General features: G+C 67.6%; 44 protein-coding genes and 1 pseudogene. 20 read left to right on the top strand and 25 right to left on the bottom strand.

What is annotated here, in order from left to right; genetic code table 11:
* Positions 1 to 158: 158 nt before the first annotated feature.
* Positions 159 to 1,307 (bottom strand): acyltransferase family protein, encoded by a 1,149-nt coding sequence (locus BN13_RS12255; RefSeq protein WP_048547255.1) that lies wholly within the window; start codon positions 1,305 to 1,307, stop codon positions 159 to 161.
* Between the two features lie 143 nt (positions 1,308 to 1,450).
* Between BN13_RS12255 and BN13_RS12250 the strand changes: the two genes are divergently transcribed.
* Both BN13_RS12250 and BN13_RS12245 read left to right on the top strand, forming a co-directional pair.
* Positions 1,451 to 2,455: a DUF3068 domain-containing protein gene (locus BN13_RS12250; RefSeq protein WP_048547253.1), complete on the top strand. Its 1,005-nt coding sequence runs from the start codon at positions 1,451 to 1,453 to the stop codon at positions 2,453 to 2,455.
* 7 nt (positions 2,456 to 2,462) lie between these two features.
* Entirely contained in the window at positions 2,463 to 3,455 is a 993-nt protein-coding gene (locus BN13_RS12245; RefSeq protein ID WP_048547251.1) for a UDP-glucuronic acid decarboxylase family protein, read from the top strand.
* Positions 3,456 to 3,495: 40 nt separating this feature from the next.
* On the opposite strand, the gene ppgK is transcribed toward BN13_RS12245, so the two are convergent.
* Positions 3,496 to 4,263, bottom strand: coding sequence for a polyphosphate--glucose phosphotransferase (gene ppgK / locus BN13_RS12240; RefSeq protein ID WP_048547249.1), 768 nt, complete (start codon positions 4,261 to 4,263; stop codon positions 3,496 to 3,498).
* A gap of 78 nt (positions 4,264 to 4,341) precedes the next feature.
* The gene (locus BN13_RS12235; protein WP_048547246.1) at positions 4,342 to 5,151 is read right to left on the bottom strand and encodes a class I SAM-dependent methyltransferase; all 810 of its coding nucleotides are present in this window, start codon (positions 5,149 to 5,151) and stop codon (positions 4,342 to 4,344) included.
* Between the two features lie 149 nt (positions 5,152 to 5,300).
* Here BN13_RS12235 and rpsA point away from each other — a divergent pair, with 149 nt between their 5' ends.
* Positions 5,301 to 6,764 (top strand): 30S ribosomal protein S1, encoded by a 1,464-nt coding sequence (rpsA, locus tag BN13_RS12230; RefSeq protein ID WP_048547244.1) that lies wholly within the window; start codon positions 5,301 to 5,303, stop codon positions 6,762 to 6,764.
* A gap of 123 nt (positions 6,765 to 6,887) precedes the next feature.
* On the opposite strand, the gene BN13_RS12225 is transcribed toward rpsA, so the two are convergent.
* Positions 6,888 to 7,106: a hypothetical protein gene (locus BN13_RS12225; RefSeq protein ID WP_048547242.1), complete on the bottom strand. Its 219-nt coding sequence runs from the start codon at positions 7,104 to 7,106 to the stop codon at positions 6,888 to 6,890.
* 76 nt (positions 7,107 to 7,182) lie between these two features.
* Here BN13_RS12225 and coaE point away from each other — a divergent pair, with 76 nt between their 5' ends.
* Positions 7,183 to 8,190 carry a dephospho-CoA kinase gene (gene coaE / locus BN13_RS18345; protein ID WP_053079784.1) on the top strand — a complete coding sequence of 336 codons (1,008 nt, stop codon included), beginning with the start codon at positions 7,183 to 7,185 and terminating at the stop codon, positions 8,188 to 8,190.
* 84 nt (positions 8,191 to 8,274) lie between these two features.
* On the opposite strand, the gene BN13_RS12215 is transcribed toward coaE, so the two are convergent.
* Genes BN13_RS12215 through BN13_RS12205 form a run of 3 tightly spaced genes read right to left on the bottom strand, consistent with a single transcriptional unit; the run spans position 8,275 to position 11,014 of the window.
* On the bottom strand, positions 8,275 to 9,270 hold the full coding sequence (locus BN13_RS12215; protein ID WP_048547239.1) for an o-succinylbenzoate synthase: 996 nt from the start codon (positions 9,268 to 9,270) through the stop codon (positions 8,275 to 8,277).
* Positions 9,267 to 10,298, bottom strand: coding sequence for a tocopherol cyclase family protein (locus BN13_RS12210; RefSeq protein WP_048547236.1), 1,032 nt, complete (start codon positions 10,296 to 10,298; stop codon positions 9,267 to 9,269). Before BN13_RS12210 ends, BN13_RS12215 begins: the two co-directional genes overlap by 4 nt.
* Positions 10,295 to 11,014, bottom strand: a complete 720-nt coding sequence (locus BN13_RS12205; protein ID WP_201329090.1) for a TrmH family RNA methyltransferase — start codon at positions 11,012 to 11,014, stop codon at positions 10,295 to 10,297. Before BN13_RS12205 ends, BN13_RS12210 begins: the two co-directional genes overlap by 4 nt.
* Before the next feature lie 51 nt (positions 11,015 to 11,065).
* Between BN13_RS12205 and uvrB the strand changes: the two genes are divergently transcribed.
* The 3 genes from uvrB (at position 11,066) to BN13_RS12190 (ending at position 14,774) form a co-directional block, all read left to right on the top strand.
* The gene (gene uvrB, locus BN13_RS12200; protein WP_048547230.1) at positions 11,066 to 13,174 is read left to right on the top strand and encodes an excinuclease ABC subunit UvrB; all 2,109 of its coding nucleotides are present in this window, start codon (positions 11,066 to 11,068) and stop codon (positions 13,172 to 13,174) included.
* A 12-nt stretch (positions 13,175 to 13,186) separates the two neighbouring features.
* Positions 13,187 to 13,537 carry an MmcQ/YjbR family DNA-binding protein gene (locus tag BN13_RS12195; RefSeq protein ID WP_048547228.1) on the top strand — a complete coding sequence of 117 codons (351 nt, stop codon included), beginning with the start codon at positions 13,187 to 13,189 and terminating at the stop codon, positions 13,535 to 13,537.
* Between the two features lie 205 nt (positions 13,538 to 13,742).
* Positions 13,743 to 14,774 carry a TerC/Alx family metal homeostasis membrane protein gene (locus BN13_RS12190; RefSeq protein ID WP_407667863.1) on the top strand — a complete coding sequence of 344 codons (1,032 nt, stop codon included), beginning with the start codon at positions 13,743 to 13,745 and terminating at the stop codon, positions 14,772 to 14,774.
* Here the strand turns inward: BN13_RS12190 and BN13_RS12185 are convergent.
* From BN13_RS12185 to uvrA, 6 genes and pseudogenes are all read right to left on the bottom strand, one after another.
* Entirely contained in the window at positions 14,771 to 15,643 is an 873-nt protein-coding gene (locus BN13_RS12185) for an EamA family transporter (protein ID WP_053079886.1), read from the bottom strand. The genes BN13_RS12190 and BN13_RS12185 overlap by 4 nt on opposite strands.
* Before the next feature lie 61 nt (positions 15,644 to 15,704).
* Positions 15,705 to 16,073: a hypothetical protein gene (locus tag BN13_RS12180; RefSeq protein WP_157038572.1), complete on the bottom strand. Its 369-nt coding sequence runs from the start codon at positions 16,071 to 16,073 to the stop codon at positions 15,705 to 15,707.
* 394 nt (positions 16,074 to 16,467) lie between these two features.
* The gene (locus tag BN13_RS20355; RefSeq protein WP_235434032.1) at positions 16,468 to 17,151 is read right to left on the bottom strand and encodes a type II toxin-antitoxin system VapC family toxin; all 684 of its coding nucleotides are present in this window, start codon (positions 17,149 to 17,151) and stop codon (positions 16,468 to 16,470) included.
* A gap of 133 nt (positions 17,152 to 17,284) precedes the next feature.
* A pseudogene (locus BN13_RS20965) lies at positions 17,285 to 17,485 on the bottom strand (type II toxin-antitoxin system prevent-host-death family antitoxin); the annotation flags it as partial.
* A gap of 29 nt (positions 17,486 to 17,514) precedes the next feature.
* Positions 17,515 to 18,198, bottom strand: coding sequence for an MBL fold metallo-hydrolase (locus BN13_RS12175; RefSeq protein WP_048547221.1), 684 nt, complete (start codon positions 18,196 to 18,198; stop codon positions 17,515 to 17,517).
* Positions 18,199 to 18,228: 30 nt separating this feature from the next.
* Positions 18,229 to 21,267 (bottom strand): excinuclease ABC subunit UvrA, encoded by a 3,039-nt coding sequence (uvrA, locus tag BN13_RS12170; protein WP_048547219.1) that lies wholly within the window; start codon positions 21,265 to 21,267, stop codon positions 18,229 to 18,231.
* Between the two features lie 248 nt (positions 21,268 to 21,515).
* Here uvrA and trhA point away from each other — a divergent pair, with 248 nt between their 5' ends.
* Together trhA and BN13_RS12160 are read left to right on the top strand one after the other, a co-directional pair.
* The gene (trhA, locus tag BN13_RS12165; protein ID WP_048547217.1) at positions 21,516 to 22,223 is read left to right on the top strand and encodes a PAQR family membrane homeostasis protein TrhA; all 708 of its coding nucleotides are present in this window, start codon (positions 21,516 to 21,518) and stop codon (positions 22,221 to 22,223) included.
* 193 nt (positions 22,224 to 22,416) lie between these two features.
* A complete protein-coding gene (locus BN13_RS12160) occupies positions 22,417 to 23,538 on the top strand; it encodes a thrombospondin type 3 repeat-containing protein (protein ID WP_048547214.1) in 1,122 nt (373 codons plus the stop codon).
* Between the two features lie 83 nt (positions 23,539 to 23,621).
* Here the strand turns inward: BN13_RS12160 and BN13_RS12155 are convergent, their stop codons facing one another.
* From BN13_RS12155 to BN13_RS12135, 5 genes are all read right to left on the bottom strand, one after another.
* Positions 23,622 to 24,326, bottom strand: coding sequence for an ABC transporter ATP-binding protein (locus tag BN13_RS12155; RefSeq protein WP_268806986.1), 705 nt, complete (start codon positions 24,324 to 24,326; stop codon positions 23,622 to 23,624).
* A 5-nt stretch (positions 24,327 to 24,331) separates the two neighbouring features.
* Positions 24,332 to 25,168, bottom strand: a complete 837-nt coding sequence (locus tag BN13_RS12150; RefSeq protein WP_048547210.1) for an ABC transporter ATP-binding protein — start codon at positions 25,166 to 25,168, stop codon at positions 24,332 to 24,334.
* Complete coding sequence (locus tag BN13_RS12145) at positions 25,165 to 26,877, bottom strand: branched-chain amino acid ABC transporter permease (protein ID WP_048547208.1); 1,713 nt, start codon at positions 26,875 to 26,877, stop codon at positions 25,165 to 25,167. The genes BN13_RS12150 and BN13_RS12145 overlap by 4 nt, the downstream gene beginning before the upstream one ends.
* Positions 26,874 to 27,842: a branched-chain amino acid ABC transporter permease gene (locus BN13_RS12140; protein ID WP_048547206.1), complete on the bottom strand. Its 969-nt coding sequence runs from the start codon at positions 27,840 to 27,842 to the stop codon at positions 26,874 to 26,876. Before BN13_RS12140 ends, BN13_RS12145 begins: the two co-directional genes overlap by 4 nt.
* 163 nt (positions 27,843 to 28,005) lie before the next feature.
* Entirely contained in the window at positions 28,006 to 29,229 is a 1,224-nt protein-coding gene (locus BN13_RS12135; protein ID WP_048547204.1) for a branched-chain amino acid ABC transporter substrate-binding protein, read from the bottom strand.
* Positions 29,230 to 29,457: 228 nt separating this feature from the next.
* Here BN13_RS12135 and BN13_RS12130 point away from each other — a divergent pair, with 228 nt between their 5' ends.
* The 10 genes from BN13_RS12130 (at position 29,458) to BN13_RS12085 (ending at position 38,907) form a co-directional block, all read left to right on the top strand.
* The gene (locus BN13_RS12130; RefSeq protein WP_048549127.1) at positions 29,458 to 29,931 is read left to right on the top strand and encodes a Rieske (2Fe-2S) protein; all 474 of its coding nucleotides are present in this window, start codon (positions 29,458 to 29,460) and stop codon (positions 29,929 to 29,931) included.
* A gap of 63 nt (positions 29,932 to 29,994) precedes the next feature.
* A complete protein-coding gene (gene uvrC, locus BN13_RS12125; protein ID WP_048547202.1) occupies positions 29,995 to 31,914 on the top strand; it encodes an excinuclease ABC subunit UvrC in 1,920 nt (639 codons plus the stop codon).
* Between the two features lie 82 nt (positions 31,915 to 31,996).
* Positions 31,997 to 32,911 carry an RNase adapter RapZ gene (gene rapZ, locus BN13_RS12120; RefSeq protein ID WP_048547200.1) on the top strand — a complete coding sequence of 305 codons (915 nt, stop codon included), beginning with the start codon at positions 31,997 to 31,999 and terminating at the stop codon, positions 32,909 to 32,911.
* Positions 32,908 to 33,843, top strand: a complete 936-nt coding sequence (locus tag BN13_RS12115) for a gluconeogenesis factor YvcK family protein (protein ID WP_048547197.1) — start codon at positions 32,908 to 32,910, stop codon at positions 33,841 to 33,843. Before rapZ ends, BN13_RS12115 begins: the two co-directional genes overlap by 4 nt.
* Before the next feature lie 79 nt (positions 33,844 to 33,922).
* Positions 33,923 to 34,903: a DNA-binding protein WhiA gene (gene whiA / locus BN13_RS12110; RefSeq protein ID WP_048547195.1), complete on the top strand. Its 981-nt coding sequence runs from the start codon at positions 33,923 to 33,925 to the stop codon at positions 34,901 to 34,903.
* Positions 34,904 to 35,024: 121 nt separating this feature from the next.
* Entirely contained in the window at positions 35,025 to 36,029 is a 1,005-nt protein-coding gene (gene gap, locus BN13_RS12105) for a type I glyceraldehyde-3-phosphate dehydrogenase (protein ID WP_048547192.1), read from the top strand.
* A 6-nt stretch (positions 36,030 to 36,035) separates the two neighbouring features.
* On the top strand, positions 36,036 to 37,241 hold the full coding sequence (locus tag BN13_RS12100) for a phosphoglycerate kinase (protein WP_048547190.1): 1,206 nt from the start codon (positions 36,036 to 36,038) through the stop codon (positions 37,239 to 37,241).
* The gene (gene tpiA, locus BN13_RS12095) at positions 37,238 to 38,032 is read left to right on the top strand and encodes a triose-phosphate isomerase (protein WP_048547188.1); all 795 of its coding nucleotides are present in this window, start codon (positions 37,238 to 37,240) and stop codon (positions 38,030 to 38,032) included. The genes BN13_RS12100 and tpiA overlap by 4 nt, the downstream gene beginning before the upstream one ends.
* Positions 38,033 to 38,248: 216 nt before the next feature.
* Positions 38,249 to 38,494, top strand: coding sequence for a preprotein translocase subunit SecG (gene secG / locus BN13_RS12090; protein ID WP_048547187.1), 246 nt, complete (start codon positions 38,249 to 38,251; stop codon positions 38,492 to 38,494).
* A 62-nt stretch (positions 38,495 to 38,556) separates the two neighbouring features.
* Positions 38,557 to 38,907: an RNA polymerase-binding protein RbpA gene (locus tag BN13_RS12085; RefSeq protein ID WP_048547184.1), complete on the top strand. Its 351-nt coding sequence runs from the start codon at positions 38,557 to 38,559 to the stop codon at positions 38,905 to 38,907.
* A gap of 43 nt (positions 38,908 to 38,950) precedes the next feature.
* Here BN13_RS12085 and pgl read toward each other — a convergent pair whose 3' ends face one another.
* The 5 genes from pgl to tkt all read right to left on the bottom strand — a co-directional run bounded on the left by pgl (position 38,951) and on the right by tkt (position 45,682).
* A complete protein-coding gene (gene pgl, locus BN13_RS12080; protein WP_048547182.1) occupies positions 38,951 to 39,679 on the bottom strand; it encodes a 6-phosphogluconolactonase in 729 nt (242 codons plus the stop codon).
* Entirely contained in the window at positions 39,676 to 40,629 is a 954-nt protein-coding gene (locus BN13_RS12075) for a glucose-6-phosphate dehydrogenase assembly protein OpcA (protein ID WP_048547180.1), read from the bottom strand. Before BN13_RS12075 ends, pgl begins: the two co-directional genes overlap by 4 nt.
* Before the next feature lie 58 nt (positions 40,630 to 40,687).
* Positions 40,688 to 42,232, bottom strand: a complete 1,545-nt coding sequence (gene zwf / locus BN13_RS12070; RefSeq protein WP_048547177.1) for a glucose-6-phosphate dehydrogenase — start codon at positions 42,230 to 42,232, stop codon at positions 40,688 to 40,690.
* Between the two features lie 81 nt (positions 42,233 to 42,313).
* Positions 42,314 to 43,426, bottom strand: a complete 1,113-nt coding sequence (gene tal, locus BN13_RS12065) for a transaldolase (protein WP_048547175.1) — start codon at positions 43,424 to 43,426, stop codon at positions 42,314 to 42,316.
* Between the two features lie 21 nt (positions 43,427 to 43,447).
* Positions 43,448 to 45,682 (bottom strand): transketolase, encoded by a 2,235-nt coding sequence (gene tkt / locus BN13_RS12060; RefSeq protein WP_048547173.1) that lies wholly within the window; start codon positions 45,680 to 45,682, stop codon positions 43,448 to 43,450.
* Positions 45,683 to 45,828: 146 nt separating this feature from the next.
* Between tkt and BN13_RS12055 the strand changes: the two genes are divergently transcribed.
* On the top strand, positions 45,829 to 46,770 hold the full coding sequence (locus tag BN13_RS12055; protein ID WP_048547170.1) for a heme o synthase: 942 nt from the start codon (positions 45,829 to 45,831) through the stop codon (positions 46,768 to 46,770).
* A 43-nt stretch (positions 46,771 to 46,813) separates the two neighbouring features.
* Here the strand turns inward: BN13_RS12055 and BN13_RS12050 are convergent, their stop codons facing one another.
* The gene (locus BN13_RS12050; RefSeq protein ID WP_235434030.1) at positions 46,814 to 47,695 is read right to left on the bottom strand and encodes a DMT family transporter; all 882 of its coding nucleotides are present in this window, start codon (positions 47,693 to 47,695) and stop codon (positions 46,814 to 46,816) included.
* A gap of 63 nt (positions 47,696 to 47,758) precedes the next feature.
* Positions 47,759 to 48,663, bottom strand: a 905-nt coding sequence (locus tag BN13_RS12045) for a Stk1 family PASTA domain-containing Ser/Thr kinase (RefSeq protein WP_048547166.1), incomplete at its 5' end; no start/stop codon positions are given.

Below are 48,663 nucleotides of genomic sequence, written 5' to 3'. Positions count from 1 at the left end.
CTGGCGTGGTCCTTGCCGGCGGGTGGGGAGCCCTCCTGGCCGCCGCGGCGCTCGGCATCGCGGGCATCAGCCGGCAACGCGGGCAACTGGTCATCCTGGCCGGGGGGCTCGTCGTGCTGGCTGGGGCTATCCAGGCGGCCTTCGGTACGGGCGGGGGATCAGGCCCGGCCTGGGTCGAGATCGGCACCCGCACGCCGTGCCTGCTCGCGCTGCTGATCGTCCTGGGGACGCGTCCGCGCAAGCAGGGGTCGCTCGACGAAGCGATAGGTCACGGCCGCCAGCCCGAGGGTGATCGGCATCCCGAACGCGAGTAGCGGGATCAACCCACCGGAGAACGGCTCGAGGCCGGACACGGCATACAGCGCCGTGAACACCGGGACGTGCCAGAGGAAGATCCCGTAGCTGATCCGGCCGAGCCCCGCGGCCCAGGGGTGGGCCAGGGTCGCTCGCCACAGATTCCCGGGGCCGAGGATCAGCGGAAGGAGAAACGCCCCGGCGACGATGCACCCGAGCGTCATCTTCACCGCGAGCCGGCTGCCGTCGACCGTGCCCAGGGTGAGTTTCCCGGCCACCGGGGTCGTGGCCAGGAGGTATGCCGCGCCCCCCACCGCCAGCAGGGGTCCGGGCGCCGCCGCGAGCCGCCCGAGCCAGCGGGAGACGACATGGCTCGGGCGCGCCCTGACCTCGGCGAGCAGCATCCCGAGCGCGAAGGTCGCGCTGCACGCGGGGAGCCAGCGCTCATACGGCACCTCGGTGAGTAGGTCACTGGAACTCGTGAGCCAAGTGATCCCGATTCCCAGCGGCACGGCCGCCGCGCAGATCGCGGCGGGCCAGTCGGGATTTCGCCGCGCCGCCCGAGCCAGGCCCCACGCGGCCACGGGAAGGCAGAGATAGAACGAGACTTCCGTCGCGATGCTCCACGACTGCGAGTACCCGGTGATCTGCGCTTCGGCCACATAGATCTGGGCGGCGGCGGCGTGCAGGACGACATCGCGTGCGCTCGGGTGCGCCGCGATCGTCACCACGACCAGGACGAGCCAGTATGCCGGGAGCACCCGCGCCGCGCGCCGCGACAGGTAGGCGGTGGTCGAGACCGGGGCGCCCGAGCGGGCCCGGACGAAACCGTGGTGCAGCAGGTAGCCCGACAGCACGAAAAAGATCAGGACGCCTAGGTCGCCGCGCCCCATCAGCCGGCCCAAGAGCCCGGTCGTGGTCACGGACCCGGTTAGGAAGGCCGCGTGCGTCAAGACGACCAAGGTCGCGGCCACAAAGCGGAGGCCGTCTAGAGCCGCGACGTGGGCACGCACCCGCCGATTATGACGTTCCCGCACGTGAGGGGCGGCACCACGATCGCGTCGTGGTTAGCAGCACGGGATACTCACTGGTAGCATCTCCCGACCGACCAGCTAGCTGTTGGGCATTTGGCCCGACGAGGAGACCCACGATCACTATGCGGAAGATTCTCGGCCCCCTCCTTCTGGGAGTGGGCGGATTCCTGCTCACGACCGCTCTGCTCGTGCTCCTGTGGGTGCCTGGCCAGGTGAAGAAGACGCCGCTGAACGTCGACAGCCTGACCACACTCACCGGTGACGCCAGCTACCTCGGGTCCGACCGCGCACCGGTGAAGGCCACGAGCCACACGGTCACAGACGGCGATGCGTCGAGCAGCTCGACCGCGGTCTTCCAGACCTTCACGTGCTTGATGTGGAACAAGGACGGTTCGGCCCCCAACTGTGTCAGCGCCGAGGGCGACGACAGCACGCTGATCAACGCGAGCACGGACGCCTTCGCGACCGACCGCAAGACCGGTCTGGCCCTGTCGGACCAGGAGAAGTACCTCGGCGCCAACGCCTCGCCGCACGACGGCCTGGTCAACAAGTTCCCGTTCGGCGCCGAGCAGAAGACCTACCCGTTCTGGGACGGCATCCTCAAGCGCGCGGTCGACGCGGCGTTCGTCGGTGAAGAGGACGTCAACGGCCTGGCCACGAACAAGTACCAGATCAAGATCACCGACGAAGCCGCCGAGATCTCCTCGGGCGTGCAGGGCACCTACTCCAACGACAAGACCATGTGGGTCGACCCGATGACCGGCTCGATCATCAAGCAGACCGAAGTCCAGAAGCGCGTCCTGCCCGACGGCACCGCGGCTCTCGACATGCAGCTGGCCTTCACCGACGAGCAGATCCAGGCCAATGTCGATGACGCGAAGGCCAACGGCGGCAAGCTCGGCCTGGTTGGCAAGCTGCCCTGGATCGCCGGCCTCCTCGGCCTCATCGCCGCCGGGCTCGGCATGATGCTCGGTCGCCAGGGTGACGGCGATGACGAGCCGCCTGCCGCGATTGCGGTGACCCGCACCGAGGAGGCTCCGGCCGCCTTCGGGTCTGCAGAGCAGACCCGCGCGATCCCGACGACCGAGCAGACCGCGCCGCGTCGGATCAACCTGGAGAAGGACTGACCGACCCGTGCGCGCTGTCGTCACTGGTGGCGCCGGGTTCCTCGGCTCCCATCTCTGCGAGGCGCTGATCGCTCGAGGCGACGAGGTTGTCTGCCTTGACAACTTCCTGACCGGCGACCCGGCCAATGTCGCGCACTTGATGGAGCAACCGGGCTTCCGGCTGGTGCGGGCCGACGTCACGGACTACGTCCACGTCGCCGGCCCCGTCGATCTGGTGCTGCATTTCGCCTCGCCCGCCTCCCCGATCGACTACCTCCGGGTGCCGATCGAGACCCTCAAGGTCGGCTCCATCGGGACGCTGCACGCCCTTGGCCTGGCCCGGGAGAAGTCCGCGCGCTTCGTCCTCGCCTCCACCTCCGAGGTGTATGGCGATCCCGAGATCCACCCGCAACCCGAGTCGTATTGGGGTCACGTGAACCCCGTGGGGCCTCGCGGGGTCTATGACGAGGCGAAGCGGTTCGCCGAGGCGCTGACGCTGGCGTATCGCCATACGCACGATGTGAACACCGGCATCGTCCGCATCTTCAACACCTTCGGCCCGCGGATGCGCCCGGACGACGGCCGGGCGATCCCGAACTTCATCCGGCAAGCGCTGGCCGGCGAGCCGGTGACCGTGGCCGGTGACGGCAAGCAGACGCGCTCCATCTGCTACGTCGACGACCTGGTCCGGGCGATCCTGGCGATGGCCGGGTCCAGCGAATCAGGGCCCATCAATATCGGCAATCCGCACGAGATTGCGATGCTGGACCTGGCGCGCTGGATTATCGAGTTGACCGCGTCGGACAGCGATGTCGTCCACATCGAGCGTCCCGTGGACGACCCCACCGTGCGCCAGCCCGACACCATGTTGGCCGCGCGGCTACTGGGCTGGAGCCCGGAGATCCCGGTGGAGGAGGGCCTGCGCCGCACCATCGCGTGGTTCCGCGAGCAGGACGAACGGCATGCCTTCACCGAACCCCCGCTCGCCCCGGAGCGGACCCAGGCCATCCTGAACGGCTGACCGCGGCCCCCATGGGCGGGCCACGCCGGCCCAGTTCGACTCAGGCGTCGTCGTCGGCGGCGAGGGCGGCGGCACCCACGATGCCGGCGGTGTTCTCCAGCTTCGCCGGGATGATCGGGGTGCGCAGCTTCAGCAGCGGCAGGAACTTCTCCGACTTGCGCGAGACACCGCCGCCGACGACGAACAGGTCCGGCCACAGCAAGTCTTCGAGGTGCTTGTAGTACGGCTGCAAGCGCTCGGTCGCCCACACGGCATACTTCAGGCCCTCACGGTCCTTGGCGCTCGACGCGGCGCGAGTCTCGGCGTCGTGGCCGTCGAGCTCGATGTGGCCCATCTCGTTGTTGGGGATGAGGATGCCGTTGTGCAGCATGGCGATGCCGATGCCCGTGCCGAGCGTGGTGAGGATGACCAGCCCGTCCTTGCCCTTGGCTGCGCCATAGCGTTGCTCGGCGACACCGGCGGCGTCGGCGTCGTTGACCAGGTGGCACGCGCGGCCCAGCGCCGCGGCGAAGATCTTCTGGCCCTCGGCGTTGATCCAGCTCTTGTCGATATTGGCTGCGGTGCGCACGATGCCGTGCTGCACGACGCCCGGGATGGTGACGCCGATCGGCGCGTCCTTGGGTAGGTCGTCGGTGAACTCGTCGGCGATCTGGTCGACAATCGCGGCGACCGCGGACGGGGTGGACACCTCAGGCGTGGCCATCTTGATGCGGGGCTGAATCAACTCGCCGGACTCCAGGTCGACCGGAGCGCCCTTAATCCCTGATCCGCCGATGTCGATTCCCAACGCGACCTTGTGCTTGCCCACCGTCTGTCATCCTCCTCGACAACTCAACGTCTCGGCCTGGTGGCCGAGGATCACGGTCAAACCTACTGGTCTCGTGGCTCAGCCGCGCGGCTTCTCGGCGACGAAGATGGCCGTCCCGGGAAGGACACGGCCGCGCAGCGGCGACCAGCCGCCCCACTCGTCGGCATTGCGTTCCGGCCATTCGGGCTCGACGACATCGATCAAAAGCAGCCCGGCCGCGACGATGTCGCGGATGCGTTGCCCCATCGTCCGGTGGTGCTCGACATAGGTGAGACGACCACGGTCGTCGCGCTCGGCATACGCCCGCGTGTCGAAGTAGCTCTGGTGGGCCGTGAGGCCGGCCTCCCCGGGGACATCCGGGAACGCCCACCGGATCGGGTGACTGGTCGAGAAGGCGAACCGGCCACCCGGGCGGAGCACGCGGGCCGCCTCCCGCATGACCTCGCCGGGATCGGCGACGAAAGGCACGACACCGTATGCCGTGAAGACGGCCCCGAAACTCCCGTCACCGAACGGGAGCCTGGCTCCGTCGCACTGCAGCAGGGGGAGGGGGACGCCCGAGGTGCGGTTGACTGCGGCGCCTTGGCGCACCATACCCATGGAGAGGTCGGTGGAGACCACGTCGACGCCGTGCCGGCGCAGCCAGCGCCCGCATTGGCCGGCGCCGCCGCCGATCTCCAGGACAGGTCCGGCCGGGAGGTCGCCGGGAGTGCCGGTGAGCACGCCGAGTTCGGCCTCGGTCCAGCCCTCGGGGCCCCACACGAACTCGGCATCGCCGAGGAAGTCCCCGTGGTCGGCGTAATAGTTGACCGCCTCGGCGTCCCACCACCGTCGCTGAGCCGAGGCCGACTCCGCCTGGTCGATGTGGGCGCGGCTGACGTGCGTCATACGGCCTATTGTCGCGTTTCCCCGTTTTGACCCCCTTTGGACAACGGCAATAGAATCGCGATGCACATCTGTGCGTGCGCTCCCGCATGCGCGCAGGTGGGCACGCAATTGTCCGCACTAGTCCATATCCGCATCGGAGTTCCTACTACATGACTGCCACCACGGTCCCTGCGACCGCTTCTCAGATCGCCGTCAACGACATCGGCTCTGAGGAAGAACTGCTCGCCGCCATCGACGCGACGATCAAGCACTTCAACGATGGCGACATCGTCGAAGGCCGCATCGTCAAGGTCGACCGCGACGAGGTGCTGCTCGACATCGGCTACAAGACCGAGGGGGTCATCCCCTCCCGCGAGCTCTCCATCAAGCACGACATCGACCCCAACGAGGTCGTCAAGGTCGGCGACGAGGTCGAAGCCCTCGTTCTCCAGAAGGAGGACAAGGAAGGCCGCCTCATCCTGTCCAAGAAGCGCGCTCAGTACGAGCGCGCCTGGGGCACCATCGAGAAGATCAAGGAAGAGGACGGCGTCGTCAAGGGTTCCGTCATCGAGGTCGTCAAGGGTGGTCTCATCCTCGACATCGGCCTGCGCGGCTTCCTCCCCGCCTCCCTCGTCGAGATGCGCCGCGTCCGCGACCTCCAGCCCTATGTGGGCAAGGAGATCGAGGCCAAGATCATCGAGCTCGACAAGAACCGCAACAACGTCGTGCTGTCGCGTCGTGCGTGGCTGGAGCAGACCCAGTCCGAGGTGCGCTCCACCTTCCTGCGCGAGCTGCAGAAGGGCCAGGTCCGTCCGGGCGTCGTCTCCTCGATCGTCAACTTCGGTGCGTTCGTGGACCTCGGCGGTGTCGACGGTCTCGTCCACGTCTCCGAGCTGTCCTGGAAGCACATCGACCACCCGTCTGAGGTTGTCGAGGTCGGCGACGAGGTCACCGTCGAGGTCCTCGACGTCGACATGGACCGCGAGCGCGTCTCCTTGTCGCTGAAGGCGACCCAGGAAGACCCGTGGCAGCACTTCGCCCGCACCCACGCGATCGGTCAGGTCGTGCCGGGCAAGGTCACCAAGCTCGTTCCGTTCGGTGCGTTCGTGCGCGTCGCGGACGGCATCGAGGGTCTGGTCCACATCTCCGAGCTGGCCGAGCGCCACGTGGAGCTGCCGGAGCAGGTCGTCACCGTCGGCACCGAGATCTTCGTCAAGGTCATCGACATCGACCTCGAGCGCCGCCGCATCAGCTTGTCGCTAAAGCAGGCCAACGAGGACGGCGCCGGTCAGGTCGAGTTCGACCCGACCCTCTACGGCATGGCCGCGGAGTACGACGAGCAGGGCAACTACAAGTACCCCGAGGGCTTCGACGCCGAGACCAACGAGTGGCTCGAGGGCTTCGAGAAGCAGCGCGAGGCCTGGGAGAAGCAGTATGCCGAGGCCCACGCTCGCTGGGAGGCTCACCGCGCCCAGATCGAGAAGGCCGCCAAAGAAGACGCCGAGGCCGGCGCCGAGGCAGAGGCTCCGACCTCCTACTCCTCCTCCGGCGCAACCCAGGCCGCCCCCACCGAGGGCACCCTGGCTTCCGACGAGGCGCTCGCCGCCCTCCGGGAGAAGCTCACCGGCAACTGACCCGCGTGGGCGGGGGAGCGCACTTTCCCGCCCATTGCCACAACATGGACGTACGCAACGGAACATTTCCGTTGCGTACGTCCATGTTGTCTCCCGGGAGTTCTTGCCGGGGCGGGGCGCCCGTTAGGACGTGCGCGGCTCGCGCCACTCGTAGTGGCAGTCCTGGCACGCGTGGGTCGGTGGTTCGGGCGGCATCATGCAGCCGCGGTGTTCGACCTGGCGACGCTCGATCGCGTCCTGCAAGGTCGGCGACGGATAGCCATAGGTGACGGCGAGGACGCTCGTGTTGCCGCAGTAGGGGCACTCGACGGGTGGAGGCGGGAAGTATCGCTTCAGGCGCATAGCCAACACTGCGCGGCTCGGTGGCCACCGTTGTCGCGCGGTTTTCCGAATCCGCTCGCTGGATAGGCTGATTTGTATGTTGCGCATCGGGCTAACGGGCGGCATCGGGTCGGGCAAGTCGAGTGTCGCCAGGCTGTTCGCGGAGCGGGGCGCGGTCATCGTGGACGCGGACGCCATCGCCCGCGCGGTCGTGGCGCCGGGGACGCGGGGCCTGGCGGCGGTGGCGGAGCGATTCGGGGCGGATGTGCTCGGCGCGGACGGGGCGCTGGATCGGGCCGCGCTGGCCGGGGTCGTTTTTGGTGATGCGGCGGCGCTGGCGGCGTTGGAGGGCATCACTCACCCGCTGATCTGGGCCGAAGCCGCGCGGCAGTTCGCGGCGGTGCCGGCGGACGGCATCGTCGTGCACGACATGCCGCTTCTGGTCGAGAAGGTCATGTCGGCCGAATACCACCTGGTCATTGTTGTCCTGACCGACACCGAGCTTCGCGTCCGCCGCCTGGTGGAGCATCGGGGCCTGGACGAGTCGGATGCGCGGCGCCGCATCGCGGCGCAGGTCGATGACGACGCCCGCCGCGCGGCCGCCGACGTCCTGCTCGACAACAACGGCAGCCCGGGTGCGCTCGCGAATCAGGCTGGGGCGCTGTGGGATTCGCGCATCCTCCCCTTCGCCGCCAACCTCACCGCCGGTCGTCCCGCCACCCCGCGTGATTTCCAGGCGGAGTATGCCGCGCCGCTGCCCCGCGAGATCTCCGACCTGATCCTCGGCCAGGTCCGGCGGATGTCCGCCCGGATCGCCGCTGCGGTTGGCGTCGGCGTGATCGGGGGTAGCCCGACCGGTGACGGTGCGATCGGTAGTGGCGTGTCGACGGGGGTGGTGGCGGGCGAGCCGACGGGTCAGCCCGCGATCGGCGAGTCGAGCGGCGTGTTGGAGTTCGCCGTGCCGGTGCCCGCGTGGCCGGATGGCGCGGCATACCAAAGATTGGCGGCCGCAGGCTTCCCCGTGCTGGACGCGCAGGGCGACCGCCTCGGCAACTGCGACCCCGCCTGGCCGGCGCGCATCCGCCTAGTGCCACCTCGAACTTGAGCACGCCTTAGGAACCTGAGCACGCCATGCATGGCGTGCTCAAGTTCCTAAGGCGTGCTCAAGTTCGGGAGCGGGGGCGGGGGCTTACCGAGTCAGCTCCGCCAGGCAGGCCCTGACGCGCTCGTGCCACCAGGCAACGCGGGGCGGGGGAGCGGCATACCGATGGAGGAGGTCGGGGTCGGCAGCGACCCGACCTGGCGCGAGGACACCGCCCACCGGCCGCAGGGATGCCGTCGTCACATCCCCCTCCATCAGCGCCAGCGTGCCGAGCCCGCACGCCCCCGCCAGCTCCGGCAGCGCGGCCGCTAGGGCCACCCCCGCACTCAGACCGATGGACGTGTCGAGCGCCGACGACACCACCGCCGGCAGCCCGCACGCCTCGACGATCTCCAGCGTCCGCGCCACCCCACCCAGCGGCGCAACCTTGACCACCACGAGGTCGGCGGCCTCCTCGCGCGCGACCCGCAGCGGGTCCTCCGCCTTCCGAATGGACTCGTCGGCCGCAATCCGGATCCGTATGCCGCGGCGCGCCAGCGACCGCCGCAGCGCGGCCAGCTCCCGCACGCTCGCGCACGGCTGCTCCACATAATCGAGGTCGTACCGCCCCAGTCGCTCTAGGGCCTCCGCCGCCTCGGCCAGGCTCCAATTTCCGTTGGCGTCCAACCGAATCCGGGCGCGCGGGCCCATCACCGCGCGCACCTCCGCCACCCGGGCGACGTCCTCGCCGAGAGGCTGGCCGGGCTCGGCGACCTTGACTTTGACGGTGTCGCAGCCGGGGAACCGGGCCACGATCCCCGCCACCGCTTCCGGGCCCACGGCGGGCACGGTTGCGTTGATCGGGACGGACTCGCGGACGGGAGCTGGCCACGCGCCATACGCCGCCTCGATCGCCGAGGCGAGCCAGCGCGCGGCCTCGGGAACGGCATACTCCGGGAAAGGACCGAACTCACCCCAGCCGGCCGGGCCATCGATCAACGCCACCTCGCGCGCCGTGATACCGCGGAACCGCACCCGCATCGGGATCGCCACCACGTGCACCCGGCCAAGGAGGTCCGCCCGATCGGGCAGGGGCGCCGTCATCGCACGGGCGGGGCGTCCGTCGCCCCAAGAGGTATGCCGCGTCGCCGCAGCTCAGCCTCGGCCCGGGCGAGCCCCCCGTGCTCCAGGGCGGCGAGGTCGGTGGTCCCCTCCCAGACCGTCCGCCCGCGCCGCCGGACCGTCACGTCCAAAGTGGCGGCGAGATGCTCCAAGTCCCCGGCGGTGTTGCGGTGCTCGTCGGGCAAGGGGACGGGCAGGACGTGTGCATCACCGAGGGGGGCGCGGCCGTCGAGGACGACCTCCCAGCCGTAGCCGCGCCCGCGAAGTAACCATCGCTCGTCGGTGACCTGCGCGCGGACCGGGGAGACGCCAGGGTTACCGAGCCGGAAGACCTGGCCGTCGGGGAGCCGCACGACGACGGCAGTGACCGTGGTGCGCAGCGGTCCCGCGTGGACCAAGCCCCCCGCGAAGGCGACGCCCGCCTCCGCTTCGGCGAAGCCCTGCGCTTGACCCCACCACCAACTCTCCGGGAAACCGCCCTTGCCCCAGTTCTTCTCGGCATACACCTGCGCGTCGGTGAAGTCCCACCGCTCGCCCGCGATCGTGGCCGACCCCGTTGCCCGGCCGCCGAGCAGCCAGGGATGCCAATACTGATTGAGGCCCGGCACGCTTTGGAACACGCTGGAGCCACCGACGGCCCGCCGGGGCCAGGGTGCCGGCTGGTCAATCCGGAACTCGCACAGCGCATCCGGGCCGAGGTCGACGCGGACCCGGGTCGCGTCCGCCACGAAGGCGGTTCCACTGCGCGCCCCCAGGCGGCGTGGGTCCGCCCAGCCCTCTGGAGCGGCAAGCGTGCGCAGGAAGCCGTCACTCGTGGCCAAACCGAGCGTCGCCCACGGCGCGCTCCCGTCGCGCGGCTGATTGACGCCGATCAACGCGATCAACGTGCGCTGCGTTGACCGATCGGTCACGCGCCAGAAGTAGCCCTCCATCGCCAGGCCGTGCGCCGGGCGCGGGTCGCCGAACGGCAGATCGGCCCCCGAGGCGCGATAGCGCGCGAGCAGGCTCATCCGCGCCAGGCTTCCGTGAAATCGGCGTGCGTGCGCACCCACGCGTGCATCGCGACGGCGGCGGCGACCGAGGCGTTGATGGAGCGGGTCGAGCCGAACTGGGCGATCGAGAAGGTCGCGGCGCACGCCTCCCGCGCGGCCTCGCTCAGCCCTGGGCCTTCCTGCCCAAGCAGGAAGCACACGCGTCGGGGGAGTTCGGCGGACTCCAGATGCAGCGATCCGGGGAGGTTGTCGACGCCCCACAGGGCCACGTCCTGTCCGGCGAGATGCTCGGCGAGCGCCGTGGCGTCGGGGTGATAGTGCAGGTGTTGATAACGGTCGGTCACCATGGCCCCACGACGATTCCAGCGTCGATTGCCGACGATATGAACCTCCTTGGCCAAGAACGCATTCGCCGTCCGCACGATGGTGCCGATGTTGAAGTCGTGCTGCCAGTTTTCGATGGCGACATGGAAGTCGTGGCGACGGGTGTCGAGGTCGGCGACGATCGCGGCCATACTCCAATAGCGGTAGCGGTCCACGACATTGCGGCGATCCCCCTCGCGCAGGAGGTCAGCGTCATACACCTCACTCCCGGGGCCGGCCGGCCACGGTCCGTCCCACGGCCCGACCCCCACCTCGGCGGGTCCGTGGGGCATCGGATCGTATGGCGCGCGCGCCTCCCCGGCGGACTCCTCGGCGACACTCACGGCGGCATTATCGCCCGCCGCCCTCATGTTCAGGGTGGGCGGGGGAGGGCTGTCGGTGGTCGCGTTTACGGTTGACTCATGCGTCCGACAACAGACCTGAAGCGACGATTGGCTCCCTTTGAGGTTGTCTCCGACTTCGAGCCCAGCGGGGATCAGCCGACGGCCATCGCCGACCTCACCCGCCGGGTCAAGGCCGGGGAGCAGGACGTGGTGTTGCTGGGTGCCACCGGCACCGGCAAGTCGGCGACGACCGCCTGGCTGATCGAGCAGGTGCAGCGGCCCACGCTGGTGATGGCGCCCAACAAGACCCTGGCGGCGCAGTTGGCCAACGAGTTCCGCGAGCTGCTGCCCAACAACGCGGTCGAATATTTCGTGTCCTACTACGACTACTACCAACCCGAGGCCTACGTCCCGCAGACAGACACTTACATAGAGAAGGACTCCTCGATCAACGACGAGGTCGAGCGCTTGCGGCACAGCGCCACCAATTCACTGCTGACCCGGCGCGATGTCGTCGTGGTGGCATCGGTGAGCTGCATCTATGGCCTCGGCACCCCGCAGGAGTATGTCGATCGCATGGTCCCGCTGCGCGTCGGCGACGTCTTGGAGCGCGATGACCTGCTGCGCAAGTTCGTGACGATGCAGTACACCCGCAACGACCTCTCCTTCACCCGCGGCACGTTCCGGGTGCGCGGCGACACCGTCGAGATCATCCCCGTCTATGAGGAGCACGCGATCCGCATCGAGTTCTTCGGTGACGAGATCGAGCGCATCTACACCCTGCATCCGCTCACGGGCGAGATCGTGCGCGAGGAGCAGGAGATGTATGTCTTCCCGGCGACGCACTATGTGGCGGGGCCGGAGCGGATGGAGCGGGCCATCACCGGCATCGAGAAGGAACTCGCCGAGCAACTCGCGTTGTTCGAGAAGCAAGGCAAGCTGTTGGAGGCTCAGCGCCTGCGGATGCGCACCTCATACGACATCGAGATGATGCGCCAAGTGGGGTCCTGCTCCGGCATCGAGAACTACTCGATGCACATCGACGGCCGCACCCGTGGCAGCGCGCCCAACTGCCTCCTCGACTATTTCCCGGAGGACTTCCTGCTGGTCATCGACGAGTCGCACCAGACGGTGCCGCAGATCGGGGCGATGTATGAGGGGGATATGTCCCGCAAGCGGACGTTGGTCGACCATGGCTTCCGGCTGCCCAGCGCCATGGACAACCGCCCCCTGATGTGGGAGGAGTTCCTCGATCGCATCGGCCAAACCGTCTACCTGTCCGCGACACCGGGCGACTACGAGGTGGCCAAGGCCGATGGCGTCGTCGAGCAGGTCATCCGCCCGACCGGCCTGATCGACCCCGAGATCGTCCTCAAACCCACCCGCGGCCAGATCGACGACCTGCTCGATCAGATCGCCCAACGCGCGGCCCGGGACGAGCGCGTCCTGGTCACGACGCTGACCAAGAAGATGGCCGAGGACCTCACCGACTACTTGCTGGAGAAGGGCGTCCGAGTCCGCTACCTGCACTCCGACATCGACACGCTGCGCCGGGTTGAGTTGTTGCGCGAGTTGCGCCTCGGCGAGTTCGACGTCCTCGTCGGCATCAACCTGCTGCGCGAGGGCCTCGATCTGCCCGAGGTGTCCCTGGTTTCGATCCTGGACGCCGACAAGGAGGGCTTCCTGCGCTCGGCGCGCTCCCTGATCCAGACGATCGGGCGTGCCGCCCGAAATGTGTCCGGGCAGGTTCATATGTATGCCGACAAGCTCACCCCCTCGATGGAGCACGCCATCGAGGAGACCAACCGGCGCCGGGAGAAGCAGCTCGCCTACAACCGGGAGCACGGCATCGATCCGCAGCCCTTGCGCAAGAAGATCGCCGACATCACCGATCTCCTCGGCCGCGAGGACGCCGACACCGAGGCCCTCATGGGGTCGGGGCGGAGCCAGACCCGAGGCACCCGGGGTTCCGGGCGCGGCGGTCGCGGCGCGATGATGGCCGACACGGGCCAGGTGGCGACGATCAAGGGGCTGCCGGCCAGCGACTTGGCCAATCTCATCCAGGAGCTGACCGAGCAGATGCACACCGCGGCGGCCGAGTTGAAGTTCGAGCTCGCGGCGCGGCTGCGCGATGAGATTGGCGACCTCAAGAAGGAACTGCGCCAGATGACCGAAGCTACGCGCTGAGACACTGGGGCCATGACCCCCGAGGAGTTCCGCGATCACGCCCTGTCCAAGCCGGGCGCCTACCCCGACGAGCCCTGGGAGGGCGACTTGGTCGCGAAGGTTGTCGAGAAGATCTTCGTGTTCGGGCTCGGTCGAGATGCCGTCGGGGTCAAGTGCGGCGCCAACCGCGCGGAGGCCGATGAGTGGCTGCTGCAATATCCCGACGACGCCAGCGTCATGCCCTATATCGGTCGCAACGGCTGGAACACGCTCGCCATCGGGGGCACGATTCCTGATGAGGAGATTCTCGAAGCGATCGACACGTCATACGACCTCATCGTGAGCAAACTCCCGAAGTCCAAGCGGCCGGACCAGCCGAGATAAGCCCCCTTCGCGGTCGGGATTTCTCTGCTTGGGGCGGCTTCTGCCACACTTGGGCGCAATGGGGTGCCGTCGGCGCCTCGCGGAGGGAGTATCCCGCCACGCCTGCCTCGTCATCACGGCCACTCGGCCCGGGGCGGCGGCCCAGTTGTCATGGGTGGGAGAGACTTCGGACTGACCCGCTTCATGTCCGAAAGGGGCCACCCGCTTGACCAGCCTGTTCGTCGCCGCCAACGAGACCCAACTCAACCTGCCCACGTGGGCGTGGCTGCTCACCATCGGCATCGCCAGCGCGGTGCTGCTTTTCGATGTCTACTGGATCGCCCGAAATCCGCACCGGCCAAGCAATCGCGAGCTCTGGGTCGCGCTGAGCGCCTACATCGGGGCGGCCGTGCTGTTCGGCGTCGCCTTGCTGGTGTGGAAGGGGCCGAAGCTGTCCGGTGAGTTCTTCGCGGGCTGGCTCACCGAATACTCCCTCAGTGTCGACAACCTCTTCATCTTCCTGCTGATCATGGCGCGCTTCGCCGTACCGGAGCGGCTGCAGCAGTTCGCCTTGATGGTCGGCATTGTCATCGCCATCGTGTTGCGCGGCATCTTCATCTGGCTCGGCGCGACCGCGATCAACAACTTCTCCTGGGTTTTCTACATCTTCGGCGCGTTCCTGATCTACACCGCCGTCAAGCTGGCCACCGAAGGCGAGTCGGACGATGAGGAGTATGAGGACAACCGCCTGATGAAGGCGATCGAGAGCAAAGTGCCGTCCACGCCGGACTACGAAGGCACCAAGTTGTTCATCAAGAAGGCTGGCCGCCGCATGGCCACCCCGATGCTCTTCGTCATCCTGGCCCTCGGCACGACCGACCTGCTGTTTGCGCTTGACTCGATCCCGGCGATCTACGGCCTGACCAAGGAGCCGTACATCGTCCTGGTCGCCAACCTCTTCGCCCTGATGGGTCTGCGCCAGTTGTTCTTCTTGCTCGGCGGCCTGCTGCAGAAGCTCGTGTACCTCAGCATCGGCCTCGCCGTGCTGCTGGCCTTCATCGGCGTCAAGCTCCTGCTGCACGCCCTCCACGAGAACGAGTTGCCGTTCATCAACGGCGGCGAGCATGTCAAGGTCCCGGAGATCCCGATTGCCGTCTCGCTGGGCGCCATCGTGGTGATCCTCGGTGTGACGACCATCGCGAGCTTGTGGAAGTCGCGGCGGGACGCCAAGTTCGGTGGACCGCAGGACGCGATCTAGGCGCCGGCCGCCTCGGCCGGATCGGGTTCGCTGCTGGCGCTCATGATCAGAGCGCTGGCAGCGACGACGAGCGCCATACCCAGCAGTTGTATGCCGTGCAGCCGCTGCCCGAGGATCACCAGGCCCGCCAGCGCCGCGACCGCAGGCTCGAGCGAGAGCAGGATCCCGAAGACGGCGGCGCTCATCCGTCGCAGGGCGATCAGTTCGAGGGAGTAGGGCAGCAGGGAGGACAGGATCGCGATCCCCAGGCCCTTCGCCAACAGGCTCGGCGTCCACTCGCCGACCCTGATGAGCCCGAAGGGCGACACAACGAGGGTTGCGACGAGCATCGCGATCGCGAGGCCGTCCAGCTTGGGAAAGGCGGCACCGGTGCGTCCGCTGAAGATGATGTATGCCGCCCAGCACCCCCCAGCGGTCAGCGCGAGCAGAATGCCGGCCCAGTTCAGCTCGCTCAGGGGTGCGCTGAACGCTTCGGAGATCATCACCACGCCGAGCGCCGCACCCAGCACCGCGAAGAAGTCCTTGGGCCGCCGCGACAGCGCGGTAGCCAGCGCGAGCGGCCCGATGAACTCGATCGTCACCGCCACGCCGATCGGCAAGTGCGCGAGCGAGCCATAGAAGGCGAAGTTCATCAGCCCGAGCGCCAACCCAAAGGCGATGACCGTCGCCCAGTCCCGACGTGAGTAGCCGCGTACGCGGGGCCGAACGATGGCGAGCAGCACGACCGTCGCGAAAAGCAGGCGCATCGTGACCGACCCTGCCGCCCCGATCACCGGGATCAGCGTCGCCGCCAATGCCCCGCCGAACTGCACCGACACGATCCCCGCGAGCACAAGAGCGGGAGCCGGGACGGCATCGAGTCGGGACAGCACCGGCTCAGGCTATGGCCGGCGGCGCTCTTGGAGGTGCGCTGAATGCAGGTCGAGACGGCTACTGGATCAGCGTGATGGCGACCGTTCTCGAGTTGTTGGTGTTGTTCGTCTCGCCACCAGAGCCGGGCACCACCACACCCCGGAACTGCAACGTTCCGGTGCCCGTTGCGGTTCGGGTGTAGGTGCCAGTGAATATCCCGCTGTCGTTGGGTTGCATCACGCCCGTGTAGGTGTAGGCAAAGTATGTGTTTGTCGTGTTCGTCAGAGACCAGCCCACCGGTGCCGCGACGGTGAAGGTCCCCGCGACGCTGGGCTTGTAGACGTAAACGGTGATGGCGCCGGACGTTGCTGTCGATCCGACGTTGCTGAACTCAAAGAAGACCTCCATCGGAACGTTGACCTGGTAGTTCGCGCTGCTCGTGCTCAACCTGGCCCTCATGTCCGGCACGCCGTTGACGGTCACGGTAGTGGCGGCGGTGTTGTTCGCGACATTGGTCTCGTCGGTGGCCTGCGTGATGGTGGCGTTGATGGTGTAGTTCCCGGGCGGGGCGCCTGAGGCGGTGAAGTTCAGCGGGACGCTGGCATTGGGTGCCGCCCGGGCCGATCAACGTGATCGTGGTGCCGTTGTCGACGGCGGTCCACCCGGATGGCAGGCTGGCTGCGGTCAGGGTCATGCCGGTCGGCTTGATGACGCTGACCATGATGGGGTCAGCGCTCGTCGTGATGGTCCGGCGTGGATGCGGCGAGGACAGGCGCCGCCGCCGCTGCCAAAACCGGCACCGACCAGGACCCCGCCTTGATCACCGTGCGCCGTGACCTGCTCATTTCGAAAACCCACTGCCCTGCAACCCTTCTGACCATATTTGCCGTGCAACTTTGCACGTTTCAGGATTGCAGCTACCGGGCGTATCTTGACACTCGACCAAACCGCCCTGCGGAGTATCGGATTCCCACCCAGTCCCAGAACCCGGCGCTTTGGGAGGCTTTCTGGCTGTGGGTTTGCCATGTATAGCGCCGGAAAGCCACCCAAACTCCACCCGACCTGCGCGGATCACTAGCCGCGGGTCACGGCTGGTCCACGGTGGTTTCGGGATGGCTGCGCCGAACGGGTCGGAGATCCAGCCCCCCTCGATGTGGGCGAAGTCGTCAGGGTTTGCCGTGTGGAGCGGCATGCCTTGCGAGATGGCCACGGCCGCGATCAATGCGTCGTATCCCCGGGCAGAAGGCTTGCGGCCTGAGGCGCGCAGCGATGCAGCCACCGCGCCAAATGAACGAGCCGCCCCGGCGTCGAAGGGGAGGGGGTCGAAAGACGCCTCCGTCAGTTGGAGCACCTGCTGTCGATGCGCCCGTTCGGTCGGTTTTGCCGTGACGAGTGGACCGAAGGACAGCTCAGCCAAGGTGATGGCGCAGATCACCGGCACCTCGGGCAGATCGTCAGGATCGACATGGGAGAGGTTGATGACCATGTTCGTGTCGAGCAGCCCTGATCCGTCGGGCGCTGTCACAACGACCAGTCCAGCATGTCGTCGACGTCCTTCTTGAACTGCTCAGCGTCGATCCTGGGCCGGCTCGCCCACCGCTGAAGCAGCTGGTCTCGGTGCAGGCGCGCACGACGCAAAGGGACCACCTCGCCACGGGGTCACCATCCTTGGTGACCACGACTCGCTCGCTCTGCTGCACGCGCTTCAGCAGAGCAGCACTCTTGTTGCGCAGATCACGAACAGGGACGCTCCTCAGGTGATGAGTATCACCCGTGCTACGGACGGTTACAGCCTCGCTCACGCCGCTCGGGCGGATGACGTCGCTACCTGCCCATGGTCGTGTCCGCACCGTGCTCATCCCCTCGGACGCCGCAGGCTAGTGGCGTGTCACCATCCCCGTGCCCGCCACTCGGCGAGGTGGGGTCGCTCCACGCCCAGAATCGTGTCCGCGCCGTGGCCGGGATAGACGATCGTCCGGTCGTCGTAGACGTCGAAGATGCGCTTGGTGACATCGGCATACAACGAGTCGAAATCCTGACCCGGCATCTTGGTGTTGCCGACACCTCCGGGAAAGAGCGCATCGCCCGTGAAGAGGTGCACTCGGTTGTCGTCCGCGGGGTCGGTGTAGGCGAGAGCCACCGAACCTGGTGTATGCCCGCGCAGATAGACGACGTCCAGGCTCAGCGGTCCCACCGCAATCCAGTCGCCCTGCTGCAGCCGAACATCCGGGGCAACCGGGAGCGCGTCGGCGTCGTCCTCGCCGGCATACGTCCCCGCGCCCGTCGCAGCCGCGACGTCGGCTAGGGCCCGAACATGGTCCCAGTGCTGATGTGTGGTGATCAGGGCATCGAGTCGTATGCCGTGCCGCCCGCCGCCGCCCTCAGCGATGAACTCCAGCACGCGCGGTGCATCGTCGGCTGCGTCGATCAACACCTGTGGCCCGTCGCGATGGCTCAGCAAATAAACGTTGTTGTGCATCGCGGACACCGACATCTTTCGGATCGTCACCTCCCCGAGTTCGCGAGCCTGGCTGGGCCCACCCGGGGTGACGACACCGTCATACGTGCTCATGGCAACTCACTCTCATCCGGCCTTGTCGGCTCATCCGGCCTTGCGGGCGCGACGCGCCGCGGCCGCAGCGGTCTTCGAGATGGTCGCCTTCTTTGCCGGTGGCGTGGTGGATGCCGTCCGTGCCCGCCCGGTCGGCCGCTCCACAGTGCGCGCGGCACGTTGGAGGACGGGTGCCAAGAATTGGCCGGTGTGCGAATCCGGCTGCGCCGCAACCTGCTCGGGCGTGCCCTCGGCGATCACCAAGCCACCACCAGAGCCGCCCTCGGGTCCCATGTCGATGATCCAGTCGGCGTTCTTGATGACGTCGAGGTTGTGCTCGATGACGATCACCGTGTTGCCCTTGTCGACCAACCCTTGCAGCACTATGAGCAGCTTGCGAATGTCCTCGAAATGGAGACCGGTGGTCGGCTCGTCCAAGACATAGATCGTTCGGCCCGTGGAGCGTTTCTGCAGTTCGGAGGCGAGCTTAACCCGCTGCGCCTCGCCCCCCGAGAGGGTCGTCGCGGGCTGGCCCAGGCGGACATACCCCAGTCCCACCGCATTCAGCGTGGTCATGTGTCGCGCGATCGCCGGGACGGCCGCGAAGAACTCCTCGGCCTCCTCGATGGGCATGTTCAGCACGTCGGCGATCGTCTTGCCCTTGAAGTGCACCTCCAGCGTCTCCCGGTTGTAGCGCGCCCCGTGGCAGACCTCGCACGGCACATACACATCGGGCAGGAAGTTCATCTCGATCTTGATCGTGCCGTCACCAGAACATGCCTCGCAGCGTCCACCCTTGACGTTGAAGGAGAACCGGCCTTGCTGATAGCCGCGGATCTTGGCCTCAGTGGTGGTGGCGAACAGCTTGCGGATGTGGTCGAACACCCCCGTATAGGTCGCCGGATTGCTCCGGGGAGTGCGCCCGATCGGGCTCTGGTCGACGTGGACGACCTTGTCGAGATGCTCCAGACCGGTGACCGACTTGTGCCGCCCCGGCACGTGCCGGGCCCCGTTGAGCTTGTTGGCCAGCACGTTGTAGAGGATGTCATTGACCAGCGTCGACTTGCCCGAGCCCGAGACACCAGTCACCGCCACGAACGTCCCCAGCGGGAACGACACCGTGACGTCGTCAAGGTTGTGCTCCTTGGCTCCCACGACCTTGACCATGCGCTTCTTGTCGATCGGCCGCCGCACCGCGGGGGAGGGGATCTCTAACCGCCCGGATAGATACTTGCCGGTCAGCGATTCCTTGTGTTCGAGAAGACCCTTCACCGGCCCGCAGTGCACCACGCGACCCCCGTGCTCACCGGCCCCGGGGCCGATGTCGACCACCCAGTCGGCCGTGGCGATGGTGTCCTCGTCGTGCTCGACCACGATCAGGGTGTTGCCGAGATCCCGCAGCCGCACCAAGGTCTCGATCAGCCGGTGGTTGTCGCGCTGGTGCAGCCCGATCGATGGCTCATCCAGGACATAGAGAACCCCCACGAGGCCGGACCCGATCTGGGTCGCGAGCCGGATGCGCTGCGCCTCCCCACCAGAGAGCGTGCCTGCCGGCCGGTCCAACGACAGATATTCCAGGCCGACGTCGAGCAGGAAGCCGAGCCGCGCATCGATCTCTTTGATCACCCGTTCGGCGATGGCCCGCTCCCGGACGGTGAAATCGACAGTGCCCAGGAACCCCGCGGCCTGCTTGATTGACAGTGTCGAAATGTCGGCGATCGAATGCCCGCCGATCAGCACAGCCAATGACTCCGGCTTCAGCCGCGTCCCCCGGCACGCCGGACAGGGCACCTCCCGCATGTAGCCCTCGTAACGCTCCCGGCTCCACTCCGAATCCGTCTCGGCGTGCCGCCGCTTCACGAACGGCACCGCCCCCTCAAAACCCGTTGTATAGGCCCGCTCCCGCCCATACCGATTGCGGTACTTCACGTGCACCTTGTAGTTCTGCCCGTGCAGAACCGCTTCCTGAGCGCGTATGGGGAGTGCTCGCCACGGCGCGTCCATCGAGAACCCGAGATCCTCGGCGAGCGCGGTGAGCACCCGCTGGAAGTACTCCGCTGACCCGCTGCCCTGATTCCAGGGCGCGATGGCGCCCTGGGCCAACGAGAGGTCCTCATCGGGGACGATGAGCGCGGGGTCCACCTCCAACTCGGTGCCTAAACCCGTGCAAACCGGGCACGCCCCGAACGGGCTGTTGAACGAGAACGACCGGGGCTCGATCTCGTCGACCCCGATCGGGTGATCGTTGGGGCACGCAATCTTTTCGCTGAACCGGCGCTCCCGGCCTGGGTCGTCCGCCGGCAGATCGACGAACTCGACCACGACCAGTCCACCGGCCAGCCCGAGCGCCGTCTCGACCGAGTCCGTCAGCCGCCGCTTAGCGGTGTAGCCGGCATCCCCCTCGGCCGACTTCGCCACTAGCCGGTCGATCACGACATCGATCCTGTGCTTGATCTGCTTCTCCAACTTCGGCGGCTCCGTGAGGTTGACCACGGCCCCGTCGACGCGAGCCCGCGCATAACCCTTGCTCTGCAGCTCGGCGAACAGATCGACATACTCACCCTTGCGTGCCCGCACCACCGGCGCCAACACCTGGAACCGCGTCCCCTCCGGCAACTCCAACAGCCGGTCGACAATCTGCTGCGGGGTCTGCCGGGTGATCGGCTCCATACACACCGGACAGTGCGGCCGCCCCACCCGCGCAAACAACAACCGCAGGTAGTCGTAAACCTCCGTGATCGTCCCCACCGTCGACCTCGGGTTGCGATTGGTCGACTTCTGATCGATCGACACAGCCGGCGAAAGCCCCTCGATGAAGTCCACATCCGGCTTATCCATCTGCCCCAAGAACTGCCGCGCATAGGCCGACAGGGACTCGACATAGCGCCGCTGACCCTCGGCGAAAATCGTGTCGAACGCCAGCGACGATTTCCCCGAACCAGACAGCCCGGTGAACACCACCAGCGCGTCGCGGGGCACCTCGATCGAGACGTCCTTGAGGTTGTGCTCCCGCGCCCCACGCACGATCAATTGGTCGTGCAATCGGCTCCCCGAGCCGCGTTTCGTCGTCCTACTCGTCACGCCCGCCATCGTATGCGGACCCACCGACAGCCCCGGTTTTCGCGCAGCTCGCCAGACCCGCACGCCCAACGGAGACGGGGTTTGACGTTGCCCCTGAGGGGCGATCGAGGAGCGAGCCGAGTGAGGAACGAGCGAGTGAGCGACGAATCTCTCGCCCCGAGGGGGTACCGACAAACCCCGTCCATCCATCGCGTGCGGCTCGTCGACCATCCCGAACTGGTCAGTAACCTACGGGTCCGTAGGTTATGGTGTTGACTATGGGTGCCCGCGAACCCCTGACGGAGACGCTTGCCGAGTCGGCGGCGCAATTCGTGCAGCAGCTCAAGCCGAAACTGCGCGGCTGGCTGCACCTGGTGGCCTTCCCGCTAACGGTGGTCGCGGGCATCGTGCTCGTCGCCCTCGCGCCTGCTGGTCGCGGACGAGTCGCGTGCGCGGTCTTCGCCGCCACCGCGGCCATCCTGTTCGGCACCAGTGCGCTCTATCACCGGGGCCACTGGTCGCCAGCACGCGAGAAGCTCTTAAAGCGCATCGACCACTCGAACATCTTCTTGATCATCGCCGGCAGCTACACGCCGTTCGCGGTGCTCCTGCTGCCCCACGAACAGGCCAAGGTCTTGCTCGCAATCGTCTGGTCTGGAGCACTGCTGGGCGTGGCGTTCCGAGTCTTCTGGGTCGGGGCGCCGCGCTGGCTGTACACCCCGGCATATATCGCCCTGGGGTGGACCGCCGTGTTCTACCTGCCCGACTTTGCGGTTCGCGGCGGGGCGGCGGTGTTGACGCTGGTGATCGTCGGGGGAGTGCTTTATACCCTTGGCGGCATCGTCTACGGGATCAAGCGCCCCAACCCGCTCCCGCGCTGGTTCGGGTTCCACGAGGTCTTCCACGCCCTGACGGTGGCCGCGTTCACGGTGCACCTGATCGGGGTCTTCCTCGCGGCATACAGCCCGGCGGCCCGCGGCGCCTGAGTTCGTCGAGGCCTTACGGAGCGAGGCGCTCGGCCGCTAGGCAGTGTCACGAAAGTATGTGGATGGGGTCCCCGCGAAGTGTCGAAGTGAGGTACGAGCGGAGAACTTCGTGGGGTGTCCTAGCATTGGCCAACGGTCACTGAGGTGCGGCATCGGGGCCAACCCCGTTATGGCCGGGAAAGCAGGGATGTCCATGCGTCGGATCTCGCCTTACCGAGGGATTGCCCTAGCCCTCCTCAGCGCCTGCTCCCTCCTTCTGGCGTATCCCGCTCCCGCCGCCGCCGTCACGCCCCTCACTTTCTCCTCGACACCGTCACTCGCCGAAGGCGACCAGGATGACGACGGGATACCCGACGACCAGGATGCGTGCCCAACGGAGGCGGGGACCGCGGCATATGACGGTTGCCCGGCTCCAGACAGCGACGGGGACGGCTTCGCCGACGATGTCGACCAGTGCCCCTATGACTGGGGTAGTGCCGACTACAACGGGTGCCCCATCCCTGATAGCGATGGTGATGGCGTCACGGATGATCTCGATCAGTGCCCCTCGGATCCCGGGGAGTACACCAACAATGGCTGTCCTTATTGGCCGGACCCAGACACCGACGGCGACGGGCTGAGCGACCCCTCCGACGCGTGCCCCGCTGACTGGGGTCCATTGGAGAATGGCGGGTGTCCGTGGCCGGACAGTGACGGCGACGGGGTCTTCGACAACGACGATGTCTGCCCGTGGACGTATGGCGATCCCGCCAACTATGGCTGCCCGGCGAGCCCTGCCGACTCGGACAGCGATGGCGTCGACGATGCGAGTGACCACTGCGTTTATGAGCCGGGCACGATGGCCAACAACGGCTGCCCGGAGCCTGTCGCAGTTCCGGCGCCGACCTTCGCGGACAAGTGCGGCACCGCCAACGATGGCGTGGTCATCCCGTCCGCAGTCGGGGTCGACTATGCCGTCAACGGGGTGGCAACGAGTCCCGGAACAGTTACTGCGTCCGGGAGCGTCAGCGTCAGTGCTGTGGCGGCTTTTGGCTACACCCTCGCAGCAGAGACCACCGCCTGGAGCAAGACCTTCACGGCCACCCCGTGCCCACGTGTCGGTAACGTCTCGGTGACCTCGCCGGCCAAGGATCGGGTCAAGATCGTCAACCGCGAAGCCAAGGCGATGACACTCGTTTTCGGCACGCGCTCGGTTCCGGTCCCCGCTAACTCCAGCCGGACGATCACCGTGGTGGCTCCCCGGATCACGTGGACGGCCGTATGGGGGTTTGCCCCCCGCCTGCTCCCGCGCACCGGGGCGCTCGTGGTCACGTAGGCCAGGAGCAACGCAATAAGGTCAGACGTTCGGTCACTTCCGGGTGACCAAACGTCTGACCTTATTGGCTTGGGTGGCCGGTGTCAGTCCTCGCCGAGGTATGCCTTGCGGACCTCGTCGGAGGTGAGCAACTCGCGGCCCGTGCCCGTCAGGACGATCTTGCCGACCTCCAGGACGTAGCCGTGGTTGGCCAGCCGTAGCGCGGCCTGCGCGTTCTGCTCCACCAGCAGGATGGTGGTGCCCTGCTCCTGAAGCGTCTTGATGGTCGACATGATCCGCTTCATCATCAGCGGCGACAGACCCATTGAGGGTTCGTCGAGCATCAGCAACTGCGGGCGGCTCATCATGGCGCGGCCCATGGCCAGCATTTGCTGCTCGCCACCGGAGAAGGTGCCCGCGGGCTGCTTCGAGCGCTCCCCGAGGATCGGGAAGAGGTCGTATGCCGCCTGCAGGTCCTTGCCGATCTCGCCGTCACTGCGCGTGAACGCACCGAGGAGCAGGTTCTCCTCGACCGTCATTTGCGGGAAGATCCGTCGTCCCTCGGGGGAGTGGGCCAGACCGAGCGTCACGATCTCGTGGGCCGGGGTCTGGTCGATCCGCTGGCCCTTGAAGGTGATCGACCCCTTTGTGGGGCGCAGCAGGCCCGAGATGGTGCGCAGCGTCGTCGTCTTGCCCGCCCCATTCGTGCCGATCAACGAGACGACCTCGCCCTGCCCGACCGTGAAGGAGATGCCCTTGACGGCCTTGATCTTGCCGTAGCTGACTTCGAGGTCCTTGACCTCCAGCATGTCGCTCATGCGTCGTCCTCGTCGTCTTCCAGTTCGCTACCCCCGATGTAGGCCTCGATGACTCGGGGATCGGATTGCACTTCACCCGGCGTGCCCCAGATGAGGGCCTCGCCGCGCACGAGACAGAGCACGCGGTCGCAGAGCTGGAAGATGAAGCGCATGTCGTGCTCGATGACCACGACGGCCAGCCCCATGTCTCGGATCTTGAAGATCAGGTCCATGGCCTGCTGGGTTTCCTGCGGGTTCATGCCGGCCGTGGGCTCGTCCAGGAGGATGAGCTTGGGGTCCGTCGCGAGCGCCCGCGCGATCTCCAGGCGACGCTGATCGCCATACGGCATATTGCGTGCGAGCAGCTCGGCGGACTTGCCGAGCCCGACGAAGTCCAGCAGTTCGGCGGCGCGAGCGCGGGACTCGGCTTCCTCGCGGCGGTACTTCGGGCCGTGCAGGACCGAGGTGATCGCGCCCGAGGTGGTGCGGCAGTAGCGGCCGACCATGACGTTCTCGAGCGCCGTCATGTTGCCGAAGAGCCGGATGTTCTGGAACGTCCGGGCCATGCCGGCCTTCACGACCGCCCGCGGTTTGGGCGGCAAAACCTCCCCGTAGAACCGGACGGTGCCGGAGGTCGGCTTGTACATGCCGGTGAGACAGTTGAAGAAGGTCGTCTTGCCGGCACCGTTCGGGCCGATCAGGCCGACGATTTCGCCCTCGTGGACGTCGAAGTCGACATTGTTGACGGCCACGAGGCCACCGAAGCGCATGACGACCTTCTCAGCGTCAAGCACCTTGGCGCCCCGCTGCGGGCGGGGCCGCCCGTCCTGGACGTCGGTCTCGATGACGGTCATCGTGCTGCCTCCGCGGCCTTCTCGACGAGATGATCTTGTTGGATTTCGCTCGCTAACGCCTCGTCATCCTCGTGGAACTCGAGCTGACGGCGCTTGCTGGCGATGAGGCCTTCCGGACGCACGCGCATCATGACGACGAGGAGCAGACCAAAGAGGAGGAGGCGGTACTCGGAGAAGAACCGCAGCTTCTCGGGGAGCAACTTCAGGATCGTGGCGCCGACCAAGACGCCCGCGACGGTCCCCATACCACCGAGAACGACGGCGGATAGGAGGAAGGCGGACTCGAGGAAGATGTACTGATCCGGCGAGGACGCGGTGTCCTGGTGCGCCTTGATCGTGCCGGCGAGGCCGGCCAGGAAGGCACCGACCGCGAAGCCGAGCAGCTTCAGCGCGAAGGTGTTAACACCCATCGCCTCGGCGGCCCGCTCGTCCTCTCGGATGGCGACCCAACCACGACCGATGCGGCTGTTGTTGAGCCGGGTGAACACCAAGATGATGAACCCGATCAGCAGGAGCAGCACGAAGTAGTAGTTGCTGAAGCGGCCCAGGGTGAAGCCGGCGATCTCGTGCGGCTTGCCGAAGTCGAAGCCGAACAGATTCAGGTCGGGGATGCCGGGGATGCCGTTGGGGCCGTTGGTCAGGTCCGGGCCGTTGTTGCCGTCGAGGTTGAACATCGACAACCGGAAGATCTCTCCGAAAGCAAGCGTCACGATGGCCAGGTAGTCACCGGAGACCCGCAGGGTCGGGGACCCGATGATGAGACCGAGCGTGGCCGCGACGCAGGCGCCGATGAGCATGACGACCACGAACGGCGGCTTCCAGCCGATGGTCGCCGAGGCCGCATTCGACATCATGGCCGCGACATAGGCGCCGGAGCCGAGGAAGGCGATATAGCCGAGGTCGAGCAGACCGGCCAAGCCGACGACGATGTTGAGGCCGATGGCGGTCGCGGCGAAGATCAGCACCTGCGTGGCGATCGACATATTGGCGTCGGACCCGTCCTGCGTGAACGGGAACAAGAAGGCCACCGCGAAGGCCGCGAGCGTCAACACATGACGGTGCCGCTGCGATATGTGGCTCAGCCAGGTGAAGAACCCGGCTCGCGCCAATGCCATCGCGGCGCCGCCGGCCATGATCAGGAAGCCGACGAACACCCACGGGTCATCCTGACCGAGCACATAGGCCAGGCCGAAGAGCACGAGAGCCATCAGGACCACGATCACGACGATTTCCAGCGTCGAGTTGGCCTTTGCCTTCGCGAAACTGTGCAGGGTTCGCTGCGGCACGAAGCGGCCACCCACGAGAAGCAGAATCGCACCGAGCAGGGCGACCCAGCCGCCGGGGTTGATATTGATCAGACCGCCGGCCTGGTAGGAGATGGCAAAGAGCCCGAACAAGATGACCAGCAGGCTGGCGGTCCCCAGGGCGCGCAGGCCGAGGGCGGCATCGAACCAGTTGCCGAGCTTGCTCAGCGGACCTTGGTGCATCAGCGCCAACACGATGCCGATGACGCCGAGGATCATGGCGAAGAGCTGGAAGGTGGCCGGCCAGAAGGCGATCGAGATGTCGCCAAGGATGCTCGGGTCGTAGCTCCACGAGAGCAGGCCGGAAACAAGGAGCAGCACCGAGCCGGCGAGCGCCAGGGGCCAGCCCTTGCTGGCGTGCTGCGCGCGCGTGGCGTCGGGGATGGTGGGGATGACGAAGTTCATGCGCGGTCGACCACCTTCGCACCGAGGAGGCCTTGCGGCCGGAACACCAGCACGATGATGAGCAGCGCGAACGCCCAGACGTCCTTCCAGGACGAGCCACCGAACTGGCCGAACGGATCGGGCAGCATGCCGGTGTACTGCGTGATCATCGCCTCGGCCATCCCGAGGACGAGACCGCCGATGACGGCGCCCTGGATGTTGCCGATGCCGCCGAGCACGGCGGCGGTGAACGCCTTCAGACCGGCGATGAAGCCCATCTTGAAGTTGATATTGGTGATCTGCAGACCCTGGGCCACACCCGCGATGCCGGCGAGCGCGGCACCGACCGCGAAGGCGGCGACGATGATCCGGTCGACGTTGATGCCCATGAGGCGGGCGGTGTCAGGGTCTTGGGAGACGGCCTGCATACCGCGGCCGGTCTTGGTCTTGTTGATGAAGTACCACAGGCCCAGCGCCGAGAGCGCCATCATGGCGATCGTGAAGACCGCGGCCCGCTGGATCTGCACGCCGGCCAGCGGGCTGAACGCCTTGCCGGTCACGACGTCGATCTGCGGGAACGGAATTTTGGCCTTGGCCGATGGGAAGTTGGTGCCCGGGATCTTGTCGAAGAACAGGCGGATGAATTCCTGGAGGAAGACCGAGATGCCGATGGCGGTGATCAGCGGGGCCAACCGTGGCGCATTGCGCAATGGTCGATAGGCCACGCGTTCCATCGCGACCGCGGTGCCCACGGCGGCGACCATGGCGCCGATGATCATGATCGGCAAGATCCACAGCGCCGTCTGACCTTGGAAAAGCAGGAGATAAGTCGCCAGGGCTCCGAACGCGCCGATCATGAAGACTTCGCCGTGCGCGAAGTTGATCAACTGGACGATGCCATAGACCACGGTGTAGCCGACGGCGATCAACGCGTAGAGGGAGCCCAGCGTCAGCCCATTGATGAGCTGCTGCAGGAAGGTCTCCACGTAGGGGTTGCTCCTTAACTTCTCGGGCCCGAAGCGGGGGAAACGTCGGGGTCAGGCGGCCATGCTGGGAGAAAGCTAGCGAAACAACGCGCCGGTGGGGAACAGGCTCACTGTCACCCCACCGACGCGTCGATTCACGGCTGGTTCACCGCGCAGAAGCGGCTTACTTGAATTCGTCCGTCTTCTCGGCCTTCCAGGCACCACCGGTGACCTTGTAGACCGTGAGGACCTTGGTCGTGGTGTCGCCGAACTCATCGAAGGCGACCTTGCCGGTGACGCCGTCGAAGCTGACCTTGCCGAGGTCAGTGACGGTGTTGGGGCGGGCGGCCTCAACGCTGGCAGCGTCCTTCAGGGACACCTTGAGGGCGTTGATGATGGCGTTGGCCGCGTCGTAGGCGTAACCGCCATAAGCAGCCGACGGGTCGGAGTAGCCGGCCGTCTTGTACTGGTCGAGGAAGGTCTTGCCCGCGGCAGTGCTGTCCGTGGGGGCGCCGACCGACGTCGCCATGTCGCCCTCGGAGGTGGAGCCGGCGAGCTCGATGAACTTGCCGTCGAAGAGACCGTCACCACCCATGAGCGGGACGTCGAGGCCCTGGCTCTTCATCTGCTGCGAGAGCGGGCCACCCTGGGGGTACTCGCCGCCGTAGTAGACCGCCTCGGGCGCCTTCGGCTTGATGGCCGAGACGACGGCGTCGTACTTGTCCTCGTCGGGGTTGATGGTCTCCGCCGCGACGATGGTGCCACCGAGGTTCTTGAACTCGGCGGTGAACGCCTCGACCAGACCCTGGCCGTAAGCCTTCTTGTCGTGGACGGTCGCGACCTCCTTGATGCCCGAGTTGAAGAGGTAGCGTGCCGCGAACGGGCCCTGGATGGCGTCCGTGGTGCAGGTGCGGAAGTAGGTCGGGAACGGACGCTTCGGGTTCGCGGCGTCCTCACCCTTGGTCAGGGACACGCCGGTGTTGGCCGGGGAGACCTGGACGATGTTGGCAGACGCCAGGACCGGCTGGACCTGCAGGGCGACCGAGGAGTTCAGGGTGCCGACGACACCGATGACCTCCTTGTCACCCGCGAGCTTGGTGGCGGCGTTCTTGCCGACGTCGGCAGTGGCCTGGTCGTCCTCAGCGGCAAGCTCAAGCTTCCAGCCGGGGATCGCGTTGGCTTCGTTGGCCTGCTTGATGGCCAGGTCGACCGAGTTCTTGATGCCGAGGCCGAGCGCGGCAAGGTCACCGGAGAGCGGCGCGATGACGCCGATCTTGGCCACCTTGGCGCTGCTGTTGCCGCCGGCCGTCGAGCTGTTGTCGCTGCCACCGCGGGAGCCACAGGCCGAGAGGGCGAGTGAGGCCGCGAGCAAGGTAGCGCCGACAGAGACTACAGAGCGCTTGGGCACGAGTGTTTCCTCCTGTAAAACGTGCCGACGGCATACCTTCCGTCGGACTCGGCATTTAGCCGGAGCATGCGCACAGTAACCTGTCTCCGCAGAAGCGCAACACGCCTCGCCGGGGACGTGTCCCTCTCGTTATCCCCGGTTGCCTGCGTCGTCTGCCCAGCTGCGCAGTGCATGATGCGTATGGCCGTGCCGCCGCACCGCCGTGAACTCACCCTGGAGAGGCCCGCCATGACTGCCCCAGAGCCCATCTCGTCCGCGTCCGCCGCACCCGAGTCGACCCGCCGTCGCGCGCTGGCCATCGGCGGTGTGGGTGCCGCGGCGCTCACCACGACGGCCTGCGGAAGTGAGGGTGCCACGATCACGACAACCAGCGCCGGAGCCGGCAGCGGGACGACGGGATCGTCAACGGGTGCGGCGGCCGGGACGAGCGTCGCCAAGGCCGATGTCCCCGAGGGCGGCGGCGTGATCATGAAGGACGCCAAGATCGTGGTCACCCAGCCCGCCGCCGGCGACTTCAAGGCGTTCTCGGCCGTCTGCACGCACCAAGGCTGCGTCGTCTCCGCCGTCACGGACACCATCGACTGCGCCTGCCACAACAGCAAGTTCGCCCTCGCGGACGGCGCGGTCGTCTCGGGTCCGGCAACGTCGCCACTGCCGGCCAAGACGGTCACCGCCGACGGCGACAACCTGGTGGTCAGCTGACCTCGCGTCAAGTGGGTGGTGTGTTCGCGTCGGGTGTCGGGGGCTCCCCATACAGTGTCGTGAATGGCTGATCCGTCGACCTATCGCCCCGCCCCGGGATCGATCCCGACCGACCCCGGGGTCTATCGCTTCCGCGATGCCGGCGGGCGAGTCATCTATGTCGGCAAGGCCAAGTCGCTGCGCCCGCGGTTGTCGAGCTACTTCCAAGATATCTATGCCCTGCACCCGCGCACGGCTCGGATGGTGCGCACCGGCGCCTCGGTCGAGTGGACCGTGGTCGCCAACGAGGTCGAGGCGCTGCAACTCGAATACTCCTGGATCAAGGAGTTCGACCCGCGCTTCAACGTCAAGTATCGCGACGACAAGTCCTACCCCTATCTCGCCGTCACGATGGGGGAGGACTACCCGCGCGCTCAGGTGATGCGGGGGGCGAAGACGCCGGGCACGCGCTACTTCGGGCCCTATGCGCACGCCTGGGCGATCCGCGAGACCCTCGATCAGTTGCTGCGGGTGTTCCCCCTCCGGACCTGCAGCAATGGTGTCTTCAAACGTGCCGGCCAGGTGGGCCGGCCCTGCCTGCTCGGCTATATCGACAAGTGCTCGGCACCGTGTGTGGGGCGCATCGACGAGGCCGGGCATCGGGAGATCGCCGAGGACTTCTGCGACTTCATGGCGGGCAATACCTCGCGCTTCGTCAAGGATCTGACACTGCAGATGCGCGCGGCGGCCGCCGACCTGGACTTCGAGACCGCTGCCCGCCGTCGGGACGACATCGAGGCGATGACCAAAGCCTTGGAGCGCTCGGCCATTGTGTTGGGCGACGCTACCGACGCCGACGTCTTCGCCATCGCCGACGACGAATTGGAGATGGCCGTCCAGGTCTTCCACGTGCGCGGTGGGCGCGTGCGGGGCCAACGCGGCTGGGTTGCCGAGAAGGATGCCGCCGACGTCCCGACGTTGATGGAGCACCTCCTGCTGCAGGTCTACGGCGGGGAGTCCGGGGACGGCATCCCCCGAGAAATCCTGGTCCCGGTCTTGCCGAGCGATCCCGAGGCGATGAGCGACCTGCTCGCCTCCGCCCGCGGCGCGAAGGTTGAGGTCCGCATCCCGCAGCGCGGCGACAAGCGCACCTTGATGGACACCGTCCGGCGCAATGCCGAGCAGTCCTTGGCCCGGCACAAGGTCGCCCGGGCCGGTGATCTGACCGCCCGCGCGCAGGCGTTGGAGGAGTTGGCGCAATATCTCGCCCTCGATCAGGCGCCCCTGCGGATCGAGTGCTTCGACGTCAGCCACGTCCAGGGGACCAATGTCGTCGCCTCGATGGTCGTCTTTGAGGACGGCCTGGCGCGCAAGTCCGAGTACCGCCGGTTCATCGTCGGCCGGGACAGCGAGCAGCCGGTCGACGACACGGCCGCCATGCGCGAGGTCCTGACCCGGCGTTTTCGGCGCTATCTCACCGAGCGGCATGAGGTCGGCGACGACGGCCGCGCCAAGAAGTTCGCCTATCCACCCAATCTCGTCGTGGTCGACGGCGGACTCCCGCAGGTCAACGTGGCGGTGCGGGTCCTGGAGGAATTGGGCGTCGTCGACGTGGCGGTCGTCGGCCTGGCCAAGCGACTCGAAGAGGTGTGGCTTCCCGGCGACGACCACCCGGCGATCCTGCCCCGCGGCAGCGACGGGCTCTACCTGCTCCAGCGGGTCCGCGACGAGGCACACCGCTTCGCCATCACTTTCCACCGCGAGCGGCGTAGCAAGGCGATGACGGTGAGCGGGCTGGACGGCATACCCGGGCTGGGGCCGGCGCGTCAGGAGGCGCTGCGTCGTCACTTCGGCTCGGTTAAGAAGATCCGCGCCGCTACTGCCGCCGAACTCACCGAGGTCTCGGGCATCGGCCCTGCTCTCGCGGAGGTGATCGTCGCCCGACTCAGCGGCGCCGACACGACTCCGGCCGTCAACGTCACCACCGGCGAAGTCCTCGACTGAGCGCGCCGTCGCGACGCCGACTTCGGCGTGTCCCGGGCTGGCGACGGGAGCCAGGGGCGCGGCATACGTGTTGAATGTCCGTATGAGTGAGACGGGTGGCCCCGCCGCGCAGCCTCCTCGCGCCGGCGACGAGTTCATGATCGTGACCGGCATGAGTGGAGCCGGCCGCACGACCGTCGCCGACGTCATGGAGGACGACGGTTGGTATGTCGTGGACAACCTCCCGCCGCGCCTCATCCTTGATCTCGTGGGACTCGCGCGCGAGGCCCGCGCGGCCAGCAAAACCGGTCGGCCCACCCGGGTGGCGGCGGTCGTGGACGTGCGCGCCCGCGGATTCCAAGTCTCCCTCAGCGAGGCCGTGGCCGAGTTGGTCAGTCAAGGGTGGGAACCCAACATCCTGTTCCTCGACGCGACCGACGAGACGCTGGTGCGCCGGTTCGAGAGTGTGCGGCGACCCCACCCCCTGCAAGGTGACGGCCGGCTGCTGGACGGCATCCACGCCGAGCGCGAACTCCTTGAGGATCTGCGCGGGATCGCCAGCGTCGTCATCGACACCTCCGGCCTCAATGTGCACCAGCTGACCCGCAAGGTCACCCCGCTGGTCAGCCAATCCAATACGGCGCGACTGCGGTTGGCGGTGTTGTCGTTCGGCTTCAAGTACGGCGTTCCGCTCGATGCCGACTTCGTCTTCGACCTGCGCTTCCTGCCGAACCCGTTCTGGATCCCGGAGTTGCGCAATCTCACGGGGCTGGACTCCGCGGTGGCCGATTTCGTTGCGGCGCAGCCCGGTGCGACGCAGTTCGTCGAGCAGGCGGCAACCATGCTGAGCACCGTCGCGGAGGGCTACCTGCGCGAGGGCCGCCGCTATGCGACGGTCGCCGTGGGCTGCACGGGTGGCAAGCACCGCTCCGTGGCGATCGCGAAGCGGCTCGCCGATGCCCTGACGATCGAGGACGCCGCCACCTTCACCCTGCACCGCGACCTGGGGCGCGAATGAGCTCGCCGAAGGTCGTCGCCCTCGGCGGCGGCCACGGTCTCGCCGCGTCGCTGTCGGCGCTGCGCCTCGTCTGTGACGACATCACCGCCGTTGTGACTGTCGCCGACGACGGGGGTTCGAGCGGCCGCCTTCGGCAGGAGTTCGGGGTCCTTCCTCCCGGAGACCTCCGGATGGCGCTCGCCGCACTCTGTGACGACACTCCCTGGGGACATCAGTGGCGCGACGTCCTCCAGCACCGTTTCTCCGGGACCGGACCGCTTGCGGGGCACGCCCTCGGCAACCTCCTGATCGTCGCGCTCTGGGATCTCGATCCCGACGCCGTGTCCGGCCTCGACCTGGTCGGTCAGTTGCTCAACGCGCGGGGCCGGGTGTTGCCGATGGCGTCGGTGCCGCTCGACATCGTCGCCTCGGTGGCTCTGGATGACGCGCACCCCGAGCGACTGAGCAAGGTCGTGGGCCAGCACGAGGTCGCGACCACCGGTGGCGTCATTCGCACGATCGGATTGGAGCCGGCCGAGCCGCCGTGCGGGGAGCGCACCCTGGCCGCGATTCACGCCGCCGATGTCGTCGTGCTCGGCCCCGGGTCATGGTTCACCTCGGTCCTGCCCCACCTCCTCGTCCCAGACCTGCGGGCGGCGCTCAAGGAGACTCGGGCGACGCGCGTGCTCACCTTGAACCTCGAACTCCACACCGAAGAAACCCGCGGGCTCACGGCCGTCGGCCACATCCAATCCTTGACGCGCCACGCACCCGACATCACGCTCGACGTCGTCCTGGCCGATCCGTCGGCCGTCGATGACGTGGAGGCGCTGTCCGCGGCCGCGTCGGCGGTGGGAGCCCGGCTCGTCGTCGCGCCGGTGGCCGGGCGACACCCGGGGCAACACGACACGCTGCGGCTCGCCGCGGCATACCGGGACATCATTTTGGACTGAGCCCGCGGCCACGCCGCGAGGGCCCGTCGGGGCATCCGCTTTTGTCATGAGCGCGTCCGGGGGATGCGAGGATTGGCGGATGGCAATGACCCCCTCCGTGAAAGACGAGTTGAGTCGGCTTGAGGTCACCAAGACCTGCTGCCGCAAGGCCGAGGTGGCTGCGCTACTGCGCTTCGCCGGTGGTTTGCACATCGTCGGTGGGCGCATCGTTGTCGAGGCCGAGGTCGACCAGGCCAATATCGCCCGCCGGCTCCGCCGCGAGATCGCGACCCTTTATGGCCACCAAAGCGAGGTCATGGTCGTGGCGGCCGGAGGGCTTCGCAAGGGGAGTCGGTATGTCGTGCGCGTCGTCGACGGCGGCGAGACGTTAGCGCGACAAACCGGCCTGATCGACCAGCGCGGTCGTCCCGTCCGCGGGTTGCCGGCCAAGGTCGTCGGGGGCTCTATGTGCGATGCCGTCGCCGCCTGGCGCGGTGCCTTCCTCGCCCACGGCTCGCTCACCGAACCGGGTCGCTCATCGGCGCTCGAAGTGACCTGCCCCGGACCCGAGGCGGCGCTGGCGCTCGTGGGGGCCGCACGGCGCCTGGAGATCCCGGCTAAGGCCCGCGAAGTGCGCGGCGTCGATCGTGTCGTCATCCGCGACGGCGACGCGATCGGGGCCATGCTGACGCGGATGGGCGCCGAGGACGGCCGGCTCGCGTGGGAGGAGCGCCGGATGCGGCGCGAGGTCCGCGCGACGGCCAACCGACTGGCCAACTTCGATGACGCCAACCTGCGCCGGTCCGCCCGCGCCGCCGTGGCCGCGGGGGCGCGCGTTCAGCGGGCCATGGAGATTCTCGGCGACGAGGTCCCCGATCACCTGCGCTCCGCCGGCGAGCTCCGCCTGGCGCACAAACAGGCTTCCCTGGAGGAACTCGGTCAGCTCGCGGACCCGCCGATGACCAAGGACGCGGTCGCCGGGCGCATCCGCCGACTGCTCGGGATGGCCGACCGTCGCGCCGCCGAACTCGGCATACCTGACACCGAGACCTCCATCTCGGCGGACCTGCTCGACAGTTGAGCGGGTTCTGTCCGAAGCGTGGTCGCAACGCGCCCACGAGCCGGACGGCAATAGGCTGGAACCGGCTTCGGCACCGCAACGTCGCGGCGCCATCCCCCTTAAGAATCGGAAGGCATTCAACATGACTGTTCGTGTTGGCATCAACGGCTTCGGCCGGATCGGCCGCAACTTCTTCCGCGCCGTTCAGGCGTCGGGCGCCGACATCGAGATCGTCGCCGCCAACGACCTGATGGACAACAAGTCCATCGCGCACCTGCTCAAGTACGACTCGGTTCTCGGCGTTCTCAAGGACGACGTCTCGGCCACCGAGGACTCCATCACCGTCGGCGACAAGACGATCCGCGTCTTCGCCGAGAAGGACCCGGCCGCGATCGCCTGGGGCGAGGTCGGGGCCGACATCGTCATCGAGTCCACCGGTCACTTCGTGGACGCCACCAAGGCCAAGGGCCACCTCGACGGCGGCGCCAAGAAGGTCATCATCTCCGCGCCTGCCAAGAACGAAGACGCCACCTTCGTGATGGGCGTCAACGACCAGGACTACGACCCGTCGGTCCACCACGTCGTCTCCAACGCCTCCTGCACGACCAACTGCCTCGCGCCGATGGCCAAGCCCCTCAACGACGAGCTCGGCATCGTCAAGGGCCTCATGACCACGATCCACGCCTACACCCAGGACCAGAACCTCCTGGACGGCCCGCACAAGGACCTGCGTCGCGCCCGCGCCGCCGCCCTGTCGATCATCCCGACCTCCACCGGCGCCGCGAAGGCCATCGGCCTGGTGCTGCCGGACCTCAAGGGCAAGCTCGACGGCTACGCCCTACGCGTTCCGACGCCGACCGGCTCGGCCACCGACCTCACCTTCGAGGCCGGTCGCGAGACGACCGTCGAGGAAGTCAACGCCATCATCAAGGCGGCGGCCGAGGGTCCGCTCAAGGGCTACCTGAAGTACACCGAGGACCCGATCGTCTCCGCCGACATCGTGACCGACCCGCACTCCTGCATCTTCGACGCGGGTTTGACCAAGGTCATCGGCAACCAGGTCAAGGTCGTCGGCTGGTACGACAACGAGTGGGGCTACTCCAACCGCCTCGCCGACCTCGTCCTGCTCATGGGCAAGACGCTCTGAGCCGTCATGAGTGACATCGCCTCCTTGGGCGACCTGCGCGGCAAGCGCGTCCTGGTTCGGTCCGATCTCAACGTGCCACTCGACGGCACCACGATCACCGACGACGGCCGCATCCGCGCCTCGGTCCCCACGATCAAGGCGCTGGTCGAGGGGGGCGCACGCGTCATCGTGTGCGCCCATCTCGGGCGGCCCAAGGGTGCTCCGGAGGCGAAGTACTCCCTCGCGCCCGTGGCTACGCGCCTCTCCGAACTCCTCGGCCTCCCCGTGGCGTTCGCCGATGACACCGTCGGCCCGTCGGCGCAGGCCGCGGTCGACGCCCTCGCCGATGGCGGCGTCGTGCTGCTGGAGAACCTTCGCTTCAACGCCGGCGAGACCGCCAAGACCGATGATGAGCGCGCTGAGTTCGCCGATGCGCTGGCCGGCCTGGCCGACGCCTACGTCTCCGACGGTTTCGGCGTTGTGCACCGCAAGCAGGCGTCCGTCTACGACGTCGCCACGCGCCTGCCGTCCGCCATGGGTGGCCTGGTCAAGACCGAAGTCGACGTCCTGAAGCGGCTGACCGAGGACCCCGAGCGGCCGTATGCCGTGGTTCTCGGCGGCGCCAAGGTCGCCGACAAGCTGGCGGTCATCGACAACCTGCTCGGCAAGGCCGACCGTCTGCTCATCGGCGGCGGCATGCTGTTCACCTTCCTCGCCGCCCAGGGGCACGAGATCGGCAAGAGCTTGTTCGACGCCGACAGCGTGGAAGCCTGCAAGGGATACCTGGAGCGGGCGAAGGAGCGTGGCGTCGACTTGGTTCTGCCCGTCGATATCGTCGTCGGCAAGGAGTTTTCCGCCGACACCGAGACCGCTGTGGTGGATGCCGACGCGATCCCGGCCGACGCGATGGGCCTCGACATCGGTCCCCGTTCCGCGCAGATGTATGCCGAGAAGCTCGCCGATGCGCGCACGGTGTTCTGGAACGGCCCGATGGGCGCGTTCGAGATGGCGCCCTTCGCGGCGGGGACGCTCGCAGTGGCGCAAGCCTTGGTCGACGCCACCGCCGGTGGCGCGCTGACCGTGGTCGGGGGCGGTGACTCGGCCGCGGCCGTGCGCCAACTCGGCTTCGCCGACGACCAGTTCGGACACATCTCCACCGGTGGCGGTGCCAGCCTCGAATACCTCGAAGGTAAGGATCTCCCCGGCATCACCATTTTGGAGGCCACCGCATGAGCCGCATCCCGCTGATGGCGGGCAACTGGAAGATGAACCTCGATCACCTCGAGGCTACCCATCTGGTCCAGAAGCTCGACTGGACGCTGCGCGACGGCCGGCACGACTTCGGCGCGGTCGAGGTTGTCGTCTGCCCGCCGTTCACCGATCTGCGCACCGTGCAGACCCTGGTGGACGGCGACCGGCTGGAGGTCAAGTACGGCGCCCAAGACCTCTCGGTGCACGACAGCGGCGCCTACACCGGCGAGGTCAGCGGCAAGTTCCTGGCCAAACTCGGCTGCAGCTATGTCATCGTCGGCCACAGTGAGCGTCGGGAGTACCACCACGAGACCGACGCGGTCGTCGCGGACAAGCTCGTCGCGGCCTACCGCTATGGCCTGACGCCGATTTTCTGCTGCGGCGAGGGCCTGGAGATTCGCAAGGCAGGCTCGCACGTTGCCCATGTTCTGGAGCAGGTGCGCGCCGGCTTGGCGCAACTCACCCCGGAGCAGGTGACGTCCGTCGTGATCGCTTATGAGCCCATCTGGGCGATCGGGACCGGCGAGGTCGCGACCCCCGATGACGCTCAAGAGGTCTGCGGCGCGATCCGCGCGCAGCTCGCCGAGAGCTATGGCGAGGCCACGGCCCAGGGCATCCGCATCCTGTATGGCGGTTCGGTCAAGTCCGGCAATATCGCCGCGATCATGGCCTGTCCCGATGTCGACGGCGCTCTCGTGGGTGGCTCGGCGCTCGACCCCGTCGAGTTTGCCTCGATCTGCCGCTACCAGCAGCACCTCACCCCCGACGCCTGAGGCGTCGCCGAGGCAGCACCCCATCACGACCCGTTGAACCCCGAGTCCCACCCGGTCCGCCGCTGGGACTCGGGGTTCGGCTTATCGGGCCTCGGCCGTTGGGCAAAGTCCGGAACCCCTGCCGCGCGTCGACACGTTGGAGACCACGGTGGGGCGAGGTATCCTGCCGGGGGTCGATCTCGGTCGGCCGTCATCGAATTGAAAGGCTGCAACCACGTGGACGCTGTACGGATCGGGCTAGAGGTTCTGCTCATCCTGTCCGGGCTCTTCCTGACCATGCTCATCCTCATGCACAAGGGCAAGGGCGGCGGGATCTCCGACATGTTCGGCGGCGGGATGTCGACCTCGATGAGTTCGTCGTCGGTCGCCGAGCGCAACCTGACCCGGATCACCATCTTGGTGGCGCTGGTCTGGGTGACGGCCATTGTCGGCATCGGCCTGATCGATCGGTTCAACGTCTAACGCCTGCATCACCCCGTCAGGCCGCAACGACGCGGCCGCAACGAGAGGAATGACGATCGTCCATGGCTGGTGGTAATGCCATTCGCGGCAGCCGAGTCGGCGCCGGGCCGATGGGTGAGGCCGAGCGCGGCGAGGTCGCGCCCCGTGTGTTCTTCTCCTACTACTGCGCCAACGGCCATACGACCCGGCCGAGCTTTGCGCAAGAGCCGGGCCTGGTCGTCCCCGAGACCTGGGACTGCCCGCGTTGCGGACTTCCCGCTGGGCAGGACGAGGCCAACCCGCCGAACGCGCCCAGGGTTGAGCCCTACAAGACCCACTTGGCGTATGTGAAGGAGCGTCGCTCCGACGTCGACGGTGCGCAGATCCTTGACGAGGCGCTCGGCGCCCTTCGGGACCGCGGCCTCATCAAGTAGCCAGCTCAACCTGGCTACGGGGCGGCCTGGCTACCGGGAGCAGCTAGTGGTCGCCCGCCGCCGCCGCGTCAACCAGCCACAGCGTCTCACTGACCCCGTGCACCTGGGCCGCTGACGACACCGACGGCCCCGCGCCCGCGAGGCCATCCACGACGGCCTGCCGCTTGTCTTCCCCGGCGACCAGGAACCACACCCGCTGCGCGCGGTCGACGCATTCGAAGGTCAACGACACCCGCGTCGGCGGCGGCTTGGGGGAGTCGTGGACGGCGATGGCGATCTCGCCGGTGGTCAGTTGGGCCGGGTGCCCCGGGAAGAGCGAGGCAATGTGCCCGTCGGGGCCCACGCCGAAGAGCACCACATCCCACTCGTGCTGCCCGAACGTCCGGATCGTCTCTGCGTATGCCGCGGCGCTCGCCTCCGCCGACTCGCTCGTGTCGGGCCCGGCGACCCGATGCACATTGTCCGGCACGAGTCCCAACTCGGCCAGGCCGGCGGCGTCGTTCTGGGTGTCGTTGCGGTCGGGATCGCCGGCGGGGAGATAGCGCTCGTCCCCCCACCACACCCGGACCCGGCTCCAGTCGACGGCGCCGCGCGCGGGGGAGGCGGCGACGGCGCGCCATACGTCCGAGCCCATGGAACCACCCGTGAGGGCGAGTTGGGCCTCGGGCTTGACCGCCAGCGTGTCGACGATCGCGGTGATGAGCCGGGCGGCGGCCGCCGCGGCGAGCGACCGCTTGTCCGGGTGGATCAGGAGGCGGGCGGGGGCGGTCATCGGGTGGTCTCCTTCGTCGTTGTTCCGTTCTTGCGTCCGGATACTTTGCCGAGCCCACGCACGAGCGTGTCGGCATACACCTCGTCGGCGTCGAGCCGGCGTAGCTCATCGGACAGGCATTCCGCATCGCTGCGTGGCGGTAGCGCGATGATTCGGTCGGGTTGACCTGGTTGGACGAGGGTCGCGACCTTCCCCCGAGGCCGGTCCAGGACGACCGGGCCGCTCGGGCGGTCCAGCTGCACCGAGATGATGCCCGTCCCCGATGGCGAGCTCGCGATAGTCACCGGGCATTGCAGGAAGTGCTCCAGCCACGCCGCCAGCAGCAGCGCCGACGGGGAGTCGCCCGCGCCGGTCACGGTCGCGCTCGTCACGGATTCGTATGGTGCGTGGTCCAGCGCCGCCGCCAGCCGCCCGCGCCACAGGGTCACCCGGGTCCACGCGAGATCCGTGTCGCCACCGGCATAGGCGGCGGCCAACTCGGCCAGGCGGCGATGCGGTCGCTTCGCCGCGGCGGCGTCGGTGATCCGGCGCTGGGCGATGGCGCCAATCGGGTCTTCGCCGGGGTCGGCCGGGGAGTCACCCGGCCACCAGGCGACGATGGGGGAGTCGGCCAGGAGCAGCGGGGTCGCGACCGAGCGGCCGTGCTTGGCGAGCGGGCCATACATCCGCAGCACCACGACCTCGCTGGCGCCGGCGTCGCCGCCGACCCGGATCTGCGCGTCCAGGCGCGCCTTGCCACGCGGGTTGCCGGTCACCAAGGCGAGCACGCGGCAGGGGTGCTGGCGGCTGGCCTCGTTGGCGATGTCAACCGCCTGGTCGACCAGGGCCTCGTCGACTGGGATGACGAGCGTCAACACCCTGCCGAGGGCCATCGCGCCGACGTCTTCGCGCAGCGATAGCAGGCGCTTGCTGACGGTCTCGGTGTTGGTACTCGGCAGGTCGACGATCACCGGGGTCCCCGTTCAGTTTCGGAGCGACGAAGGAGCGGAGAACTGAGGGGGGTGGTGGTCATGGCATCCTCCACACCCGGCCGTCGCGGGCCATGAGGTCGTCCGCGCAGGCTGGCCCCCACGTGCCTGACTCGTACTGATCGAGCGGCTCGGTGTCGCGCGCCCACGCCTGCTCGATGGGGTCGAGGATCCGCCAGGACAACTCGACCTCCTCGTGCCGGGGGAACAGCGGGGGATCACCGAGGAGGACATCGAGGATGAGCCGCTCGTAGGCCTCGGGAGAGGACTCGGTGAAGGCCCGGCCGTAACCGAAGTCCATGGTCACGTCGCGGACTTCCATCTGTGCCCCAGGGACTTTGGCGCCGAAGCGCATCGTCACACCCTCATCGGGCTGCACCCGGATGACGATCGCGTTGCGGCCCAACTCCTCGGTGGCGGTGTCTTCGAAAGGCAGGTGCGGCGCGGCCTTGAACACGACCGCGATCTCCGTCACGCGCTTGCCCAGGCGCTTGCCGGTGCGGAGGTAGAACGGCACCCCCGCCCATCGGCGAGTGTCGATGTCGAGTCGGATCGCGGCATACGTCTCGGTGGCGGAGTCCGGCGCGACGCCCTGCTCCTGGAGGTAACCGACGACCTGCTCGCTGCCTTGCCAACCCGCGGCATACTGCCCGCGCGCGGTCGCGGCGGCCACCTCCGTGGGCACCCGGACCGCGGACAGGACCTTCTCCTTCTCGGCGCGGAGCTGGTCGGCGGCGAAGGAGGCGGGCTCCTCCATCGCCGTCAGCGCGAGCAACTGCAGGAGGTGATTCTGGATGACGTCGCGGGCCGCGCCGATGCCGTCGTAGTAGCCGGCGCGACCGCCGATACCGATGTCCTCGGCCATGGTGATCTGGACGTGGTCGACGTAGTGGCTGTTCCAGACGGGCTCGAAGAGCTGGTTGGCGAAGCGGACGGCCAGGAGGTTCTGGACGGTCTCCTTGCCCAGGTAGTGGTCGATCCGGAAGATCGAGTCCGCCGGGAACACTCCCTCGACGATCGCGTTGAGTTCGCGGGCGGATTTGAGGTCGTGCCCGAACGGCTTCTCGATGACCACGCGCCGCCACGCGCCGTCGGGGCCGGTCGACACCCCGGAACGCTCCAGTTGTCGGCATACGGTCGAGAAGGAGCCCGGCGGGATCGAGAGATAGAAGGCGTGGTTGCCGCCGGTTCCGCGGGTCTCGTCGAGTTCGGCGAGAGTCTCGGCCAGCCGATCGAAGGCGTCGTCGTCATCGAAACTGCCCGACACAAAGCGCAACCCCTCGGCGAGACCTCGCCAGACCTCCTCCTTGAAGGGCGTCCGAGCATGCGCTTTGACCGAGTCGTGAACGACCTTGGCGAAGTCCTCGACCGACCAATCCCGGCGGGCGAAGCCGACCAGCGCGAAGCCTGGGGGCAGTAGCCCACGATTGCTCAGGTCATAGATCGCCGGGAGCAACTTCATGCGGGCGAGGTCACCCGTGATCCCGAACAGCACCAGGCCGCATGGGCCAGCGACCCGGGGGAGTCTCTTATCCCGAGGATCACGAAGTGGGTTGATTCCTTGGGCAACGCGGGCGGGGCTCATGCACTGGTCCCTTCTGGCCGTATGCCGCGGGCCTGCCACCTCGGGCGGGCTCCGGTCACCCGGAGGCCCGCCCGCGGTCGGTCACTTCGCGGCGTCGAGGTTGGCCTGCAACTCACTCAGCAGATCGGCCCAGGAGGCCTCGAACTTCTCGACACCCTCGGACTCCAGGAGGTCGGTCACCTCGCCATACGAGATGCCTTGCGCTGCGATGTCGTCCAGGACCTGCGCGGCGTCGGCGTAGTGGCCAGTGACCGCATCGCCGGCGATGTCGCCGTGGTCGATGACGGCCAGCAAGGTCTTCTCCGGCATCGTGTTGACCGTGTTGGAAGCCACGAGGTCGGTGACATACATCGTGTCGGAGTAGTCCGGGTTCTTGACACCGGTCGAGGCCCACAGTGGACGCTGCTTGTTGGCTCCGGCCTCCTCAAGTGCCTGCCAGCGCGGTGTCGAGAAGACCTCTTCGTAGGCCTGGTAGGCGAGGCGGGCATTGGCCACGGCGGCCTTGCCCTTGAGGGCAGCGGCTTCATCGGTGCCGATTGCGTCGAGCCGCTTGTCGATCTCGCTGTCGACGCGCGAGACGAAGAACGAGGCGACCGACCAGATGCTCGACAGATCGTGGCCAGCAGCGTGCGCCCGCTCCAGGCCGTCGATATAAGCGTTCATGACGGCGCGGTAGCGCTCCAGGCTGAAGATCAACGTGACGTTGACACTGATGCCCTCGGCGATGACCGCGCTGATCGCGGGCAGCCCGGCCAGGGTGGCCGGGATCTTGATCATGACATTCGGGCGGTCGACCGCGGCATACAGCGCCTTGGCCTGCTCGATCGTCTCGGCCTCCTGGTGAGCAAGCCGCGGGTCGACTTCGATCGACACCCGGCCGTCCTTGCCGAGGGTGGAGTCGTAGATCGGGCGGAACACATCGCAGGCGTCCCGGACGTCCTGGGTGGTGATCGCGAAGACCGCGTCATCGACCGAGGAGCCGGCCTGCGCGAGCTCGGCGACCTGCGCGGCATACGAGTCCCCATTGCTCAGCGCCGCCTGGAAGATCGACGGGTTCGTGGTGACCCCGACGACCCCGCTGTTCTCCATGACGTCCTTGAGGTTGCCTGAGGTGAGTCGGGCGCGGGAGAGGTCATCGAGCCACACGGAGACGCCATTGTCGGCGAGGGCCTTGAGGTTGCTGGTGTCAGTCATTCTCGCTCCTTCGTGGATGGCTCAGGACTTCGCGGCGTCGACGTCGGTGTCGGCCGAGCTGGGCTGGGGCAGCTGAGGTCCGGTATTGGCTCGCGCTGCCTTGACGCTGCGCTTGGCGGCGGCCACGACCTTGTCGGGCGTGAACCCGAACTCCCGGAACAGCGTTGCCGCGTCTGCGGAGGCGCCGAAGTGGTCGATGGCGATGATCTCGCCGGCATCGCCGACCAGGTCACGCCAGCCCATCGGGACGCCGGCCTCGACCGAGACCCGGGCCCGGACGGATGCCGGGAGGACCTTCTCCTGGTAGGACTTGCTCTGCCGCTCGAACCACTCGCGGCACGGCATGGAGACCACGCGGGTGGCGACCTTGGCGGCTTCGAGTGTGTCGGCAGCCGCCATTGCGACGCCGACCTCGGAGCCCGTGGCGATCAGGATCACATCCGGGGTGCCACTCGACGCCTCGCGGAGCACATAGGCGCCCTTGGAAACGTTGGCCACCTTGCCGGCAACCTTGGGGTCCTGCGTCGGCAGCGCCTGGCGCGACAGGCACAACCCAGCCGGACGGTCGTTCTGCAGGATCGCGAGCCACGCCGCTGCCGTCTCGTTGGCATCCGCCGGGCGGATCACGTCGAAGCCGGGGATCGCGCGGAGGGAGGCGATGTGCTCAATCGGCTGGTGCGTCGGGCCGTCCTCGCCGAGGCCGATCGAGTCGTGGGTCCAGACGAAGGTCACCCCGATCTCCTGGATCGCGGCGAGCCGCGCGGCGGCGCGCATGTAGTCGGAGAACACCAAGAAGGTGCCGCCGTAGGGCCGGGTGAGGCCGGACAGGGCGATGCCGTTGAGGATCAGGCCCATCCCGAACTCACGGATGCCGAAGTGGAGGGTGCGCCCATAGGGTCCGCCGCTCCACTCGCGCGTCTGCTTCTCACTCGGGATGAACGAGGGCTGGCCCTCCATGGTCGTGTTGTTGGACTCGGCGAGGTCGGCCGAGCCGCCCCACAGCTCCGGCATGACGCCAGCGAGCGCGCCGAGCACCTTGCCGGAGGCTGCGCGGGTCGCCACACCCTTGGGGTCCGCCGGGAAGCTCGGCACCGCCTTGGCGAGCCCAGCGGGCAACTCCCGGGCGACGAGCCGGTCGAGGAGGGCGGCGCCGTCGGCGTTGGCCTTGCGCCACGCCTTGTAGCCCTTGTCCCACTCCTTGTGCGCCGCCTTGCCGCGCGCCTTCACCTTTCGGACGTGCGTGATCAGCTCTCGGGAGACCTCGAAGTTCTGCTTCGGGTCGAAGCCGAGGAGCTCCTTCAACCCAGCAATCTCGGCGTCACCGAGGGCGGAGCCGTGCGACTTGCCGGTGTCCTGCTTGGTCGGGGACGGCCACGCGATGATCGTGCGCAGGATGATGAGGGTCGGCTTGCTGGCCGAGCGGCTCTTCTCGCAGGCCGCCAGCAGCGCATCGACGTCCTCGACGTAGGTCTCGCCGTCGCCGTCGCCACGCCAGTCGATGGTCTCGACATTCCAGCCGTAGGCCTCGTAGCGCTTGCCCACGTCCTCGGAGAACGAAATCTCCGTCTTGTCCTCGATGGAGATGGTGTTCTGGTCGTAGATCACCGTGAGGTTGCCGAGTTCCTGGTGACCCGCCAGGGCACTGGCCTCATGGGTGACGCCTTCCATGATGTCGCCGTCGGAGGCGATCACCCAGACGTGGTGGTCGAACGGGCTGGCGCCCTTTGCGGCGTCGGGGTCAAGCAGGCCCCGGACGCGGCGTTGCGCGAACGCCATCCCAACCGCCGTGGCGAGCCCCGACCCGAGCGGGCCCGTCGTGACCTCGACACCCGTGGTGTGGTGAACCTCCGGGTGCCCCGGCGTGAGCGATCGCCACGTGCGCAAGGCCTTGAGGTCCGCCAACTCCAGGCCGTAGCCCGAGAAGTAGAGCTGGATGTACTGCGTCAACGAGGAGTGGCCGCAGGACAGAACGAAGCGGTCCCGGCCGAGCCACTGGGGGTCGGCGGGGTCGTGCTTCATGACGTTCTGATAGAGCAGGTATGCCGCGGGCGCCAGACTCATGGCCGTGCCCGGGTGGCCATTGCCCACCTTCTGCACCGCATCCGCGGCCAGGACCCGGACCGTGTCGACGGCGCGGATGTCGAGGTCGCTCCACCCGGCCTTCTTGGCCTTGGGGGCAGGGACCGCGCGGGTCGATGCCGAGGCGGGCCTGCGGCTGGACCGCTTGGCTGGGGCTGGTGTGGCGACGTCGGTCACGGATACCTCTTCGGTGCGGGGGAGCGACTACAGGCTTACCCGATCCAGCCTACTGGGCGTGTGACTCACGTCGCATGCTGTCCACCGATAGACTCAGGCAGGCGCCAGTTTCCCCGCGCTCCTTCCCGACCGTCAGGCAACGCATCGTGACCACCCTCGACTCTCCGACGCACGTCGGGCAGGACGGGACGTCGTGGCGTCGGACGCTCGCGGCATACGTGGCCTTGACGAAGCCGCGGATCATCGAGCTGCTGTTGGTCACGACGGTCCCGACGATGTTCCTGGCTCAGCGGGGCGTGCCCTCGTGGTGGCTGGTCGTGGCGACCCTGATCGGCGGCACGCTGTCGGCCGGATCCGCCAACACCTTCAACATGGTCTACGACCGTGATATCGACGCGCACATGGGGCGGACCAGCAAACGGCCCCTCGTGACCGGGGAAGTGACGCCGCGCGCCGCGCTGATCTTCGCCACGGTGCTGGCGCTCGTGTCGACCCTGTGGTTCGCCCTCGTCGTCAATGTGTTGTCGGCGGTCCTGTCTCTGGCCGCGATCGCGCTGTATGCCGTGGGCTACACCATGATCCTCAAGCGCCGCACGTCCCAGAACATCGTGTGGGGAGGCGCGGCCGGCTGTATGCCCGTGCTCATCGGCTGGTCTGCCGTCACCAACTCGGTGAGTTGGGCCGCTGTCGTGCTCTTCCTGGTGATCTTCTTCTGGACGCCGCCGCACTACTGGCCGCTGTCGATGCGGTTCAAGGACGACTACGCGCAAGCCGGCGTGCCGATGCTGCCCGTGGTCGAGACCAATGTGACGGTCGGGCGTCAGATCGTCGCCTATTCCTGGGTGATGGTGGCGACGTCCCTCGCGCTGATCCCGGTCGCGCCGATGGGCTGGCTGTATGCCGCGTCGGCCGTCCTCTCCGGCGGGCTGTTCCTCGCCGAGGCCCACCGCCTGCTGCGCTCGGCCAAGTCCGGCGCCGGGATGGCGCAGATGAAGCCGATGCGGCTGTTCCACTACTCCATCACGTATGTGACCGTGCTCTTCCTCGCCGTCGCCATCGACCCGCTGCTGTACTTCGCCATCCGCTGACCTCCTCTGTGTCTGGACCTCCTCTGTGGCTGGCCCGAGCGGGTCAGGGGGCGTCGTGGTGGAGTGCCTCCGCCGGCGGTGACACCGACGCGAGGGTGTCGGGGCGGCGGCCGGCGAGTTCACAGACATACATCGCGGCCAGCACCAAGCTGCCGCCCACGAGCATGCGCGACGTCAGCGACTCACCCCCGAAGGCGAGGGCGAAGAGCGCTGCGAACACCGGCTCGGTGGTCATGACGATGGCCGCGCGGGTTGCGGTTAGGTGGGCTTGGGCCCAGGTCTGCGCCCACAGGGCGAAGGCGCCGGCGATCAGCGCCATATAGAGCAGGGACAGCCACTGCCCGCCGCCGCTGGGCATGGTGATCCCGCCCGGCAGGGCCGCGAGCCCGGTCACTGCCATGATCACCCAGGCCTGGACGGCTGCCATCCCGGTGGCCTCGGCCGGGGTGGACCAGCGCCCGAGGCCGAGGATGTGGAGGGCATACAGCACAGCGGCGAGCAGGGTGATGCCCTCGCCGAGGCCGAGGGCGAAGCCGCGCAACGACAACACGGCGAGCCCGACCGTCGCCAAGGCGACGGCGCCCCAGGTGGCCGCACTGAGCCGCTCCCGCAGAACGGCGGCAGCGAAGAGGGGAGTGAGCACGACATAGGCGCCCGTGACGAAACCGGAGACCGATGCGGAAGTGTGCTCCAAGCCGATCGTCTGCAGGAGTTGGGCGCCGCCATAGACCGCGCCGAGGACGAGGGCGAATCCGAGTTGGCGGCGTGGCAACGCACGCACGTGCCGGTGGAACACGGCAGTCATCGCGCTGGCTGCCACGAGAAACCGGACGGCGAGGAAGTCGGCGGAGGGAATGTGGACGACGAGATCGCGGATGAGGAAGAAGGTCGAGCCCCACGCCGCGGTCACGGCGAGGAGCAGCAAAGTTGCCAGGCGCGTCGCCCGCCGGCCCGGCACAGCACTTCCCGGCTCAACCACAGGGGTGGCTCAGACCACGAAGATCGTGACGACCTGGCCCTTGGGGTACTTCGTCCCGGAGCGCGGCTCCTGGGCGGTCACCCGGTTGAACGGTGCCCCGAATTGCTTCTCGATCTTGACCTCGAAGCCGGCGGCCTTCAGGATCGCAACCGCCTCATCGGTGGACTTGCGGAAAACATCCGGCACCTCGATGAGTTCCGGGCCCTTGGACACGTGCACCGTCACGGTCTCGCCGCGCTTGAGCGTGCCAGTGGCGGGTTCCTGTTCCGCGATCTGCCCTTCGGGGACGTCGACGCTATAGACCTCGTCGCCCGTCGTAATCTCCAGGCCCAGGGCTTGCAGCAGGCTCGTGGCCTCGTCGAGGGTCTTGCCCTTGAGGTCCGGCACGTTGATGGGGGCGGGTCCGAGGCTGAGGACGAGCGCGACTGCATCGCCTCTCTTGAGGGGAGTGCCCTGTCCGGGATCGCTGGAGACGACCTTGCCGACACCCACGGTCTCGTCGTAGGCCTCGGTGACGGTGCCGAGCGTCAGCTTCACCTTGCGGAGGGCGGACTCGGCCTGGTCACGCGTCTTGCCGGCAAGGGTCGGAACGTCATAGCGCTCCTTGCCCTTTGACACGGTCAGCGTGACGGTGTCGCCCCGGTGGGCCGTCGCGCCCTCCTTGAGGTCTGCTTCGATCACGGTGCCCTTGGCCACCGATTCGCTGAACGCGCCACTTACGTGGGCATCGAGATGAGCCGTGTGGAGCGCGCTCACCGCCGCGTCCTGCGCCAGCCCCGCCACGGGAGGCATGGTCGTGGTCGCCCCGGGGCCTAGGCCGAACCACCAGCCGGCGCCCGCACCGGCGGCGATGAGCAGGCCGATCAGGCTGAGGATCAGCGCGCGCCGCCTGGTCCTAGCGGGTGCGGCGGGGG

This window comes from Nostocoides jenkinsii Ben 74, assembly GCF_001046875.1.
Lineage (GTDB): Bacteria > Actinomycetota > Actinomycetes > Actinomycetales > Dermatophilaceae > Nostocoides_A > Nostocoides_A jenkinsii.
The sequence above is the reverse complement of the archived record's forward strand: the minus strand, read 5'-3'. Positions and strand labels throughout refer to the sequence as shown.

What these genes read in the sequence shown, in the direction of transcription:
- BN13_RS12160 (WP_048547214.1), top strand. Translation starts at nt 22,417, where the DNA reads ATGCGTCGGATCTCGCCTTACCGAGGGATTGCCCTAGCCCTCCTCAGC.
- uvrC (WP_048547202.1), top strand. Translation starts at nt 29,995, where the DNA reads ATGGCTGATCCGTCGACCTATCGCCCCGCCCCGGGATCGATCCCGACC.
- BN13_RS12085 (WP_048547184.1), top strand. Translation starts at nt 38,557, where the DNA reads ATGGCTGGTGGTAATGCCATTCGCGGCAGCCGAGTCGGCGCCGGGCCG.
- rapZ (WP_048547200.1), top strand. Translation starts at nt 31,997, where the DNA reads ATGAGTGAGACGGGTGGCCCCGCCGCGCAGCCTCCTCGCGCCGGCGAC.
- BN13_RS12215 (WP_048547239.1), bottom strand. Translation starts at nt 9,270, where the DNA reads ATGACGGCGCCCCTGCCCGATCGGGCGGACCTCCTTGGCCGGGTGCAC.
- BN13_RS12145 (WP_048547208.1), bottom strand. Translation starts at nt 26,877, where the DNA reads ATGAACTTCGTCATCCCCACCATCCCCGACGCCACGCGCGCGCAGCAC.
- coaE (WP_053079784.1), top strand. Translation starts at nt 7,183, where the DNA reads ATGTTGCGCATCGGGCTAACGGGCGGCATCGGGTCGGGCAAGTCGAGT.
- BN13_RS12195 (WP_048547228.1), top strand. Translation starts at nt 13,187, where the DNA reads ATGACCCCCGAGGAGTTCCGCGATCACGCCCTGTCCAAGCCGGGCGCC.
- trhA (WP_048547217.1), top strand. Translation starts at nt 21,516, where the DNA reads ATGGGTGCCCGCGAACCCCTGACGGAGACGCTTGCCGAGTCGGCGGCG.
- uvrB (WP_048547230.1), top strand. Translation starts at nt 11,066, where the DNA reads ATGCGTCCGACAACAGACCTGAAGCGACGATTGGCTCCCTTTGAGGTT.
- gap (WP_048547192.1), top strand. Translation starts at nt 35,025, where the DNA reads ATGACTGTTCGTGTTGGCATCAACGGCTTCGGCCGGATCGGCCGCAAC.
- BN13_RS12250 (WP_048547253.1), top strand. Translation starts at nt 1,451, where the DNA reads ATGCGGAAGATTCTCGGCCCCCTCCTTCTGGGAGTGGGCGGATTCCTG.
- BN13_RS12150 (WP_048547210.1), bottom strand. Translation starts at nt 25,168, where the DNA reads ATGACCGTCATCGAGACCGACGTCCAGGACGGGCGGCCCCGCCCGCAG.
- pgl (WP_048547182.1), bottom strand. Translation starts at nt 39,679, where the DNA reads ATGACCGCCCCCGCCCGCCTCCTGATCCACCCGGACAAGCGGTCGCTC.
- BN13_RS12225 (WP_048547242.1), bottom strand. Translation starts at nt 7,106, where the DNA reads ATGCGCCTGAAGCGATACTTCCCGCCTCCACCCGTCGAGTGCCCCTAC.
- BN13_RS12205 (WP_201329090.1), bottom strand. Translation starts at nt 11,014, where the DNA reads ATGAGGGCGGCGGGCGATAATGCCGCCGTGAGTGTCGCCGAGGAGTCC.
- BN13_RS12235 (WP_048547246.1), bottom strand. Translation starts at nt 5,151, where the DNA reads ATGACGCACGTCAGCCGCGCCCACATCGACCAGGCGGAGTCGGCCTCG.
- rpsA (WP_048547244.1), top strand. Translation starts at nt 5,301, where the DNA reads ATGACTGCCACCACGGTCCCTGCGACCGCTTCTCAGATCGCCGTCAAC.
- whiA (WP_048547195.1), top strand. Translation starts at nt 33,923, where the DNA reads ATGGCAATGACCCCCTCCGTGAAAGACGAGTTGAGTCGGCTTGAGGTC.
- BN13_RS12115 (WP_048547197.1), top strand. Translation starts at nt 32,908, where the DNA reads ATGAGCTCGCCGAAGGTCGTCGCCCTCGGCGGCGGCCACGGTCTCGCC.
- BN13_RS12100 (WP_048547190.1), top strand. Translation starts at nt 36,036, where the DNA reads ATGAGTGACATCGCCTCCTTGGGCGACCTGCGCGGCAAGCGCGTCCTG.
- BN13_RS12210 (WP_048547236.1), bottom strand. Translation starts at nt 10,298, where the DNA reads ATGAGCCTGCTCGCGCGCTATCGCGCCTCGGGGGCCGATCTGCCGTTC.
- zwf (WP_048547177.1), bottom strand. Translation starts at nt 42,232, where the DNA reads ATGAGCCCCGCCCGCGTTGCCCAAGGAATCAACCCACTTCGTGATCCT.
- BN13_RS12155 (WP_268806986.1), bottom strand. Translation starts at nt 24,326, where the DNA reads ATGCTGGAGGTCAAGGACCTCGAAGTCAGCTACGGCAAGATCAAGGCC.
- tal (WP_048547175.1), bottom strand. Translation starts at nt 43,426, where the DNA reads ATGACTGACACCAGCAACCTCAAGGCCCTCGCCGACAATGGCGTCTCC.
- uvrA (WP_048547219.1), bottom strand. Translation starts at nt 21,267, where the DNA reads ATGGCGGGCGTGACGAGTAGGACGACGAAACGCGGCTCGGGGAGCCGA.
- tpiA (WP_048547188.1), top strand. Translation starts at nt 37,238, where the DNA reads ATGAGCCGCATCCCGCTGATGGCGGGCAACTGGAAGATGAACCTCGAT.
- BN13_RS12130 (WP_048549127.1), top strand. Translation starts at nt 29,458, where the DNA reads ATGACTGCCCCAGAGCCCATCTCGTCCGCGTCCGCCGCACCCGAGTCG.
- BN13_RS12175 (WP_048547221.1), bottom strand. Translation starts at nt 18,198, where the DNA reads ATGAGCACGTATGACGGTGTCGTCACCCCGGGTGGGCCCAGCCAGGCT.